This window comes from Pseudomonas paraeruginosa (assembly GCF_003025345.2).
In the GTDB taxonomy this organism is placed as follows: domain Bacteria; phylum Pseudomonadota; class Gammaproteobacteria; order Pseudomonadales; family Pseudomonadaceae; genus Pseudomonas; species Pseudomonas paraeruginosa.
The window spans coordinates 1-56,832 of record NZ_CP020560.1 but is presented as its reverse complement, the minus strand read 5'-3'; the positions used below and the strand labels follow the sequence as shown (position 1 = coordinate 56,832).

The window sequence follows — 56,832 nt, the reverse complement described above, 5'->3', positions numbered from 1 at the left end:
GGTGAGTTTTTGAAATCGACAATGACAGGGCGACCACCATCAATAGAGTATCTGACAGTAAATCTATCAGGACGCACAGATGAGCCAGAATAGACAGACTAAATTTTCACACTGACCATCTGCCCTTGCTTGAGCGCAGATGACCAAGTGTTCTCCATGGACTTCCAGGCACCTTTATTCAAGTTCCCATTCATGGGAAGCAGGTTCAACTTCTCACCTGGCCCATTGAAGATACTTGCAATCAGGTGGCCACTTTCATCGCCACTAACCCCGCATTTACCAGCAATGCACTGCTGATAAGTATTCCGGTCACTCTTCGTCAGCGAGAGGTTGGACTCAACCTTCTCAACACGCCCAAGACTATCTGTCTGATAGGTCTTTTTCCCGTCCACTTTATAAATCGTGTTCGGCTCTGGTTTGTTGAGTTCCTTAGTCCATGCCCCTTTGCTGCCAGAGCTAACTTCTACTTCACGCAGCGCCGTTCCAGTTCCTTTTGCAGCAGCCTGAATTTAAAAACTACGTCCAAAACTCCTTCCCATCCGAGTCTATCCATACAACCCCAGCAGGGGCCTCTGTGACAAACCAAAGCCCGAAGCCATCAAGATCGTCTTCGCCGGGATATTCAGGCCACGCGTCCTTGAGCACGTTTAACTGATCTTGGATAGTACCAACAAGGAAAAGGCCATCATGCGCAAGCTTTATATTCCCCTCCAACATCAAACATTCCATCAGAGAGAAGAACAGATTAACTCGGTGCACGTACTCAACAGACGAATCAAGAAGCTCAACCGTCATATGCTGCCATATAACGCCCATTGAGAGCCCAAATGCGCTTCGCAACACCGGCTCATAGATATCTCTAATCATTTGAACTTGATCTCCACCATTCTTCCGCCATTAATGGACTTATCCATAACATCTATAGTCCAAGAAGCCCCCGTCTGCTGCGAAGACGTGGAAAAGTCTCGAAGGGTTATTCGAGCTCCGGCGTCAGTTTTGGCTGTATATATTGCCCCCTTCCCAGGGATAACTTTAGCTGCAGGCATATTTTCAACCCCAGCCAACTGCCTAAAGTAAGACATCACATCGGATGTGGTAGCCCCCATATAGACCGGTGCCCCCTTGCTAACCTGAGGATCGGTCTTCAATACCTTACCACCCAAATTCAATTGAAAATCCTTCGGCTCAATTGACTTGGTGTTGTATTGCACAGCGAGATCATCAATTCTCTTCTGTGATTGCGTTTGCAGCACAGTGCCAGGCTGCTTGCCTGCCAGATCAGGGCTTTTGGGGTTCTGTGCAATGCGGTCCAGGGCAGCTTTTTCAGCATCAACTACCGGATTCCCAGTCGCTTTTGCAGCCTGCTCCCCTTTCCCAACCCACAACCCAAACCTACCCAACCCCGCAACAATCCCAAGGCCGGCAGCCTCCGCAACCATGGCCTCGCCCCAGGCCTTGATGAACTCATTCGCTGGCTGTACGCCATCGAAGCCCTGTCCCTGGGCCAGATCACGTTGCGCCTGGGTGATATCCTCGGCTGTCGCCCCGTTCTTGCGCATGTACTCGGTCAAGGAACTCGCTGCCTGACCGTAGCTGATCAAGCCCGGCGGGGTTCAGCGCCGCCATCGGCTCTGCGCTCAAACCCACGCCCAGTTGCAGCTGGAGCTTGTCCTTGTAGGGCGAGCCGGAAACAGGCAACGCATGCGTTGCCTCGGCGAGCGACCCGCCAGGGATAGCGAGGCCGGGGGTTCAGGACTATGCGGAAGTAGCGACAGGGAGGTCCTGCACAGTGCTTTTCTTCTAAAACTGAAAAGGTAAATTTTTAAAGAACAGGGAATTACTGAAAGGAGGTAAACCTACCTGCCTTTTAGTTTTAGAGCAGCAAAAATAAATACGCCCTCTTTATTTTCTCACTTATTTTGAGAAAAAGATTTTCTACATCAAGAGAGCCTCACAAACTCTAGCCCTTCACACTTAACAATTTCAGGGGGTATCTCTTTGTAAATAAATAGCTCATCACCCAGGTTAATCAGACTCAAAGATTGGAAGTTTCCAAATTGGAGAGACACCCCAGCAACTGAGCCTTCAACGGATGATATAATTAGCGAGACCAAAATCAACTCTTCTCCTATGACTGACGAAAAACTCTCATCATTCACCAATGAGAAAATTTTTTCCGCTCCAAACTCCCCCAAGTCGCATTCTGAAACAGCATCTGAGTTGTAAGCTATAGACGCGCCATCGGGAGCACACATTAAAGTTCCGCTCCCCTCCCGACCATCAAAAAAAAGACTTACTGCCTGTGGGGCGCCGTTTTTCTTCAACTCAAATACATGGAACAAACCCAAAGCCAGGAGCAGCCGGAGCCCTATGCAACTAACCAACCAATTCTTAAAATCTTCGGAAACATTAATCATTGTGGACTGCCTTTCAGCGCATTCTTTACGGAAGTATTATTTATTCCATCCTTCATAATTGTCACAAAGGTCCCGTCGGGCTTTGTACTCTAATCTCCAATGAAGCAAGGATCCATATCCAACCAGTTTGGCTCCTTCAACCAATCCGCCCGCAGCCCATAACTTGACCAGGGATAGGCCGCCATATCGTCCACCATCCGCGCCCGAACAGGGTTCAGTTCGATGTACCGGCAACACGCCAGCAGGTAGGCATCGCTCTGTACGACACTCGATTTATAGCGACTTTCCCACAACGTTCCGGAACGACCCTCCAGGTGATTCCGATATCGTGTCGTGCGCGCCGCCAGCGTTTTCATCAGTTGCGCCAAGCCAGACAGCGAATCACCAGGCGCCAAGAGCAAATGGACATGGTTGGTCATCAGGCAAAATGCGTAGACCTTGATACCAAAGGCATCCTTGAGGTCCCGTAGATCGGAGAGGTAACGCTGGTAGTCCTCGTCCTCGGCGAATACCACTTGCCGATTGTGTCCCCGCTGGACCACGTGAAGCGGATAATTCGGTAAAACCACTCGCCCTTGCCTAGGCATCGCGGAGCCTCCTTACGGCGTCTGCGCTGGAGCCTCCTTGCTTAGAAAAATTAGAGTAGGGAAAATAAATCTACCCCCCTTTATTTATTCTTTATTTAATAAAGTATTTTTATTTCTGGAAAAAAGTAATAGTAGGGCCATAATCTTGATCTGAGTAAGATAGCAAAACCGAAAAATCTCTATCTGGAAATTTCTCTTTTAAAATTAAGCGCCATGATAGAGAAAGCATATGAGCAAGCTGCTCAAAAATTTCATCTTCTACATCCTCATTGCACCCGGAAAAAATATCATAAATATGGGTATGATTAATAAATCTCTCTACAGACTGGATATCATCTTCGAATCTTGCCATCCAGGCATTAAATTTTTTTTCCTCATAGTTCATCTCCAGTATTACCGCCCCCCTATCCAAGATAAAATCAGGAAAAACCAATTTCCCTAAGATCAATAAGTCTTCTGGCCTGATTACATAGGAAATATATGAAAATACATCAATCTCATTCTTATTCTCCCAGCCGGACCTCCATAATTCATAATTACTCAAACACTTTAAATCTTTAAAAGATACTATTTTTTTCATGGTATCTCATCCGAATTAGCAGGGCGCGGAGCTAATTTAGTTGATGGAGATTGCACTCTAACACTTCCGTCTGGCAATATATTTCTACCATACTCTATTACATGGGGCGTGGGTATGTTTGCATGCGAAGCCCCGCTTACATCGACCCTTTTAATAATCATGCCAGCCGAGTCATATACAGCATAACTTGTAACATTCCCCTTATTATCAGATCTATATAGTACTCCATTGGCCGGCCCACCATCTAGCTTAAACCTACCGCTAGTCTTAATAGCATTTTCTAAGGGGCCACCAGTAAAGTTCCCTTCTGCACGAGGAGGATTTGGTATTTTTGTTTTAGTTGCTTCTTTCACCGGATGGGTATAAGGCATCCCCGCCTCAGCATCCGCCAACGCCCCAATGGTAGGCAGATTAGCCTTTCCTGGGGCCACCTCTCCTTTGGGCAACTCTCCCGCCTTCAGCGCATTCATGAGCGCCTTGGCCGATACCTTGCCAGCGGCACCGCCCATTGCCGGAACGCCGATTCCGAACGGATTGAACCCCGTCTGGTCCAGGTATGCACCGACTTCCTTCTGCCACTGTGGATTGCCGTTCCACCAGAGGTTGGCGGTCTGCTCCAGGTGCAACTGACCAGCCGTCGTCCAGTCGACGACGTTTCGGCCCATCAGGAAACCGTAGGCTATATCGCTGTCACTTCCTCCCGGATTAGCTGTTTCCTGCCGGGCCACCAACTCGTTGAGAGCCCTAGACCCCGCATCGATCTCCGCACGAATCTCCGCGCAATTGCCCGCAGCCACGCAGCCATTCAACCTCCGCCGGTTCTCGTCGCTACGCGCCTTGAACTCTTCCTCTACCTGACGGCAATTTCCCTGGGACTTGCATTTCTGCAAGGCATTATCCAGATCGGCCACATCCTGATGGTTCAGGAAGTTGTATTGCGTCGAGTTCTTCGCTACCCAAGCAGCGCTTTCCAGAGCCTTGCCTGTCGCATCAGGATCGCGTACCGCCGTAGCCAGAACACCAACCAATTGCGACCCCATAGTGACCATGGCTTCACGGTTCTCAGGGCTCAAGCTCTTGAAGGCCTGGTCTAGCTTGGCCACCAGCGCTTCATTGGCGCCAGCTGCCGCGGCGCCCGTGGCGAAATCGCCACCGCTGACCTGCGCCGCCAGGCCACCCATCAGGGCGTGCATGGTCACCATCGACGGATCGCCTGGCTTCAGGCTGTATTCCTGGCCGATATCGCCGACGAAGTTGAAACCTGCCGCCGCGAAACTGTTGTAGAGCGCGCTCTTCAGCGCCTCGTTCAGGCTCCCGCCCTGGCCCAAGGCCTGGCTCAGTACAGTGGATGTAGCGTTCTGCATCGCCTGATTGGCAGCGAAGCGACCAACACCAGATAGGCTGCTGAGGTCTACCGTGACCTTTCCAGTAAGCGGATCAGTCTTGGTCTGAAGAATCCCGTCGAAGTACTCAGCCGTCAGCCCCCCGGTCAGGCTCGCAATAGCAATCTGCTTCAGACTGTCACTACTGAAGCTGTCTTTCAGCACCTTCCCGAGGTCGCCCTTGTTGTTGATCAGGCTGACCGCTGCCGTGCCCGACAGGCTTCCTGCCGCACCAACTCCTGCGCCCATGGCGAAGCTACTGGCACCCACTCCTGCACCACTGAGCGCTCCCGCTGCCGCCATGCCACCGATGGCTGCCGCCGCGATGGCGACAGCGATCTGCGTCGCCGGCCCCATGCCCGAGTTGCTGTACTTCCAGCTATCGTGCACCTCCTGCACCATGCGCCAGTCCACATCCCCGCGCTGCTCGGCCTCCTTCAGCCACGCCAGTTGCGGATCCGCCTGCACCATCGCGTCGATGGTCTGGCTCACGGTCTTCTGGTCGATATGCTTGAGGTCGATCTTCAGCCCTTCCACGGCCTTGATCGCCAGGTTGCCCTGGGCCACGATCTGGGTCTGGCGTACGGTTTCGTCGGTCTGGCCCTTGCCCTTCGACGACTGCCACGCCAGGTCGCCCTTGCTCTTCTCGTGGCTCTCCTGGTGCAGGTCCTTCACTGCCTCGAAGGTCACTGCGCCGCCGCTGACGATGGCCAGGTCGTTGCCGGATTCCAGCTTCGCGCCCTGGTAGGTCTGGTCGCCGCCGCTGAGCAGGGTGAGGTCGCCGCCGCTGCTGATCTGGCTGCCCACCGCCTTGACGTCGGTGACTTCGTCGCGCCGGGTTTCCTTGCGGCCGAAGTCGCCTTTCTTCTTCTTGTCGTACAGGTAGTAGCTGCTGTCGTTGGCGGCCAGCAGTTCCAGCTTGTCGCCGGCCACCAGGTAGGCTTCGTCGCCGGCGCTGGCCTGGCTCGCGATCAGGCGCAGGTCCTGTCCGGCATTGATCGCCAGGTCGCCGCCAGCCTCCACGCGGGTGCCTTGCTGGGCGACCTTGTCTTCCTGGTAGGTGACCTTCCTGGTCTTGCTGTAGGCGTGCTCCTCGTTCGCCGCCGCCGCCAGGGTCACGTCGCGCCCGGCGGAGAGGGCGATGTCGCGGCGCGCTTCGAGGGTGCTGGCCACCGCCGTCAGGTCGCGACCGGCGCTGACGTTCAGGTCCCGCCCGGCGCTGACTTCGGCGCCGAGCTGGGTCACGCTCTGGAGCCGCGACGTGCTCCAGCGGGTCTGGCCCTGGCGGTCCTCGACGGCGGCGACGGTGACGTCGCGTCCGGCGTCGAGGCTGAGATCGCCGCGGCTCTGCAGCACCCCGCCGAGGTTGGCGATGTCGCGTCCGGCCTGGACGTTCAGGCTGTTCGCCGCCTCCACCCGCGCGGCGCTGTCGGCGAAGCTGCGTTCCCAGGTGCGGCCGTCGATGGCGCTGTCGTAGCGGGTCACGCTGCGTTCGTTGATCACGTCGCCGGTCAGCGCGGTGAGGTTCACGTCGCGCCCGGCGATGACCCCGCCCTGGCGGTTGCGGATCGAGTCGCCGGCGAGCAGGTCGAGGCGCTTGCCGGCCTCGATCAGGCCGCTGTTGTCGAGGTTGCCGGCCGTCGCGCTGAGGTCGTTCCGCGCGCGCAGGGTGCCGACGTTATGCAGGTCGCCGCCGCTCACCAGCTTCACGTCGCGGCCCTGGATCAGCGCACCGTTGGGTGCCAACCGACCCTCCGCCTGGGCCAGGTAGACCACCGGCGCGAGGACCTTCTCGCCGTTCACCTCGACCTCTTCCAGCCACACGATGTCGTGGGTCAGCGCCGCCATCTGCTCTGCGCTCAGGCCCACGCCCAGTTGCAGCTGGAGCTTGTCCTTGTAAGCGATGGCGTTGTCCATCAGGTAGCGGAACAACGCCTCGTCGCTGCTCAGCCCGTCGATGTAGCGCTGGCCGGTGCGCGCCACCACCGCGTCGCGGATCAGCCGCTGCTCGTAGAGACCGTCGCCGAGGCGCTTCTTGCTAGCGTCCGGGTTCATGCCCAAGCCGCTGAGCAGGTAGTCCGAGTTGAGGAACTGCTTCAGCTCGGTGAGCGCCGGGTTGGTCTCGATCAGGTACTTGTGGCTGGCGCTCGGCGTGGCGTTGCCGGGCACGCCTTGGACCCGGGCGACGCCCGGCAGGCTGCCGCCGAGCGCGCTGCCGCCCTGGCCCTGGACGTTGGCCGCGCCAGCCAGGCCGTCGACCCGCACGCCCTGGCCCTGCCAGGTACCGGCGGCGTTGCCGGCGCCCTGCTGGCCGACCGAGACGCCGCTGCCGCCCTGGGTGCGGTCGGCGCCGGCACCGAGCGCGGCGCTGGCGTTGCCGTCCTCGGCGAAGCGCGAGCTGAGGCGGAACAGGCCGTTGTCGCCCTGCGGCAGGCTGAAGCCGGGCAGGGTGACCGGGTTGACCTGGCGCCGCGCCAGGTCGGGCGGCAGTTGCGAGGTCAGCGGCACGACCACCGAAACCCCGCTGCCGCCCACCGCGCTGTCGCCCACCTGGCGACCGCTGCCGACGAAGGTGTAGCCGGGACGGATGACGCTGTTGTTGATGCGCTTGCCGGCATTCACCGTGACGTTGCCGGCGGCCTGGATCACCGCTGCGTAGGACTGGTCGCCGGTGCTGATCGGGGTCGGTCCCTTGCTCGGGAATTCGTACTCGAAGGACCAGTCGCTGAGGATCGCGTTGAGCGCGGCGGGGATCTCGCCGGCGCGCGCCGGGTCGAAGTTGGCGCTCTGGTACCAGTAGAGGTCGGTGAAGTTGCGCGACTTCTGGTCGATGCCGCCGATATCGCCGCCACGGGCGGTGCGCAGCACGCGGATGGTTTCCAGCTCGCCGGTTTCCAGGCCCTGGTTGTCGAGGACCTCGAGATTGGCGGTGAGGTTGCCGCCGGCGCCGATCAGGCTGGAGACGTTGCTCAGGGTGCCGCCGTCGATGGCGAAGTCGCCGCCGGCCAGCAGCTGGCCCATGGCGCTGCTGGCGGTGACCTCGGTCTTGTCGCGTTGGGTGACGGTCCAGATGGCATTGCGCTTGCCGCTGCAGTCGCCGGCGTTGACCCCTTCGATGCAGGCGGTCTGCTCCATCTTCGCGGTGTACAGGCCCGACTTGCTTTCCAGCACGGCGCGACGGTTCTCGATCAGGCTGGCGCGCAGGCTGAAGTCCTTGTCGCTCTCGATCACCCCGGAGAGGTTGCGCAGGCTGTCGGCGCGCCCGCCGGCATCGTCGCGGGCGATATCCAGCCTGCCGAGGCTGTACACATCCGCGTAGAGGTTGGTGATGTCGCGGGCGCGCAGGGTCATGTCGGCGCCGCTGAACAGCAGCCCGCGCTCGTTGAGCAGGGCGGGCGCGTTCAATCGCAGGTTGCCGCCGCCGCCCAGGGTGCCGTAGTTGTTCAGGCTCGCGGCGCTGGCCACGAGGTCGCCGGCGGCGGTGATCCGCCCACGGTTGACCAGCAGGTTGCCGGCGCCGAGCGTGACATTGGCACCGCCGGCGAGGCTGGCGGCGGTGCCGAGGTCGAGGCTGGCGGCGTTCAGGGCGAAGTCGCCGAGGCTGGTGGCGCGGCCGTTGCCACGGTAGCCGCCGCTCAGGTCGAGGCGGAAGCTGCCGTCGCTGGCCAGCAGGCCGTCGTTGCTCCAGTCGCCGCCGCGGCCGGTGAAGGACTGCACGGCCAGCAGCTTGCCCTCGGCGGTCTGGCGGAAGGTGCCGATGTCCAGGTTCAGGCGTCCGGCTTGCAGCACGCTGCTGTTGGTCCATTCGCTGGCGCGGATGTCCAGCAGGCCATTGGTGGTCAGCTCGCCGCCGGCGCGGATCACCTGCCCGGAATCCAGGCCGAAGGTGCCGTTGCCGGTGTGCAGGATGCGCCCACCGGCGTTGGCCAGGCTGCCCAGTTGCAGGTCGAGGTCCTGGTTGGCGCTTTCCAGCGCGCCGTAGGCATTGTTCAGCTCGCCAGCGACCAGCCGCGTGCTGCCGCTGCGGCCCAGGGCGCGCAGGCTGCCGTCACTGTTGTCGATCGAGGCGGCGCGCAGGAGCAGGTCGCCTTCGCTTTCCAGCTGGCCGAAGCGGTTGGCCAGCGCGCCGGCCAGGCTGAAGTCGACGCGCCCGGCGCCGACCTTGCCGCCCTGGCCCGCCGCCGCGCCCTGGTTGAGGAAGCGCTGGCCGCTGACACTGAGCAGGCCGCTGGCGTAGAGGCCGCCGCCCTGGTTGTCGAAGTCGGCGGTGATGATGCGGTTGTCGCCGGCCAGCGCCGAGAGATGGCCCTTCTGGTTGCGCACGCCTTGCTGGGCCTGGATCTCCAGCGACTGCGCCTGGGTGATGCCGGCGCTGTTGTCGAACAGCCCGGTGAGCAGCTTCAGCCAGCCCTTGGCGCTGTTGAGCACGCCGCCGGCGCCGTTGTCGAGGCTGGCGCTCTGCAGGTCGAGGTTGCCGGCCCGGCTGTCCAGACGGCCGCCCCGGTTGTCCAGCGCGGCGTCGAGGCGCAGGCGGTTGTCGCCCTGGGCCTGGAGCGTGCCCTGGCGGTTGTCCAGGCGGCCGGCCCGCACGTCGAGGGCGCCGGCCTGGCTGAAGACCAGGCCGTCCTGCTGGTTGCGCAGGGCGCCCTGGCCCAGGCGCAGGGTCATGTCGGCCTGGCTGGCGAGGGTGCCGGAGGCGCTGTTGTCCAGGCCCTGGGCGAAGAGTTCCAGCAGCCCCTGGCTGACCAGCTTGCCGCCGCGGTTGTCGACGCTGGCGCTGCGCAGCAGCAGGTCGCCGCCGCTGGCCAGGCGCGCGCCGCCGGTATTGACCAGGGCGCCGCCGAGGAGCGCCTCGAGCCGGCCCTGGCTGATCAGCTGGCCGCCGCTGTTGTCCAGGCTGGCGCCCGTGAGCAGCAGGCTGCCGCCGTTGACCTGGCCGCCGGCGTTGGTCAGCACCGCGCTGGCGCGGTCGAAGGTCAGCGCGCGCTGCGCCGAGATCAGCCCGCCCTGGCCGTTGTCCAGCTTCCCGGTGATGCTCAGGGTCACGTCGCTTTCGCCGGAGACGATGCCGCCGGCGTTGGCCAGGCGGGCGGCGGCGATCCGCTGCGCCCCCTTGCTGACCAGGGCGCCCTGGCCGTGGTTGTCCAGCGCGCCGGCGAGGCTGACCGCCAGCTCGCCGTTCTTGCTCGACAGGGTGCCGCCGGCGCTGTTGTCCAGGCTGCCGCCCTCGACCGCCAGGCCTTCCCAGCCGGAGAACAGGCCGTCACCGGCATTGCCCAGCTGGTCGGCGACCAGGCGCAGCTTCCCGGCGCTGATGATGCGGCCCTTCTGGCCGTTGTCGATGCGACTGGCCAGCAGCTCGAAGCCCTGCTGGCTGGAAATCTCGCCGCCCTGGCGGTTGTCGAGGACGTTCAGCCGCTCGATGCTCAGCGGGCCACGGGCGCTGATCAGGCCGCCCTGGTTGTCCAGGTCGCCGCCCTGCAGGTCGAGACGGACGCCGCGCTCGCCGATCAGCCGGCCCTGGCGTTGCAGCAGGCGCTCGACGGTCAGGCGCAGGTCGCCCCTGGCGGAGATTTCGCCGCCGTCGGCGGAATCGACGCGCCCTGCCGTCAGTTCCAGTTCGCCGTCGCTGGTGAGCAGGCCGCCGCGGTTGTCCAGGTTGCCGGCGCCCAGCGTCAGCGACTGCTTGCCACTGAGGGCGCCGCCACGGTTGTCGAGGTCGGCGCTGCTGACATCGAGGGCGCCCTGGCTGACCAGCTGGCCCCCCTGGGCGTTGTTCAGCGCGCCAGTGGCGACGCTCAGGCCGGCGTTGCCGGAGAGCAGGCCCTTGCCGCTGTTGTCCAGGGAGGCGCTGGCGAGCGTCAGGCGGGCGCCGGAAACGGTGCCTTCGGCGTGATTGTCCAGCGCGCCGGCGACGCGCAGGTCGATGCCGGCGCGGCTGGCCAGGGTGCCCCTGGCGCTGTTATCCAAACTGCCGGCCTCAATGTCCAGCCCGGTGGCGCCGGAGATCACCCCGGCCAGGCTGTTGTCCAGGGCCTGGGCGATGCGCAGGACCAGGCTGTCGGCGCTGAGCAGGCGCCCGCCGCGGTTATCCAGGCTGGCGGCGGCGAGGGTGAAGGCGCGGTCGCTGGAGATTTCCCCGCCGGCGCCGTTGTCCACCGCGCCGAGCTGGCGCAGCAGCAGCGCGCCGGGCGTGGCGATCAGGCCGCCGTCGCGGTTGACCAGCGCGCCGCCATTGAGGTCGAGGGTGATGCCGGTTTCGCTGACCAGTGCGCCACCTGCGCGTTGGTCGAGGCCTTTCAGGTTGGCGTCGAGCAGGCCCTTGGCGCTGATCCGGCCCTGCTGGCCGTTGTCCAGCCGGGCGGCCGCCAGGGTGACGCCGGCGTTGCTGCCGATGGTGCCCTTCTGGCTGTTGTCCAGCGCACCGGTGCGGATATCCACCGCGCCCTTGGCGCTGATCACCCCGGCGCGGCTGTTGTCGAGGCTGGCTCCGTCCAGCGCCACGCCGGCGTCGCTGAGCAGCTTACCGCCCTGGTTGTTCAGCGCGCCCCGGCTGCTCAGCGTGAGCGGGCCGGCGCTGGAGAAGGTGCCGCCACGGTTGTCGAGGCTGGCGGATCGCGCCGTCAGCGCGCCTTCGCTGACCAGCGCGCCCCCCTGGTTGTCCAGCGCGCCGTCCAGGCTCACGCCCAGGCCTTTCTGGCTGTCGAGCCGCCCGCCGTCGCCGTTGAACAGTTCGCCGCCGTCCAGGCTCAGGCCGTCGCGCCCGGCCAGCACCCCCTTGGCCTGGTTCAGCAGGCGCTGCACGGTGAGGCGCAGGCCGCCGTCGCCGATGACCTTGCCGCCGCGGTTGTCCAGTTGCTCGCGGACGTTCACGGCGACCTTCGCGGTGCTGGAAATCTCGCCGGCGCGGTTGTCGACCTGTCGCGCCTCGATAGCGATGCCGCCGTTCGCGGCGATCAGCCCGGACTGGCTGTTGTCGAGCGTGTCGGCCGCGACCTTCAGGGTCTTTTCGCTGACCAGTTCGCCACCTTGCTGGGCCAGGCTGCCAAGCGTCGCCTGCAGGTCGCCCTTGGCGGCGATACGCCCTCCGGCGTTGCCGACGGCGTTCGCCGTGAGATCCAGGCGGCCATCGCTGAGCAGCTTGCCGCCCTGGTCGTTGCGCAGGTTGGCGACCTCCACGCGCACCCCGCCCTTGCCGCTGGCGATGCCGCCATCGCCGTTGTCGAAGGCGCCTCCCGTGGCATCCAGACCGGCGTCGGCCACCAGCATGCCACCACGGTTGTCCAGGCTGGCGCCGTGGACGTTCAGCTCGCTGCGGCTCGACAGCAGGCCGCCGGCTCGGTTGTTCAACTGCCCGGCCGTCACGCGCTGCGCGCCCTGGCTGAGCAGGTTGCCCTGGTCGCGGTTGTCCAGCAGGCCGGCGACGCTGGCGACCAGCCCGCCCTGGCTGGCCAGCGTACCCTTGCCGCTGTTGTCCAGGCTGCCGGCCTGCAGGTCGAGGCGGTTGGCCGCCGAGAACAGGCCGAGGCGGTTGTCGATGGCGCCGCTGGCGACCACCAGCAGGTCGTCGCCGAGCAGCTTGCCGCTACGGTTGTCCAGGCTGCCGATGCGCACCTCGGCGCGCTTGCCGGAAATTTCGCCATCCGCCCGGTTGTCCAGCACCTGGGCGCTGACGCGGGTCGCCTGCTGGCTGCCGAGCAGGCCTTCCTGGCTGTTGTCGAGCGTCGCCGCGCCGACTTCCAGGTCGTTCAGGCCGATCACCTGGCCGCCGCGGTTGTCGAGCTTGCCGGCCGCCGCGACCACGGTGCGGTCGCGACTGTGCAACAGCCCGCCCCGGCGGTTGTCCAGGTTCGCCGCCGCGACCCGCAGTTCGCCCTCGGCGAGCAGCTTGCCGCCACGGTTGTCCAGGTCTCCGGCGGCCACCCGGGTGGTCGCGCCCTTCAAGCTGCCGCCCTGGTTGTCCAGCGCCTGGCTGGCCCTGGCCTCCAGCGTGCGGCTGGCTACCAGGCTGCCGGCGTTGCGCAGGGTGCCGCTGCGCAGCTCGAGGTCGCCGCGGGCGTTGCGCCGGTTGTCCGGATCGACGCCGGCCTCGATCACCCCGGCATTGTCGATATGCGCGGCGTCCAGCGCGATGCGCTCGCGCGCCGCCAGGCTCTGCCGGTTGACCAGCTCCTCCGCGCCGCGGATCTCGGCGCTACCGCCGGCGTAGGTCTTGCCGTTCAGTTCCACGGCCTGAGCCGCGATCTTCAGGTCGCCCTGGCTGGAGGCCTGGGCCAGGCTCAGCCTGCCGCTGGCGTCGATGCGGATGTCGCCGCCGCTGGCGGCCATGTCGCCGGCCAGCTTCACCCCCACGCCCTGCTCGGTGCCGACCAGGCGGATCGCCCCGGCGTACATCCCGCCCAGCGCCGAGCTGTCGATCGCCAGTCGCGGCTTTTCGCTGCCGTCGGCGGCGCGCGGAGTGGCCTGCAGGCTGTCGGCCTGGACGTCGTTGCGGCCGGTGACGATGTTCAGGTTCTTCGCGTAGAGCTTGGCGTTGAGCGTGGCGCTGCGGGTGATCAGGTCGAACTGTTCGAGGTTGCTGACGTTCAGTTCGGCGCCTTCGATGGCGATGTCGCCGCCGTCCACCTGGAAGCGCTCCAGGCGCTGGCCGTCCATGATCGGCTTGCCGGTGGTGAGGGTGGCGCGCGGCGTGTTGATGAAGCCGCAGCCCTGGCAGGTGATGCCGTGCGGGTTGGCGACGATCACCCGCGCCGACTGCCCGGCCACCTCGGTGTAGCCGGCCAGGGTGCTGCGGTTGCCGCCGGTGACCTGGTTGAGGATCACCTGCGCCGCCTGGCCCTGCAGGTTCGGGTTGCCGAGGATGATCCCGCCGAGCTGGGTGCCCTGGGTCTTGCCGGTGGCGTTGTTGAGGATCAGCCCGTTGGCGCCGACGTTGTAGTCGCGGAAATGGTTGTTCGACAGCCCGGCGCCATTGGGCGTGGCGATGTTGACGATGGGCACGCCGTTGCCCGCCTGGCCGAGGCTGGTATTGCCGCCGGCCGCCGCGTCCACCGCCAACTGCGCCGCCGCCGCGACGATCGGGTCGAGGAACAGGATGCCGGCCAGGGTCAGGGCGATGCACTGGTTCAGGGGGCTGCGGATGTCCATATCGTCACTCCTTGGCGGGTAGGGGCCCGGCGAGGTTAAGCAAGGTTGTCCAGGGAAAGGGCCTCGATGAACGAAGGCGCTTTCCTAAAGCGTTCAGGAGGTCGCCGCGTCTTCAGAAGAACGCGTCGACCCGGAAATAGATCGGGTGCTCGCGCCGCTCGATGGCGCTGGGCCGCTCCAGCGAGCGGGCGAAGCCGACGCTGGCGGCGAAATAGCGGCCGCGGGCATCCAGTTCGATGGCGTTGCCGCTCATGCGCCCGCTGGCGCCGTCGTTGTAGCGGTCGTGGCGGATCACGCCGACGTCGTAGGCGAAGGCCACGCCGTATTCCTGCAGCCAGGGCCGCAGCGGCGCCCACTGCACCGCGCGCCGCCAGCGCAACTGGTTGCGCCAGTAGCCACCGCTGTCGCCGGTCAGGGTCTGGTCTTTGAAGCCGCGCACCGAGCTGTTGCCGCCGAGGCTGATGCGCTGCGGGCTGAACAGCACGTCCTCGCTCCTCTGCCCGGTGGCCAGGCTGTCGAAGCTGAAACGCTCGCCCCACAGCTGGAACGGCTGCAGGTAGCTGAGGGTCAGGCTGTACTTGTCGTAGCGCGCATGCGCATCGTCACCCCGCGGCTGGCCGCGACCCTGCGCGCCGAGGGCGCCGATGCCCTGCTGCCAGCCGAGGTCGAGGTTGACGAAGCCGCTGCCGATCCGCCGGCCATGGTTGAAGCCGAGCTGGGTCTCGGTGATCCGTGTGCTCTGGTCTTCCAGGCGGGTGTCTTCGATATAGTTGTTGGTGCGCTGGTGGCTGAGCCCCAGGCTCATGGCGGTCTTGCTCACGCCGTCGCGGTGCAGCACGCGTTCGGCGCGGAACTGGTGGCTGCGGCTGTCGCCGTCGAGCTTGAAGGGGAAGCCGCTGGTCTCGTTGCGCGTGCGGTAGTCGCTCTGGCTGTAGCCGTAGGTGAAGGTCCACCAGCCCCAGGGCAGGCTGTAGAACAGGCTCTGGCTGTCGGAATGGCGCCAGCGGTCGCTCACCGCGTCCTGGTTGGCGCGCAGGCTGAGCTGGTCGGCCAGGCCCAGCGGGCTGTCCCAGTCCAGGCCGAGGCCCATCTGCTGCTCGCCGGTGCTCACGTCGCCGTCGTTGTTGCGCGTGGCGGAGACGCGCCAGGGCTTGTCGCGCTCGCCCTTGAGACGCACCCGGCTGCCGCCGACCTGGCTGCCGGGCACCAGCTCCAGCTGTGCCTGGCGCGAGGGCAGGCGGCCCAGCTGGTCGACCAGTTGCTCCAGCTCGCGCAGGTCGAGCAGTTCGCCGGTCTTGCCGGGAAAACTCATCGCCAGCTCGCGCGGACTGGCCAGCGCGGAGCTGTCGAGACCTTCCAGGCGGCCTTCGACGACGATCACCCGCAGCGTCCCGGAGGCCAGGTCCTGCTGCGGCAGGTAGGCACGGGTGGTGACGTAGCCTCGATCCAGGTAATGGTCGGTGATGGCCTTGAGCAACGCGTTGAGCTGGCCCACGCCCAGGCATTCGCCCTGGTAGGGGGCCAGCAATTCGTCGCGGGCGCCCTGCGCCAGGTGCTCGGCGCCTTCGAGCTCGATGCGGCGGATGTCGAAACAACGGCCGTCGCCAGCGGATCCGCCTGGCGTCGAGGGCGCTTCGTTACCTGGCAGTTGCTGGAGTTCCTCCAGGCGCTTGCGCTGCTCGTCCAGCAGGCGCTGCTGGCGCTCGCGGATCAGGTCGCGGTCGCCGGGAGAGGTGAAGGGGGCGGCGCTGGCCATGAGCGGCAGGCACAGGAGGACAAGGGCCAGGCGAGGGATAGCCACGATTTCGTTCCTTGAAATGCAGAGGACGCAGTATCGGCCCGGTGGCGGCGGCGGATATGTAGGAATGCTCCGAAAACCGTCGTCCATGAGCCGGGCGTAGCGAGGTAGCGGCAACGGGCCACCTCTGGAGCGAAAAACCTAACATAGACTTTTGGATTAATCCGTTAGATAGAGCGCTTTCTCGACGAACTGCAGCGTTCCCCAACCTAGGCGGGGAATTTTCGCGCACAAGAAAAGGGGCCGGCTCCCATGGGAAAGCCGGCCCCGGATACTGCTCGTCGCAACCCCGCAATCAACCGCGCTGGTAGACGATCTCCTTGGTGCCGCCGTCGCAGGAACCGACCACTTTCTTGTCGGTGACGCTGCCCTTGTCGACGATTTCCAGGGTATAGGCAGGAACGCCGTTGGCCTTGATCTTCGCATCGATCTCGGCTTTGAGTTCCTCACAGGGCTTGGCGGCGAATGCGCTGCCCGCCACGGCAAACAGGCCGACTGCCAACATCAACTTCTTCATGAACACATTCCCTCGTTGCATGGGTGAAGACCCGAACGGGTCAGGCTTGCCACATGAGGCAAGGTTGAGACGAGCGCGCCGGCCATGGAGGCACGCCGCCCTCAGAGTGCCACGCCATCAGCTGTCGGCGATACGGAAGCCGACCTTCAGGGTCACCTGGTAATGGCCGACGGCGCCGTTCTCGATATGCCCGCGGGTATCCACCACCTCGAACCATTCCAGGTGCTGGATGCTCTTCGCCGCCTCGGCGAGGGCATTGTTGATGGCGTCCTCGATGCTGGTCCTGGACGACCCGACCAGCTCGATCTTCTTGTAGGTGTGATGATTGGACATGACTGTCTCCCTGGACGATGCCTGGATTTCTTCGCGCCCGAACGGCGCCCCTGTCCAATGGACACTAGCCGAGTGGGAAAAGTGCAGCAAATCGCCAGCGCTCAGTCCGCCAGGCACTCGCGCAGCCATTGCGCCAGGCGCTCGGCGCGCGGATCGTGCAATCGCGCCGGCACCCACAGGGCCAGGCGCGCGTCGGTCTCGATGAAGCCCCAGGGCGCCACCAGCCGGCCCGCGGCGAGGTCGTCGCGCACCAGCGCCTCCGGGGCGATGGCCACGCCGAGCCCGGCCACCGCGGCTTCCAGCAGGTAATAGAGATGCTCGAAGCCCTGGCCATAGCGCAGCGCCTCGGGCGCCAGCCCCTGGCTCACGGCCCAGGCCGGCCAGGCCTGCGGCCGCGACGCGGTATGCAGCAGCGGCTCTTCCAGCAATCGTGCGGCGGGCGCCTCGGCAAGCCCGGTTTCGCGCGCCAGGCGCGGGCTGAGTACCGGCCCCATGCGTTCCGGGGCGAGTTCGAACACCTGCATGTCCGCCGGCCAGGGCGGCGCGGCGAACCAGAGCAGGGCGTCCAGGCCGGGCCGTTGCGGATCTAGCTCGCCCTCGCTGGTGGACAGTTGCAGGCGCAGGTCGGGGAGGGCGCGGTTGAGCCGGTCCAGGCGCGGGATGAACCAGCGCGCCAGCAGGCTGCCGGGCACGCCGAGGACGAACGGCGCCTCGGCGGTCTGCCGGCGCAGTTCGGCGCAGACGCCGCGCAGGCGCTCGAAGGCGTCGCCACAGGCATCGCGCAGGCGAAGCCCGGCATCGGTGAGTTTTATGCCACGTCCTTCCTTGCCGAACAGGGGCACGCCGAGCGCCTCCTCGAGCAATCGCACCTGCCGGCTCACGGCCCCATGAGTGACGTGCAGCTCCTCTGCGGCCAGGCTGATGCTGTGCAACCGGGCGGCGGCCTCGAAGGCACGCAGGGCATTCAGGGAGGGCAGTTCGCGACTCATGGCCATGCGTGAGTTTTCCTGACAGGTTGGAGCAATCTTATCGGTTTCTTTTACGTCGCGGGGAGATTAGATTCTGCCCATACGTCATTTCCTGGAGCCCTCCATGACAGCCTATCGCAACGGCCCCGACGCCAAGGGCCTGTTCGGCCGCTTCGGCGGCCAGTACGTCGCCGAGACCCTGATGCCGCTGATCCTCGACCTGGCCCGCGAATACGAGAAGGCCAAGGACGACCCGGCGTTCCAGGAGGAACTGGCCTACTTCCAGCGCGACTATGTCGGCCGGCCGAGCCCGCTGTACTTCGCCGAGCGCCTGACCGAGCACTGCGGCGGGGCGAAGATCTACCTCAAGCGCGAGGAGCTGAACCACACCGGCGCGCACAAGATCAACAACTGCATCGGCCAGATCCTCCTGGCCCGGCGCATGGGCAAGAAGCGCATCATCGCCGAGACCGGCGCCGGCATGCACGGCGTGGCCACCGCCACGGTGGCCGCGCGCTTCGGCCTGCAGTGCGTGATCTACATGGGTACCACCGACATCGACCGGCAGCAGGCCAACGTGTTCCGCATGAAGCTGCTGGGCGCCGAGGTGATCCCGGTGACCGCCGGCACCGGCACCCTGAAGGACGCCATGAACGAAGCGCTGCGCGACTGGGTGACCAATGTCGACAGCACTTTCTACCTGATCGGCACGGTCGCCGGCCCGCATCCGTACCCGGCGATGGTCCGCGACTTCCAGGCGGTGATCGGCAAGGAGACCCGCGAACAGTTGGCCGAGAAGGAAGGGCGCCTGCCCGACTCGCTGGTCGCCTGCATCGGCGGCGGCTCCAACGCCATGGGCCTGTTCCATCCGTTCCTCGACGACGCCGGTGTGCGGATCGTCGGCGTGGAGGCCGCCGGCCACGGCATCGATACCGGCAAGCACGCGGCCAGCCTGAACGGCGGCGTGCCCGGCGTGCTGCACGGCAACCGCACCTTCCTGCTGCAGGACGCGGACGGCCAGATCATCGACGCGCACTCCATCTCCGCCGGCCTCGACTACCCCGGCATCGGCCCCGAACACGCCTGGCTGCACGACGTCGGTCGGGTCGAATACACCTCGATCACCGACGACGAGGCGCTGGACGCCTTCCACACCTGCTGCCGCCTCGAAGGCATCATCCCGGCGCTGGAGAGTTCCCACGCCCTGGCCGAGGCGTTCAAGCGCGCCCCCGGCCTGCCCGGGGACCACATCATGGTGGTGAACCTGTCCGGTCGCGGCGACAAGGACATGCAGACCGTCATGCACCACATGCAACAGGAGCACAAAGCATGAGCCGCCTGCAGACCCGCTTCGCCCAGCTCAAGCAAGACAACCGCGCCGCCCTGGTGACCTTCGTCACCGCCGGCGACCCGGACTACGACGCCTCCCTGGAAATCCTCAAGGGCCTGCCGGCGGCCGGCGCCGACGTGATCGAGCTGGGCATGCCGTTCACCGACCCGATGGCCGACGGCCCGGCCATCCAGCTGGCCAACATCCGCGCCCTGCAGGGTGGCCAGACCCTGGCGAAGACGCTGCGCATGGTCCGCGAATTCCGCGCCGGCGACAGCGATACCCCGCTGGTGCTGATGGGCTACTTCAACCCGATCCACCACTACGGCGTCGAGCGCTTCGTCACCGAGGCGAAGGAGGCGGGCGTGGACGGCCTGATCGTGGTCGACCTGCCACCGGAGCACAACGAGGACCTCTGCCACCCGGCCCAGGCCGCGGGCATCGACTTTATCCGCCTGACCACCCCGACCACCGGCGACGAGCGCCTGCCGACGGTGCTCGAAGGCAGCTCCGGGTTCGTCTACTACGTATCGGTGGCCGGCGTCACCGGCGCCAACGCGGCGACCCTGGAACACGTCGAGGAGGCGGTGGCGCGGCTGCGCCGGCATACCGACCTGCCGATCGGCATCGGCTTCGGCATCCGCAGCGCCGAACATGCCGCGGCGGTCGCCCGGCTGGCCGACGGCGTGGTGGTCGGCTCGGCGCTGATCGAGCGGATCGCCAAGGCCGGCGATACCGCCCGGGCGGTCAAGGATGTCCTCGCCCTCTGCGGCGAACTGGCGGAAGGCGTGCGCAACGCGCGTTGACCCGCCGCCGGCGGCATCGGCCAGGCGCGGACAGGGTTCGTCGCGCCTGGCCTTTCGGCGGACACCGCCAGAAAGGTGAGGAAACTTTCCTTCAATTTTCAGAAATGTCTTATTGTCCGACGACTCTGTCGAAGCCTTGAATAGCGCCTTTACCCCATAGCCAACGCATTCAAAGAAGGTTCGCATGAGTAAGGTGCTGATCGTCGATGATCATCCCGCTATCCGCCTGGCCGTGCGCTTGCTGTTCGAGCGCGACGGTTTCACCATCGTCGGCGAAGCCGACAACGGTGCCGAGGCCCTGCAGGTAGCCCGCAAGAAATCCCCCGACCTGGCCATCCTCGATATCGGCATCCCGAAGATCGATGGCCTCGAGGTGATCGCCCGCCTGAAGTCGCTGAAGCTGGACACCAAGGTGCTGGTCCTGACCCGCCAGAATCCGGCCCAGTTCGCCCCGCGCTGCCTGCAGGCCGGCGCCATGGGCTTCGTCAGCAAGCGGGAGAATCTATCCGAACTGCTGCTCGCCGCCAAGGCCGTTCTCGCCGGTTACATCCATTTCCCCACCGGGGCGTTGCGCAGCATCAACCAGCAGAGCCGGGACAACGAGGCGCGCATGCTGGAAAGCCTCTCCGACCGCGAAATGACCGTGCTGCAGTACCTGGCCAACGGCAATACCAACAAGGCCATCGCCCAGCAGCTGTTCCTCAGCGAGAAGACCGTGAGCACCTACAAGTCACGCATCATGCTGAAACTCAACGCCCATTCCCTGGCCGGCCTGATCGACTTCGCCCGCCGCCACGAGCTGATCTGAGGTCCCCATGCGAACGTTCGACCTGACCGCCGCGCTGGGCGACCGCGCCAACCAACCGGAGATCAGCCGCCTGCTCGTCGCGCAGCTGATGACCAGCAACAGCGAAGACACCCGCAAGCTGCGCCGCGCCCAGGAGCGCGAGCAGATCCAGGAACTCAACGAGCTGGCCCACCGCCTGGCCGGCATGGCTTCGCTGATCCATGCCCACGCGGTGGAACGCGCCTGCCACCACCTGGAAATCGCCTGCGGCGAAACCTCGGTGAGCAACCTGGCCGACGCCGTCGACGAGCTGGTGACCGCCCTCGGCGACCTGCAATGCGAGCTGCACGACTGGATGACGCTGACCGAGCCTCAGGGCGCGCGGAAGTCGTAGCTCTCCGCGCCTTCGTCGAGGATCGACAGGTCCAGCGGGCGAATGGCGCCCATCCACATGGCGCGGTCGCGGTGATCGACCAGGTCGTTGCCGGTGACCGGGTGGACGAACACCACAAGGTCCTGGCGATGGATGGCCAGCCAGGGGATCAGCTCGCCGAACAGCTCGGGAGCGAACGCCAGCTGGCAGCTCCAGTCCGGATGCGGCCCCACCGGCCGCTGGTGGACCCGTCCCATCTTCAGCGGAAATCGCCGCGCCGCTTCCTCGCAGAGCGCACGGGCGCGCTCGATGCTCTGCGCATCGAAGTACACGTGAGCGTGGAAACCCTGGATCCGCGGGGTGGAAAACTCGTTCATGCCGACCTCTTCAAGCTCCGCCGGCCTGCAGCTCCGCCCGCAGCCAGCCGACGAAGGCGTCGACCAGCCGCTGGCGCCGCTTGCGCTCCGGCAACAGTGCATAGTACCCGTATCGGGACAGGCAGCTCTCGCTGATCGGCCGGCAGAGCAGGCCCTGTTCCAGCAGGTCGTCCACCAGGTGACGCCAGCCGATGGCCACGCCCTGACCGGCGATGGCGGCCTGGATCAGCAAGGTGTAGTTGTCGAAGCTGAGCACCGCCGGAATCGGCTGCCGGTCGATCGCCAGCGCCTCGAACAGGGCCGGCCAGTCGAACCAGCGGCTGTGCTGCGCCGGTTTCAGGTGCAGCATCGGCAGCCGCGCCAGGTGTTCCTTGGCCAGCGGCAGCGGCAATCCTTCGAGCAGTCGCGGGCTGCACACCGGGAACACTTCCTCGCGGAACAGCCGGTGCGTTTCGCCATGCTTCGAGCGTCCGTCGCCGAACAGGATCGCCACGTCGATATCTCCGCGCGGGCCGGCCAGGCCGCGCTCGCTGGTGACCAGGCTGACGTCCAGGTGCGGATGGGCCTGGTGGAAGCGCGGCAGGCGCGGCATCAGCCAATAGGCGGCGAAGGCGTAGTCGGTGGCCACCTGCAGCACCTCGTGGCGCTGCCGCGCGCCCAGCGCGGCGATGCCGGCCTCGACCGACTCCAGCGCGGGCGCCACGTGACGCAGCAGGAGCAGGCCGGCATCGGTGAGCAGGATGCCCCGGTGCACGCGCTGGAACAGTTCGGTCTGCAGCTCCTGTTCCAGCCGCTTGATCTGCTGGCTCACCGCCGGCTGGGTGCTGCCCAGCTCCTCGGCGGCCGCGGTGAAGCTGAGCTGGCGGGCGGCGGACTCGAACACCCGGAGCAGGTCGAGCGACAGCGGCATGAGGCGAATCTCCCATAAGCCTGGCTTATCCAACGCATCCCGGCCCATGCGGTTTACCTGGATTTTCGATGCGTCGATGATCGATCCAGCACTATCGCATAACCTGATCGCATGGGATAAGCCGCTCGATGAAGACCCCGCCGAACATCCTGTTCATCATGGCCGACCAGATGGCCGCGCCGCTGCTGCCGTTTCACGATCCCCGCTCGGTGCTACGCATGCCCAACCTGTCGCGCCTCGCCGAACGGGCGGTGGTATTCGATTCGGCCTACTGCAACAGTCCGCTCTGCGCGCCCTCGCGCTTCACCCTGGTCAGCGGCCGGTTGCCCAGCCGCATCGGCGCCTGGGACAACGCCGCCGACTTCGCCGCCGACACCCCGACCTACGCCCACTACCTGCGTCGCCTCGGTTATCGCACGGCGCTGTCGGGCAAGATGCACTTCTGCGGCCCCGACCAGCTGCATGGCTACGAGGAGCGCCTGACCAGCGACATCTATCCGGCCGACTACGGCTGGGCGGTGAACTGGGACGAGCCGGAGGTGCGCCCGAGCTGGTACCACAACATGTCCTCGGTCCTGCAGGCCGGTCCCTGCGTGCGCACCAACCAGCTGGACTTCGACGAGGAGGCGGTGTTCAAGGCCCGCCAGTACCTCTACGACCATGTTCGCCAGCACGCCGGCCAGCCATTCTGCCTGACCGTGTCGATGACCCACCCGCACGATCCCTACTGCATCCCGGCGAGCTACTGGAACCTCTACCGCGACGAGGACATCCCGCTGCCGCGCCAGAGCTTCGCCCAGGAAGAGCAGGACCCTCATTCGCAACGCCTGCTGAAGGTCATCGACCTGTGGGACAAGCCGTTGCCCGAGGAACGCATCCGCGCCGCCCGGCGCGCCTACTTCGGCGCCTGCAGCTACGTCGACGCGCAGGTCGGCGCGCTGCTGGCGACGCTGGAGGAATGCGGGCTGGCCGACGACACCATCCTGGTGTTCTCCGGCGACCATGGCGACATGCTCGGCGAGCGCGGCCTCTGGTACAAGATGCACTGGTTCGAGATGGCCGCGCGCGTGCCGCTGCTGGTCCACGCGCCAGGTCGCTTCGCGGCGAGCCGGATCGGCGCCTCGGTATCCACCGTCGACCTGCTGCCGACCCTGGTGGAACTGGCCGGCGGCCAGGTCGACGCGCGCCTGCCGCTGGACGGACGCTCGCTGCTGCCGCACCTGCGTGACGGCAGCGGACATGACGAGGTGATCGGCGAATACACCGCCGAGGGCACCCTCGGCCCGCTGATGATGATCCGTCGCGGCGATTACAAGTTCATCTATTCAGAGCAGGACCCCTGCCTGCTCTACGACCTGCGCAACGACCCTCAGGAGCGCGAGAACCTCGCCGCCAGCCCGGCCCATCGCGGAGCATTCGAGGCGTTCCTCGACGAGGCACGGCGGCGCTGGGACATCCCCGCGCTCACCCGCGCCGTGCTCGACAGCCAGCGCCGCCGGCGCCTGGTAGCCGAGGCGCTGACGCGCGGCCGGTTGACCAGCTGGGACCATCAGCCGTGGGTCGACGCCAGCCAGCAATACATGCGCAACCATATCGACCTCGACGACCTCGAGCGCCGCGCGCGCTTCCCGCAACCCTGAGCACGAGGACACCTCCCATGAACCGGCTCCCCACTCGCCTGCTGGCCGCCACGCTGCTCCTGGGCAGTACCCCGCTGCATGCCGAAGACGCCGCCTGTGCCCGCGTCAGGCTCGCCGATCCGGGCTGGAGCGATATCGCGGTGACCAATGCCAGCGCCGCCTTCCTCCTGGAAAGCCTGGGCTACCGGGTGAAGATCGAGACCCTGTCGGTGCCGATCATCTACGGCGGCCTGCGCGATGGCCAGGTGGACGCCTTCCTCGGCGGCTGGATGCCGGCGCACCAGGACTACCATGAGCGGTTCGTCGCCAGCGGCCAGGTCGAGCGCCTGGGGCGCAACCTCGACGGCACTCGCTTCACCCTGGCGGTGCCACGCTACGTCTGGGATGCCGGTATCCATCGCTTCGAGGACCTCGCCAGGCAAGCGCAACGCTTCGATCGCAAACTCTACGGGATCGGCTCCGGCGCGCCGGCCAACCAGTCGATCCAGAAGATGATCGACGCCAACCGGTTCGGCCTCGGCGACTGGAAGCTGGTGGCCTCCAGCGAGCAGGCGATGCTCGCCGAGCTGGCTCGCGCCGAGAAGCGCCAGCGCTGGCTGGTGTTCCTCGGCTGGACCCCGCATCCGATGAACCTTCGCCATGAGCTGCGCTATCTCGACGGTGGCGAGCAGTACTTCGGCGAGCGCGGGCAGGTCTACACCCTGGCCCGCAAGGGCTACGCCGCGCAATGCCCGAACCCGGCGCGGCTGCTGGCCAACCTGCGCTTCGCGCTGGACATGGAGAACCAGATGATGAGCGACGCGCTGCAAGGCTCGGCGACAGCGGCCACGGCCGCCCGCACCTGGCTCAAGGCGCATCCGCAAGTGCTCGACGCCTGGCTGCGAGGGGTCACCGCGCGCGACGGCGGCGACGCCCTGGCGGCGGTGCGCGACCGGTTGTAGCGGCATGCGCTCGCGCCTGCTGCCGTTCCTCGCCTGGCTGCCGGGCCTGCGTCGCGGCGACCTCGGCCGGGAAGCCTGGGTCGGCCTGAATGGCGCGGTCCTGGCGCTGCCGCAATCGATGGCCTATGCGCTGATCGCCGGCCTGCCGGCGGCGTATGGTCTGTATGCAGCGATGCTGCCGGTGGCGATCGCCTGCCTGTGGGGCTCGTCGCGTTACCTGGTGAGCGGCCCCACCGCGGCGATCTCGGTGCTGCTGTTCAGTTCGGTGGCGCCGCTGGCGCCAGTGGGCAGCGCCGAGTACATCCAGGCGGTGCTGCTGCTGACCTTTCTCGCCGGTGCCTTCCAGTGGCTGCTCGGCCTCCTGCGCATCGGCTCGCTGGTCAATTTCGTCTCGCACTCGGTGATGCTCGGCTTCACTCTTGGCGCGGCGCTGCTGATCGTCCTCGGCCAACTGCCTTATCTGTTCGGCCTGCCCGCGAACGGCGAGGGCGCAGTGCCAGGACACGGCTGGCGGCTGCTGCGACGCGTCGCCGAAATCGACGGCCCGTCGCTGCTGGTCGGCGGTTTCAGCTGCGCGCTCAGCCTGCTGGTCAGGCGCCTGCGGCCACGCTGGCCAGCCTTGCCGCTTGGCTTGCTGGGCGGTGCCACGCTGGTCTGGGCGCTGCCCGCAACCTTCGCCTCGGTAGCCCATGTGCAGGCTCTCTCCAGCGCACTGCCGGCCTGGAGTCCGCCGGTCTTCGAAGCGCGAGCGATCCTCGACCTGCTGCCCGCGGCGGTGGCCTGCGGCATGCTCGGGCTGGTCACCAGCCTGTCGATCGCCCGCGCCCTGGCCGCGCGCCAGGGAGACGCGTTCGATGCCAACCAGGAGGTCCGCGCCCAGGGCCTGTCGAACCTGCTCGGGCCCTGGCTGTCGGCGAGCCTGTCGGCGGGATCCTTCACCCGCTCCGGGCTCAATCTGGAAGCCGGTGCGCGCTCCCCGCTGGCGGGTGTGTTTTCGGCGCTCTGGGTGGCCTTGCTGGCCGTGCTCGGTGCGCGCCTGATCGAGCATCTACCGTTGCCGGCGATGGCGGCGGGCATCCTGCTGATCGCCTGGGGCCTGGTCGACCGCCCAGCGCTCCGCGCACTCTACCGCAGCGGCCGCGGCGAATGCCTGGTGGCCGGGCTCACCAGCCTGGCCACGCTGCTATTGCCGCTGCAGAACGCCATCTACGCGGGAGTGCTGGCGTCGCTGTTCTTCTATCTCCGGCGTACCTCGACACCGCGCGTACTGCGCCAGCGCAACGACGAGGAGGAGGTGCTGCGCATCGAAGGCTCGATCTTCTTCGGCGCCTGCGACTACCTGCAACGCCTCATGCGCCAGAGCGACAAGCCACGGCTGGTGCTGGACGCGCGCCAGGTGAACTTCATCGACTTCGCCGGCGCCGTGCTGCTACAGCAGGAAGCCCGCCGCCTGCACGCCGAGGGACGCCGCCTGGTGTTGCGCCACGCCCGCCCGCAGGTGCGCGAAGCGCTGGGCCGGCAGGCCGACGAAGACTCCCGCCTGCATTACGAAGGCTGAAGTTCAGGGCACGGCCGGCGCCGGCGGCGCGCTGTCGCCGGGCAGCAGCTGCGGCGATTCGCGCTGCAGCTTGTCGCGCATCATCTCCAGTTGCCCGAGGGCGGCGCGAGCCTCGTCGATGTCCTCGGCGCTACGCTCGCCACCCTGTTCGGCCGCCTCGATGCGCGCGCGGATTTCCGGGATCTGCTGCACGCCGCTGGTATAGGCCTGCACCAGTTCGCGGGTCTGGCGTTCCTCGAAGGCCTGGTACCGCTTCGGATCGGCCAGCGCCTCCGCCGACGCGCCCTGGCGCGGTTGCAGGCCGCCGAGCGGCGGGCTGCGCGGGTCGCCCTCGTCGCGCAGCATTTGCATGAACAGGATCGCCTGCTCGCGGTCCAGTCCCGGCGCCGACGGCTGCCCGACGACGTGCCGGACCGCCGCTGGCGTCCGTGCCCGCTCAACCAGCGGCGGGTCCTCGACGGCGGCGGCCGCCATGGCCGTCCCGGCTGTCGGGGGAGCGGACGAGGAAGCGGCCGTTTCGGCGGATGGCATCCACAACACCCCGGCGCAGGCCAGGGCCATCGCCAGCCCGCTGCAGCCCAGGGCCACGCCGAGCCAGCGCTTCACAGCCCTTCCACCCGGGCGCCGGCCAGCAGGCCACGCAGTTGCGTCTCGAACTGCGCGGCCAGTTGTTCGCGGGCCACCGCCTGGTTCACCTCGAAGCGCACGCTGCGGTCGCTCAGCGGCAGCTGGCGATCCTCGCGGCTGCGCACCCGGACGATCTCGAACGCACCGTCGATGCGCATCGGCTGGGAAAGCGTGTCGGCCTTCTGGATCAGCGCGGTCTTGCGCAGCAGGTCGAGCTGGCCGTCCTGTGGGCGGATCAGGCCGAGATCGCCGGGAGGATCGCGGTCCCTGTCGTCGGCCAGGGAATGGCGGCGCACCGCCTCGTCGAAGGCCAGGCCTTTCTGCAATTCGGCATAGACCCGGTCCGCGCTCGCCTGGTCGGCCAGACGGATATGCGCCGCCTGGACCTGCGCGACGTTGCGGTAGCGTTCCAGATTGCGCCGGTAATAGGCCTCGGCGTCCTGGTCGCTGACCTTGGCGGCGAGCTGGCGCAACACATCGGACTCATGGTGGAAATCGCTGTAGAGGCCGATCTGGTGCAGGTAGCGCTGGCGCACCAGCCGGTCCCGCACCAGGGTCTTCAGGCCGCGTTGCTCGGCGGGGCCGAAGCCGTCCCGGGCCAGGCGGTACCAGAGATAGTCGCGGCGGAGGCGGGTCTGCACCTGGCGCGCCAGATAGGCGAGGTTGCCCTGCTGCAGCTCCACCTGGCCCTGGACGTTGTCGCCCTCGTATAGCGACAGCAGGTCGAGGGTCCGCGCCGGCTGGCCGGGGAACTGCCAACCGATCAGCTCGACCCCGGCCGCCTCGCGGCGCTGGGCCTCGCCCAGCACCAGGCTGTTTTCCACCAGGCCACGCGAAGCCGGCGCCAGCACCTGGCGCAGGCGTTCCGCGCTCAGCGGTTGCGGCTGCCGCAGGAACGGCCCGAGATCCTCGCGGTAACGCTTGCCGTACAGCTGTTCGAGCAGGTTGCCGGCCTCGATCTCGACACTGGCGTCGAGGTCGGCGCGGTTCTGCGCAGTGAGCTGGCCCTCGACCTCGCGCGCCAGCAGACGGTTCTCCACCAACCCGCGGCGCAACTGCCGCGGGTCGGTGTTGAACTTGACCCGCGACAGGGCCCGCTCCAGCAGGTCGATGCTTTTCCCGGGCAGCACCTCGCCGTCGATTTTCAGGTCCCGCGGCACTTCGCCGGGAACAGCCTGGGCGGCGCATGCCAGCAGGGCGAGCGCGACGCCGCAGATCGCGCGACGCCAGCCAGGGCGGCGATCAGAGAGCGGTTTGCGCATTGAAGCTGTTGGCTCCCTTGGTCAGCACGGTGACGGTCAGCGCGATGGACTCGGGTATCAGTTCCTTCGCCACCCGCAGACGCGTCTCGTAGCTGGTGTCGTAGAGCGGTTCGGGATGCGCGTAGGCGACCTGGCCGGTCTGGGTGAGCAGGTCACGGATACTCTTGCTCGGATCGTAGCGCCCCACCAGGTTGGCCACCGCCGCCGGGTCGTTGAGCTTCTCGCTGGCGTAGTGATCGTCGACCCAGCCTTCCCAGCTGGAATGGCCGTTGGCCGAGGTGATCCATACGTGGTGCGGCTGGGCCACGTCGCCGGTAGCGTGCAGGGCGTAGCCGATGGTCTGCAGCGAGGGCGCGGCGCGGAACTGGTCGAACCAGTAGCTGGCGAGGTTGTCGATCGGCTGGAAGGCGGCGGTCTGGAAGTCGCCGTAGTGCTCCTGCCAGTCGGAGCGGGTGCCCTGGCGGTAATGCGCCTCGGTGGTGTCGAAGTCCTCGCGCTTCAGCTCGCGGTTGTAGAGGTAGACCATGGCGTACCAGTCGACGTCGGCGATGCCGCCGTCGACCTTGTGGTAGCGGTAGTCGTAGCCGCCGTGGGGGTTGCCGTGGGAGTCGCCGTCGCGGGCCAGGTTGAGGAAGTGCCAGTACGAGGTGTAGTTGACGATGCCCGAAGCCGCGCCCCACAGCGGCGCGTGTTCGTAGCCGACCCACCAGCCACCGAGGCGGGTGTCCTTGAAGTCGTCCACGTCGAACGCCGCCTGGCCGAGGATCTCCCCGGCCTGCGCCTCGCCGCCGGCGGCGCTCACATAGAACTGGTAGGCCTGGCGCATCTCCTCGGTGGCGTAGGAGGAGTTCATGAAAGCCAGGGCGTCCTTGACGATGTTCTTGTGGGTCGGTTGCGACCAGGCGTTGGCCTGGCCGGCGATGGCGCAGATGCAGAGACCGGCAGCCAGGCGGGTGAGGGTTTTCATCGGCAGCGCTCGGAGAGTGAGAGAAGCCTGAAGTGTTAACCGGGTTTCGTGATTCCTACATGTCAGAAGAGCGCTGATTTGAGACTCAAGTCTCAAATAGCCACTGGCCACTCAGCCAGTTGCCAATTGCCGTCGCAGCGTCTCCAGCACCGGCGCCGAGGCCGGCCGCACGCCGCGCCAGAGGAAGAACGCCTCGGCGGCCTGCTCGACCAGCATGCCCAGGCCGTCCAGGGTTCGCGCCGCCCCGCGCTCGGCGGCCCAGCGGTTGAAGGCGGTCGCCTCCTTGGCGTACATCATGTCGTAGCAGACGGTACGGCCGCGCTCGATCACGCTTTCCGCCAGCGGCGGCACGTCGCCGGCGAGACTGGCCGAGGTGCCGTTGACGATCAGGTCGAAGGGGCCCTCGACGTCGGCGAAACCGCAGCCGCGCACCGCGCCGAGGTCGGCGAATTCGCCGGCCAGGGCCACGGCCTTCTCCGCCGTGCGGTTGGCCACCAGCAACTGCGCCGGCCGCTCGCCGAGGAACGGCGCGAGCACGCCGCGTACCGCGCCACCGGCGCCGAGCAGGAGCACGCGCCGGTCACGCAGCTGGACCCCGGCGTTGACCGTGAGGTCGCGCAGCAGGCCGGCACCGTCGGTGTTGTCGCCGCGCAGGCGGCCGCCGTCCAGGCGGACCAGGGTGTTCACCGCGCCGGCGCGGGTGGCCCGCTCGCTCAGTTCGTCCGCCAGCCGATAGGCTTCCTCCTTGAACGGCACGGTGACGTTGGCGCCCTTGCCCTGCTCGAAGAAGCGCCGGGCAAACCCGGCGAAGTCGTCCAGCGGCGCCAGTTGCGCCTCGTAGGCCAGCGCCTGGCCGGTCTGCTCGGCGAACAGGCGGTGGATCAGCGGCGACTTGCTGTGGCCGATGGGGTTGCCGAAGACACAATAGCGGTCCATGGGTCGGTCCTTTGCCGGAAGAGGGGCGGGACGGATGGTCTCGTCCCGGCGGTCGGGTCAGGGCTGGCCGGCGAGCCAGTCGCGGTCGGTGAGGAAGTACTCGGTCAGGCGCGCTTCCTCGCTGCCCGGCTCGGGTTTCCAGTCATAGCCCCAGCGTACCTGCGGCGGCAGCGACATGAGGATCGACTCGGTACGGCCGCCGGACTGCAGGCCGAACAGGGTGCCACGGTCGAACACCAGGTTGAACTCGACGTAGCGGCCCCGGCGATAGGCCTGGAACTCGCGTTGCCGCTCGTCGAACGGGGTGTGCTTGCGACGCTGGACGATCGGCAGATAGGCGTCGATGTAGGCGTCACCGATGGCGCGGATGAAGGCGAAGCAGGTATCGAAGTCCCACTGGTTGAGGTCGTCGAAGAACAGCCCGCCGATACCGCGCGGTTCGTTGCGGTGCTTGAGGTGGAAGTAGCGGTCGCACCATTCCTTGTAGCGCGGGTAGACGTCCGCGCCGAATGGCGCGCAGGCGTCGCGGGCGACCCGGTGCCAATGCACGCAGTCTTCCTCGCTCGCATAGTAGGGGGTCAGGTCGAAGCCGCCGCCGAACCACCAGACCGGCTCCTCGCCTGCCTTCTCGGCGCAGAAGAAGCGCACGTTGGCGTGGGAGGTCGGTACGTGGGGGTTCTCCGGATGGATCACCAGCGACACGCCCAGCGCCTGGAAACCGCGCCCGGCGAGTTCCGGGCGGTGGGCGCTGGCCGAGGGCGGCAGGCTGTCGCCGAACACGTGGGAGAAGTTCACCCCGCCTTTCTCGATCAGCGCGCCGTCGCCGATCACCCGCGTGCGTCCGCCGCCGCCGGCCGGACGCTCCCAGGCGTCCTCGGCGAAGCGGGCCTTGCCGTCTTCCGCCTCGAGGGCGGCGCAGATGCGGTCTTGCAGGTCGAGCAGATAGGTTTTGACAGCGGCGATACGGTCGGTCACGGAATTCACCTTGGAGCGGGGAGGCCGCGCAGGGCGCGGGCTGGCGACGAAACGAGGGGGCAAGCATATCACCCTGGATGGGTGGCCGGCGCTTGACGGCCGTCAAGCGGAAGGCTTGGATGAAAGCCGTTCCCCAATGCTCGCCGGTCCGGCGCGACCACCCGAGCCCCGACCCGAACAGGAGTTCCAGCATGGCCAAGCGCGTCCAGTTCGCTGCCTATGGCAGCCCCGAAGTCCTCGAATACCGCGACTACCAGCCCGCCGAACCGGGTCCCCGGGAAGTCCGCGTGCGCAACCGCGCGATCGGCCTGAACTTCATCGACACCTACTACCGCAGCGGCCTCTATCCGGCGCCCGGCCTGCCCTCGGGGCTGGGCAGCGAAGGCGCCGGCGAAGTCGAGGCGGTGGGCAGCGCGGTGACCCGCTTCCAGGTCGGTGACCGCGTCGCCTATGCCACCGGCCCGCTGGGTGCCTACAGCGAGCTGCACGTGCTGGCCGAGGACAACCTGGTGCGCCTGCCCGAGGCCATCGATTTCGAGCAGGCCGCCGCGATGATGCTCAAGGGCCTCACCACCCAGTACCTGCTGCGCCAGACCTACGAACTGCAGGGCGGCGAGACCATCCTCTTCCATGCCGCCGCCGGCGGTGTCGGGCTGTTCGCCTGCCAGTGGGCAAAAGCCCTGGGAGTGAAACTGATCGGCACCGTCAGTTCGCCGGAAAAGGCTCGCCTGGCCAGGCAACACGGCGCCTGGGAGACCATCGACTACAGCCATGAGAACGTGGCCAAGCGGGTGCTCGAGCTGACCGACGGGAAGAAATGCCCGGTGGTCTACGACTCGGTGGGCAAGGACACCTGGGAGACCTCGCTGGACTGCGTGGCGCCACGCGGCCTGCTGGTGAGCTTCGGCAACGCCTCGGGGCCGGTGACCGGAGTCAACCTGGGCGTTCTCTCGCAGAAGGGCTCGCTGTACGTGACCCGGCCGACCCTGGGCAGCTACGCGAACACCCCGGAAAAACTCCAGGCGATGGCCGACGAACTGTTCGGGCTGGTCGAGCGCGGCGCCATCCGCATCGAGATCAACCAACGCTTCGCCCTGGCCGACGCGGCCCAGGCGCATACCGAGCTGGCCGCGCGCCGGACCACCGGTTCGACCGTCCTGCTGCCCTGAGACGGCGGCCTCAGGCCGGGCGGATGACCTGCCCGGTCACCAGGTCGCGGATCAGGCTGGGGTTGCGCCGTCCGCCGAGGGCGCCGCCGAGGACGCCGTCCAGTTCGTCGTGGAAATACTGCTCGACCCGCAACCGGGTGCGCGCCGCGGGGCGCCCAGCCGGATTGGCCGAGGTGGAGATCAGTGGCCCGGTGAGGTAGCACAGCTCCTGTACCAGCGGGTGGTCGGTGACTCGCACGGCGACGCTGTCATGGACGCCGGTGACCCATTCCGGCAGGCGATCCTGGTGCGGCACCAGCCAGGTGTTGGGCCCCGGCCAGGTGCCGGCCAGGCGCTCCAGCCAGACGTCCGGCAGGTCTTCGAGCAGGAAGTCGAGCTGGTGGATGTGCGCGGCCACCACGATCAGGCCCTTTTCCACCGGCCGAGCCTTCAGCGCCAGCAGGCGGTATACCGCGTCCTCGTTCCACGGATCGCAGCCCAGCCCCCATACCGCCTCGGTGGGATAGGCGATCACGCCGCCCTCGCGGACGACCCGGGCGGCGCATTGCGCACGAAAGCTGCTGATCATCGACTCACTCCAGCGGACAGGTGCGCGAAGTGTACGGTGTCAGCCGGAGCGATGCACCCAGGTGCCGGCCTCGCAGGCGACCCGCCCGTCCAGCTCCAGCTCGGTGAGCGCCGCCAGCACCTCGGGCAGCGCCCAGCCGCTGGCGGCGGCCAGGCCTTCGCTGCTGTATGGCGCGACGCGCAGCAACTCCAGCAAGGGATGGGCCAGCGACGCTACAGGCGCCTCCGCTGGCCCCGCCTGCGTCCAGCCGCGCAAGGCCTCCAGGACGTGCTCGACGCTTTCCACCAGCAGCGCGCCGTCGCGGATCAGCTGATGGCAGCCACGCGCGCCCGGATGGTGGATCGAACCGGGGATGGCATAGACCTCGCGGCCCTGTTCCGCCGCCAGCCGCGCGGTGATCAGCGAGCCGCTGGCGGGGCTCGCCTCGACCACCAGCACGCCCAGCGAGAGGCCGCTGATGATCCGGTTGCGCCGGGGAAAGTTGGCGGGTAGCGGCGGACTGTCCAGCGGCAACTCCGAGACCAGCGCGCCGCCGCCCTCGACGATGCGCCGCGCCAGCGCCGCGTGGCGACGCGGATAGAGGGTGCGCAGGCCGGTGCCGAGCACCGCCAGGGTCACGCCGCCGACCTCCAGCGCGCCTTCATGGGCGGCGCCGTCGATGCCCAGCGCCAGTCCGCTGGTGATGGCGAAGCCGCCTCGTGCCAGGCTGCGCGCGAAACTCCGTGCGCTGCCCAGGCCGGCGGGGCTGGCGCGGCGGCTGCCGACCATCGCCAGCTGCGGCCTTTCGAGCGCCGTCGGTGCGCCTTCGACGAACAGCAGCGGCGGGGCGTCGCTCACCTCGCCGAGCAGCGCGGGGTAGGCCGGGTCATCCCACATCAGGAGGTGCCGGCGCGGCGCTTCGAGCCAGCGCAGGGCATCCGCCGCCCGCTCGCGCACCTCGGCGCTGCGCCTGGCAGCGGCGGCCTCGGCGGGCAGCCCCAGGGTGCGCCAGGCGCCAGCCGGCGCGGCGAGGGCGGAGGAGGCCGAGCCGAAGGCCTCGATCAGGCGCAGGAAGCGGATCGGCCCCAGTTCGGGCAGGCCATGCAGGCGCAGCCGGGCGTCCAGCTCGGCGGGGGAAAGGTTGTTCATTGCGACTCATCCATAGCAGGCAGGTCCATCGCTGACAGGAAGAGGGGAAGGCTCTGGCATCCCTCCTGGAAACCGTCGTATGAATTTTCCTTCCCCCAGAAAAGCGAAACCCCCGCCGGGGCGGGGGTTTCGACTCAGGGGTTCTGCACCCTGTCGGTGACCGAGAGGGGCCTGCTGGCCATCAGCACCAGGGCGTAGCTCAGCTTCTGGTAGGTGCGGAACACCATCAGCAGGCCGGCGCGCTCGTCGGGGATCTTCACCGACTCCCCGGTGACGCGATCGCGCACCGTCTCGCCGACCTTGTAGATGGCCAGCACGTTGCCTTCGGCGAGGCCGTCGCGCTGGCCACGGTTCAGGGTGACCACGTCGAACTGGCCGATCTGGGTCACGCCACGCGGCACGTCGATGATCTCGCCCTTCACCTCGCGGCTCGGCTCGCCGGGCATGAAGGTGGAGTTCACCGCGCGCTCCTCGGTGGGGAACAGGCGGTCGCCCAGGCGCACTTCCTGGGTGGTGCGGGTCAGCGCCAGGGTGGCGACGTCGCCCTCGGTGGCCACCACCTCGCCGCCGCCGATGTCGTCGGCGTTGATGCCGAGGACTTCCTTGGTCTTCGGATCGACGTAGACCTTGCCCTGGCGGAAGATGCCATAGGCCGGCTGGCCGTCGGCGAACTTGCCGCGGGCGTAGACGCGGTCGCCGGTGCCGCTGACGATCCGCTCGGCGTTGCCGGCGACGATGTACGGCGCAGCGGTGAAGGTCTTCTCGTCATCGACGATGCGATTGGCCAGCAGGAAGCTGTTGATCTTGTCCAGCGGGATGGTCGGGATCGCCTCGGCGATCGGCGTGCTGCGGATCTTCGGCGAAAGCTTGATGGTGCCGCGCGACTCGCCGCGGTTCAGCACCAGGCGCGGCTGGCCATCGATGTAGACCAGGCTGAGGGTGTCGCCGGGGTAGATCAGGTGGGGATTCTGGATCTGCGGGTTGGCGTGCCAGAGCTGCGGCCACTTCCACGGCTGGCGGAGGAATTTCCCCGAGATGTCCCACAGGGTATCGCCCCTGACCACCGTGTAGCGGTCCGGATGCCCTTCCCTGAGGTCGACCTGGGCCTGCGCCAGACCGCTCGCGGCAAGGAGCAGAAGGGCGACTAGTGATTTCCTCATGCAGTGAATCCCTTTATCATGTCGACATACGCGAAACGCCCGAAGCCCGCGAGAGACGCGGTCTGAAGCCGTTTTCAAGCTGCGCGCCATCTTAGCAGCGGATTTTCAATCGATTCCACAAGTGCATCACAAACGCATATGGCCATCCTGAACATTCTCGAATTCCCCGATCCGCGCCTGCGGACCATCGCCAAACCGGTGGAGGTGGTCGACGACGCGGTGCGCCAGCTGATCGACGACATGTTCGAAACCATGTACGAAGCCCCGGGCATCGGCCTCGCCGCGACCCAGGTCAACGTGCACAAGCGCATCGTGGTCATGGACCTCAGCGAGGACAAGTCCGAGCCGCGGGTGTTCATCAACCCCGAGTTCGAGCCGCTGACCGAGGAAATGGACCAGTACCAGGAAGGCTGCCTGTCGGTGCCCGGTTTCTACGAGAACGTGGACCGTCCGCAGAAGGTCCGGATCAAGGCCCTGGACCGCGACGGCAAGCCGTTCGAGGAAGTCGCCGAAGGCCTGCTGGCGGTATGCATCCAGCACGAGTGCGATCACCTCAACGGCAGACTGTTCGTCGATTACCTGTCCACCCTCAAGCGCGACCGCATCCGCAAGAAGCTGGAAAAGCAGCATCGACAGCAGGCGTGACCCATCACCAAAGGCTTGCCCCGGCAAGCCTTTTTCTTTTAGCGAGCCCCGCATGAGCCAAGCATTGCGCATCGTCTTCGCCGGAACCCCGGAATTCGCCGCCGAGCACCTCAAGGCCCTGCTCGACACCCCGCACCAGCTCGTCGCCGTCTACACCCAGCCGGACCGCCCGGCCGGACGCGGGCAGAAACTGATGCCCAGCGCGGTGAAGAGCCTGGCCCTGGAACACGGCCTGCCGGTCATCCAGCCGCCTAGCCTGCGCAGCGCCGATGCCCAGGCGGAACTGGCGGCGCTGCGCCCGGACCTGATGGTGGTGGTCGCCTATGGCCTGATCCTGCCCCAGGCGGTGCTCGACATCCCGCGCCTGGGCTGCATCAATAGCCACGCCTCGCTGCTGCCGCGCTGGCGCGGCGCGGCGCCGATCCAGCGCGCGGTGGAAGCCGGCGACGCGCAGAGCGGGGTCACCGTGATGCAGATGGAAGCCGGACTGGACACCGGGCCGATGCTGCTCAAGGTGGCCACGCCGATTGCCGCCGACGATACCGGCGGCAGCCTGCACGACCGCCTCGCCGCGCTCGGCCCGAAGGCGGTGGTCGAAGCCATCGCCGGACTCGCCGCCGGGACCTTGCGCGGCGAGGTGCAGGACGACGCTCTGGCCACCTACGCGCACAAGCTGAACAAGGACGAGGCGCGCCTGGACTGGAGCCGCCCGGCCGTCGAACTGGAGCGCCAGGTGCGCGCCTTCACGCCCTGGCCGGTCTGCCACAGCAGCCTCGCCGGGGCGTCGCTGAAGGTCCTCGGCGCCAGCCTGGGGCACGGCAGCGGCACCCCCGGGAGCATCCTCGAAGCCAGCCGCGACGGCCTCCTGGTGGCCTGTGGCGAAGGCGCCCTGCGCCTGACCAGGCTACAACTGCCAGGCGGCAAGCCGCTGGCCTTCGCCGACCTGTACAACAGCCGCCGCGAGCAGTTCGCCGCCGGCCAGGTACTCGGCCAATGAACCCGCGTCTCGCTGCCTGCCAGGCGCTGGCGGCGGTGCTCGCCGGACGCGCCTCGCTGTCCGGCGCGCTGCCGGCGCAACTGGACAAGGTCGCCCCGCGCGACCGCGGCCTGACCCAGGAGCTGGCCTTCGGCGCGGCGCGCTGGCAGCCGCGCCTTCAGGCGCTGGCCGCCCGCCTGTTGCAGAAGCCGTTCAAGGCCGCCGACAACGATATCCACGCCCTGCTACTGATCGGCCTGTACCAGCTGCTCTACACGCGGGTACCGCCGCACGCGGCGATCGGCGAGACCGTCGGTTGCGCCGACAAGCTGAAGAAGGGCTGGGCCAAGGGCGTGCTCAACGCCGTGCTGCGCCGCGCCCAGCGCGAAGGCGAGACACTGCTGGCCGAGGTCGACCGCGACCCGTCGGCGCGCCTGGGCCACCCGCGCTGGCTGCTGAAGGCCTTGCAGCAGGCCTGGCCGGAACAGCTCGAGGCACTTTGCGCGGCGAACAACGCGCACCCGCCGATGACCCTGCGGGTCAACCGCCGCCACGGCGAGCGCGATACCTACCTGGTCGAACTCGCCGAAGCCGGGATCGAGGCCCGCGCCTGCGACTACAGCCGCGACGGCATCCAGCTCGCCGCGCCGCGCGACGTACGCGAGCTGCCGGGCTTCGCCGAGGGCCGCGTGAGCGTCCAGGACGAAGCCGCGCAACTGGCTGCCGAACTCCTCGAAAGCGCACCCGGGCAGCGCGTCCTCGATGCCTGCTGCGCCCCTGGCGGCAAGACCTGCCATCTGCTGGAAATCCAGCCGGAACTGGGCGAAGTGGTCGCCGTCGATCTCGAACAGAGCCGCCTGCTGCGGGTCCGGGAAAACCTCCAGCGCCTGGGCCTCGAGGCCCGCCTGGTCGCCGCCGACGCGCGGGCGACGGGGGAGTGGTGGGATGGCCAGCCGTTCCAGCGCATCCTCCTCGACGCGCCTTGTTCGGCCACCGGGGTGATCCGTCGCCACCCTGACATCAAGCTGGCGCGCAAGCCGGACGACATCGCCGCCCTGGCGCAGCTGCAAGGCGAGCTGCTCGACGCCCTGTGGCCGACCCTGGAGGTCGGCGGCGTGCTGGTCTACGCCACCTGCTCGGTGATGCCTTCGGAAAACAGCGACGGTATCGCCGCCTTCCTCGCCCGCACCCCAGGTGCCCGAGAACTGGACCTGCCAGGTCCATGGGGCATGAAACAGGCCCATGGACGCCAGCTGCTACCGCAGGTGGACGGCCACGATGGCTTCTACTATGCCAAGCTGATCAAGATATCCGCCCGTTGATCGAAACCTGACGAGCCGTTTCCCGCCATGAAAATCATCATCCTCGGTGCCGGCCAGGTCGGCGGCACACTGGCCGAGCACCTTGCCAGCGAAGCCAACGACATTACCGTGGTCGACACCGACGGCGATCGCCTGCGCGACCTCGGCGACCGCCTCGACATCCGCACCGTGCAAGGCAAGGCCTCGTTCCCCACGGTGCTGCGCCAGGCCGGCGCCGACGACGCCGACATGCTGGTGGCGGTGACCAACAGCGACGAGACCAACATGGTCGCCTGCCAGGTCGCCTACACCCTGTTCAACACCCCGACCAAGATCGCCCGCGTCCGCGAACCGGCCTACCTGACCCGTACCGGCCTGTTCGACAACGAGGCGATCCCGGTGGACGTGCTGATCAGCCCGGAGCAGGTGGTCACCAACTACATCAAGCGTCTGATCGAGCATCCGGGCGCGCTGCAGGTGATCGACTTCGCCGAGGGCAAGGCCCAGCTGGTAGGCATCAAGGCCTACTACGGCGGCCCGCTGGTGGGGCAGGAGCTGCGCCAGTTGCGCGAGCACATGCCGAACGTGGACACCCGCGTCGCCGCGATCTACCGCCGCAACCGGCCGATCATTCCCCAGGGCGACACGGTGATCGAGGCCGACGACGAGGTCTTCTTCATCGCCGCCAAGGCCCACATCCGCGCGGTGATGGGCGAGATGCGCCGACTCGACGACAGCTACAAGCGGATCATCATCGCCGGTGGCGGCAACGTCGGCGAACGCCTGGCCGAAGCCATCGAGAGCCGCTACCAGGTGAAGATCATCGAACGCAGCCCGCTGCGCTGCCGGCACCTGTCAGACACCCTCGACAGCACCATCGTGCTCAACGGCAGCGCATCCGACCGCGACCTGCTGCTGGAGGAGAACATCGGCGAGACCGACGTATTCCTCGCCCTGACCAACGACGACGAGGCCAACATCATGTCCTCGCTGCTGGCCAAGCGGCTCGGCGCGAGCAAGGTGATGACCCTGATCAACAACCCGGCCTACGTCGACCTGGTGCAGGGCGGCGAGATCGACATCGCCATCAGCCCGCAACTGGCGACCATCGGTACCCTGCTGGCGCACGTCCGCCGCGGCGACATCGAGAGCGTGCATTCGCTGCGCCGTGGCGCGGCCGAGGCCATCGAAGTGGTGGCCCATGGCGATGCCAAGTCGAGCAAGGTGATCGGCCGCTCGATCAACGAGATCAAGCTACCGCCGGGCACCACCATCGGTGCCCTGGTGCGCGACGAGGAAGTGCTGATCGCCCACGGCGACACGCGCATCGAAAGTGGCGACCATGTGCTGCTGTTCCTGGTCGACAAGAAGTACATCCGCGATGTCGAACGGCTGTTCCAGGCCGGCCTGACGTTCTTCTGAGGGATTTCCGCCGGCGCCTCAGCGGGCGTCGGCGGAGCGTTTCAGCCTTTTCCCGCCAGCTTTTCAGATAAGTCCGAATGCCTTTGGCGAGCACCATCGCCACTCTGGACGGTTTTACCCGAAGCCTCCAGCCCCCATGCACTACGCCTCCATTTTCCGCATCCTCGGCGTCCTGCTGATGCTCTTCAGCAGCGCGCAGATTCCGCCGCTACTGGTCGCCCTGTTCTATGCCGAGCCGGTCTGGCAGCCGTTCCTGCTGGCCTTCGTCATCACCCTCGCCACAGGCGCCTGCATCTGGTGGCCGGTGCGCGGCGTACAGGAAGAGCTGCGCATCCGCGAGGGCTACCTGATCACCGCGCTGTTCTGGGTCGTCCTCGGCAGCTTCGGCGCGATTCCCTTCATGTTCTCCGAAACCCCGCACATGAGCCTCACCGACGCCCTGTTCGAGGCGATCTCCGGCATCAGCACCACCGGCGCAACGGTGCTCACCGGGCTCGACCGGCTGCCGCGGGCGATCCTCTACTATCGCCAGCAACTGCAATGGTTCGGCGGCATGGGCATCGTGGTGCTGGCGGTGGCGATCATGCCGATGCTCGGTATCGGCGGCATGCAGCTGTACCGCGCGGAGATGCCGGGTCCGCTGAAGGAGCAGAAGCTCTCGCCGCGCATCGCCGACACCGCCAAGACCCTCTGGCTGATCTACTGCGGCCTGACCCTTGCCTGCGCGCTGGCCTACTGGGCTGCCGGAATGAGCCTGTTCGACGCCGTCGGGCACAGTTTCTCGACCATCGCCATCGGCGGCTTCTCCACCCACGACGCGAGCATCGGCTACTTCGACAGCCCGCTGATAGAAGCGACCTGCATGTTCTTCCTGGTCGTCTCGGGAATCAATTTCGGCCTGCATTTCCTCGCCTGGCGCCGCCGCAGCCTGGCCCATTACCTGCGCGATCCGGAGTGCCGCGCCTACCTGTCGATCCTGCTCGCGGTATTCCTGGTCACAGCGCTGGCGCTGGTCTCCCAGCGCCACTACGAACAGCCGTTGCAGGCGGTCCGCTATGCCGCCTTCATGGTGGTCTCGATCGGCACCACTACCGGCTTCGGCCTGGCCGACTTCGCCACCTGGCCGACCTTCCTCCCGCATCTGCTGCTCTACACCACCTTCATCGGTGCCTGCGCCGGCTCCACCGGCGGCGGCATGAAGGTGATGCGCATCCTCCTGGTGTACCGCCAGGGCATGCGTGAATTCATGCGCCTGCTGCACCCCAGCGGGGTGTTCCTGGTCAAGCTCGGACGCCGGCCGATTCCCGACCGGGTGGTGGAGTCGGTGTGGGGGTTCTGCTCGATCTACCTGGTCACCTTCGTCGTGCTGATGCTGGTGCTGCTGGCCCTGGGCGTAGACCTGCTGACCGCCTTCTCCAGCCTTTCGTCATGCCTGAACAACCTCGGCCCGGCCCTCGGCGAGGCTGCCGCGCACTATGGCGGCCTGCCGGACAGCGCCAAGCTGGTGCTGGCCTTCGCCATGATGCTCGGCCGCCTGGAGGTGTTCTCGCTGCTGATCCTGTTCACCCCGGCATTCTGGCGCTACTGACGCCCCGGGCGGAGACAGGCAGAATGGCCGGCATCGACGGAAAAGGGCAGGACGATGATCGAAGGTCTGGAAAAGATGCTGGCCAAGGGCGTGGACAACGCGCTGCTGCGCTTCGGCCTCGGAAAGGGCTACCTGGATGCGGGCAACGCCGAACGCGCCGCAGAGCATCTGCAAAGCTGCGTGGAACAGGACCCCGGGTACTCCGCCGGCTGGAAGCTGCTGGGCAAGGCGCGCCAGGCCGGCGGCGACCTCGATGGCGCAAGGCGGGCCTGGGAGCAGGGGCTGAAGGCGGCCACGGCGCACGGCGACAAGCAGGCCGAAAAGGAAATGGCGGTGTTCCTGCGCAAGCTGGACAAGGCGAAGCCCTGACGAACCATTCGTAACCCTGGGCGCGGTCTCGATCTTACGTAGGGCGGATGGCGCAAAGGGTCATCCGCCAACCTCGCGGACCCCATATGGGCGTGAGGGAAATTGACATGACAGCACTTCCATGCGGACCTTTTCCCTCTCTCCGTAGGCTCGTTCCGCCAGCGCCGTAGCCTGTGTCCGGAACGGCCCGCCCCCCATTGAGATGCCTCGGGCAACCGCCTAGTTTCGACCTGTCGCATCGCCAACCGCCGAAAAGCAGTCCCGCATGCGACGCCGGACATCCCTCGCTTCTTTCGGAGTCACCCATGTCGAAACACACCCGTTACGCTCCTCCGCAGCTCCACTTCGAACCGGACCAGGCGCTCCTCTACATCTATCGGAACGCCTCCAGCGACGCCCTGTTCGAGACCGCTCAGGAACGCCTGAAAGGACTTGTCGGCCTCCTGCAGGCCCTGGAGCGATTCCGTACGCGTACCGGCGGCGACCTGTCGATCGGCCGCGCGACAGACATCCTGCACACGCTGGCGTCCGACGCGCTGACACTGCACATGGCCGCGCGCAACGTCGCCCCCTGAACGAAAAAGGCGCAGCGGCTACCTCCGCTGCGCCTCTTCATCAGTCTGGATGCGCATCAGGCGTCGTCGCTCCGCGGCCGTCCCGGCAGCATCTTCAGGATGCCATTGAGCAACATGCCGTAGAGCGGCACGAACAGCAGCAGGCTGATGCTCAGCTTCACACCGTAGTCCACCGTGGCGATTTCCACCCAGTGCTGCGCCATGAACGGGTTGTCGCTGCGCCAGAACGCGACGAAGAAGAAGGTGAAGGTATCCAGCAGGTTGCCGAGGATGGTCGAGGCTACTGGGGCGGTCCACCAGTGCCGTGATCGACGCAGGCGATCGAACACCTGGATGTCGAGGACCTGGCCGAGGACGTAGGCGAGGAAACTCGCCAGGGATATCCGCGCTACGAATGTGTTGAATTCCAGCAGGGCGGAGAGGCCGCGGAACGCAGCCTCCTGGAACAGCACCGAGACCACGTAGGAGGCGATCAGCGCCGGGAGCATCACCCGGGCGATCACCAGCCGGGCAGGGCCCTTGCCCATCAGGCGCACGGTGAGATCGGTGGCCAGAAAGATGAAAGGGAAGCTGAACGCGCCCCAGGTGGTGTGCCAGCCGAACAGGGTCACAGGTAGCTGCACCAGGTAATTGCTGGCGATGATGATGAATATGTGAAAGACGATCAGGCCGGCCAGGGTGCCGCGCCAGGCCGTCGGGGAGGAGGCTGACATGTACTGTCCTTTTTACGCGCTGGGGTGAGGGAACCCATGCCCGGCCCCATGCCGAGCGGCGCGCATTCTAGCCGATAACGGGCGGCGGATTCGCCCGTTCGCTGATCGATGGCAGGACCGTGGTTCCACGTGGAACATCGGGTTTCATTGATCGGCGAGGAAGCGCAGGCCGACGCCCTCGGCGTCGATGCGCACCACTTCCATGCGCAATACCGGCGCCTCGATGGGCAAATCCTGCACCTGGCCCGTAACGATGCTGCCGACGTCCAGTCGAAGAAGGTCGGGATGCTTCACGTAGACACCGGTATCGGAGAGATCGCGAGTCTGAGCCATCAGCTCGCCCAGTTGCGGGTGGCTGATCCGAATCCGGCATTTGATAGGGGTTCGTGGGTATTGTCGTTGGTTATCCATCGAGTCCCTCGGGGACCAGCGGGAGAGGTTGAGCATAGTACCCGGATATGAAAAAGGCGTCTTCCGACGCCTTTTTTTCAGTACCACTTCTTCTCGCCGTCCGGGCGGTTCTTGAAGCGCTTCATGCTCCACATGTACTGGCTCGGATAGGCCCGTACATACTTGGCCAGTTCGCGGCTCATGGCGGCCACCGAGACATCCAGGTCCTTGTCGTACATGTCCGCCGGCGCCGCTTCGAGGATCACCTTGTAGCCGCTGCCATCGGGCAGGCGTACCGCATGGAAGAACACCCCGCGCGCCTTGCCACGCGATAGCAGCTGCGGGACGAACTTGCTGATCAACGCCGTGGTGCCGAGGTAGGGCACGAAGAGACCGGCAGTACGCGCCGGTTCCGGGTCGGCGGGAATCCCCACGCAACCGCCTCTCTTCACTTCCTTGATCACGCTGAGGATGCCTTCCGGGGTCGAGGGTGCAACCCGATTGCCCAGCTGGACGCGCTGCTTCTTCAACAGTTCGTCCACCGCCTTCAGCTTCGGCGGACGATAGAAAATGATCGGCTTGGCATAGGAGCAATAGAAGTGGTTAAGCACTTCCCAGTTGCCCAGGTGACTGGTGATGCCGACCAGGCCGTCGCCGGACGCCAGTGCCTCTTCCAGCACCTCCATGCCCTCGACTTCACGGATGTACTTCAGCGACTTCTCCGGCGGCCAGATCCAGGCGCAGGCGCTTTCGGTGAGCGTCTTGCCGATGTCCATCAGGCTCTGCCCGACCAGCTTCTCCAGCTCAGTCTCGGACAGTTCCGGGAAGCACTTGGACAGGTTGATCCTCACGACCTCCCGTGACCGGTTCGGCAGCTTCCACATCAGCCAGCCAATACCGGCCCCGACGCCCTGTACAGCGCGCCAGGGCAACAATGCGAACAGGCGCAGGGCACCCACCACCAGGGCACCTTTGAATTTCTCCACGAAATACTCCTCGCTCGACTCGAACGCGCATTGTACGTCAGGAGCGAGGCGAGGGCGGCAGCCAAAGGCAGCGGCGCGTGTGTTGCTCCCCCAGCGCACGGATGTTCCACGTGGAACCTTCCAACGCCGGAGCGGGGCGCCGCTGTCGGATTCCTCCTCGGCGCATTGGCTGTTGTCGGCGTCGGCGGCGCAGCCTTAAGGCAGAGGAGGGGGCCGTGCTTCCTCGAAGCCCTGGCGACAGGCAAGGGCAGCCATTCCGCCTGCGCAAGCCGGACTAACCGGCAAGCTGGGCGTAGCGGTCGCAATCCCGGGTGTGGTCCATGACCATGCCGCTGGCCTGCATGAATGCGTAGCAGATGGTCGGCCCGACGAAGTTGAAGCCAGCCTTGCGCAACGCCTTGCTCATGGCCTCGGCTTCCGGGGTGATCGCCGGCACCTCGGCGCGCCCGGCAAAATGATTGATCTTCGGCTGGCCGCCGACGAACGACCAGAGGAATCCCGCCGGGTCATCCAGCTCCAGCCAGGCCTGGGCATTCTGCCGGGCGGCGTTGAGTTTCGAGCGGTTGCGGATGATACCGGGGTCTAGCATCAGCTCATCGATCTCCGCATCGCTCATCTGTGCCACCCGTTGCACGTCGAAGCCGAACAACACCGCGCGATAGCGCTCGCGCTTCTTCAGTACGGTGATCCATGACAGCCCGGCCTGGAAGCCCTCCAGCAGGAGCAACTCGAACAGCGCGTCGGGATCGCGCTGCGGCACTCCCCACTCCTCGTCGTGATAGGCCATGTAGAGGGGATCATCGTTGCACCAGAAGCAGCGTGGCATAAGGCTTTCCGTGATTTCCAGGGGATCGGGGGAACGGGCGAGGCGGTAAGGGAATCGGGTATACTTCCGCGTTTTGTATCGAAGCCTCAGCACAGGTGAATTTCGTGAGCCAGACTACGCCCGCCGTGCGCACCTTCCAAGACCTGATTCTCGCCCTGCAGAACTACTGGGCCGAGCAGGGCTGCGTGGTGCTGCAGCCCTACGACATGGAAGTGGGCGCCGGCACCTTCCACACCGCGACTTTCCTCCGCGCCATCGGCCCGGAGACCTGGAACGCCGCCTACGTCCAGCCGAGCCGCCGTCCCACCGACGGCCGCTATGGCGAGAACCCCAACCGCCTGCAGCACTACTACCAGTTCCAGGTGGTCCTCAAGCCAAACCCGGAGAACTTCCAGGAACTCTACCTCGGCTCGCTGAAAGCCATCGGCATCGACCCGCTGGTCCACGACATCCGCTTCGTCGAAGACAACTGGGAATCGCCGACCCTCGGCGCCTGGGGCCTGGGCTGGGAAATCTGGCTGAACGGCATGGAAGTCACCCAGTTCACCTACTTCCAGCAGGTCGGCGGCATCGAGTGCTACCCCGTCACCGGCGAGATCACCTACGGCCTGGAGCGCCTGGCCATGTACCTGCAGGGTGTGGACTCGGTCTACGACCTGATCTGGACCGACGGTCCGTTCGGCAAGGTCACCTACGGCGACGTGTTCCACCAGAACGAAGTGGAGCAGTCCACCTTCAACTTCGAGCATGCCAACGTGCCGAAGCTGTTCGAGCTGTTCGACTTCTACGAAAGCGAAGCCAACCGCCTGATCGAACTGGAACTTCCGCTGCCGACCTACGAGATGGTTCTCAAGGCCTCGCACACCTTCAACCTGCTGGATGCACGCCGCGCCATCTCGGTCACCGAGCGCCAGCGCTACATCCTCCGCGTGCGCACCCTGGCCCGTGCCGTGGCGCAGAGCTACCTGCAGGCCCGCGCGCGCCTCGGCTTCCCCATGGCCACCCCCGAACTGCGTGACGAAGTACTGGCCAAGCTGAAGGAGGCCGAATGATGAGCGCCAAGGATTTCCTGGTCGAACTGGGCACCGAAGAGTTGCCGCCAAAAGCCCTCAACAGCCTCGGCGAAGCCTTCCTCAACGGCATCGAGAAAGGCCTCAAGGCCGCCGGCCTCAGCTACTCCGCTGCGCGCTTCTATGCGGCGCCGCGCCGTCTCGCCGTGCTGGTCGAGCAACTCGCCGTGCAGCAGCCGGACCGGACCGTCAACCTCGACGGACCGCCGCTGCAGGCCGCCTTCGACGCCAGCGGCAAGCCGACCCAGGCCGCCCTGGGCTTCGCCAAGAAGTGCGGCGTGGACCTGGAGCAGATCGACAAGAGCGGTCCGAAGCTGCGCTTCAGCCAGACCATCGCCGGCCAGCCGGCCGCCGGACTGCTGCCGGGCATCGTCGAGACCTCGCTGAACGAGCTGCCGATTCCCAAGCGCATGCGCTGGGCCGCCCGTCGCGACGAATTCGTGCGCCCGACCCAGTGGCTGGTGATGCTGTTCGGCGACGAAGTGGTCGACTGCGAGATCCTCGCCCAGAAAGCCGGCCGCGAATCCCGCGGCCACCGTTTCCACAACCCGGACAACGTACGCATCTCCAGCCCGGCCGCGTATCTGGAAGATCTGCGCGGCGCCCATGTGCTGGCCGATTTCGCCGAGCGCCGCGAGCTGATCGCCAAGCGTGTGGCCGAACTGGCCGCCGAGCAGCAGGGCAGCGCCATCGTGCCGCCGAGCCTGCTCGACGAGGTGACCGCGCTGGTCGAGTGGCCGGTGCCGCTGGTCTGCTCCTTCGAGGAACGTTTCCTTGAGGTCCCGCAGGAAGCCCTGATCACCACCATGCAGGACAACCAGAAGTACTTCTGCCTGCTGGACGCCAACGGCAAGCTGCTGCCGCGCTTCATCACCGTCGCCAACGTCGAGAGCAAGGCGCCGGAGAACATCGTCAGCGGCAACGAGAAGGTGGTTCGCCCGCGTCTCACCGACGCCGAGTTCTTCTTCAAGCAGGACAAGAAGCAGCCATTGGAAAGCTTCAACGAGCGCCTGCAGAACGTGGTGTTCCAGGCCCAGCTCGGCACCGTGTTCGACAAGGCCCGACGGGTTTCCGGCCTGGCCGCCTACATCGCCGAACGCATCGGCGGCGACGCGCAGAACGCCGCGCGTGCCGGCATCCTGTCCAAGTGCGACCTGGCCACTGAGATGGTCGGCGAGTTCCCCGAGATGCAGGGCGTCGCCGGCTATTACTACGCCACCCACGGCGGTGAGCCGGAAGACGTGGCCCTGGCCCTGAACGAGCAGTACATGCCGCGCGGCGCCGGCGCCGAGCTGCCCTCGACCCTGACCGGCGCCGCCGTGGCGGTGGCCGACAAGCTCGACACCCTGGTCGGCATCTTCGGCATCGGTATGCTCCCCACCGGCAGCAAGGATCCCTACGCGCTGCGCCGCGCCGCGCTGGGCGTGCTGCGCATCCTGATCGAAAAACAGCTCGACCTGGACCTGGTGGCCGCGGTCCACGCCGCCGTCGAGCAGTACGGCGACAAGGTCAAGGCTGCCGGACTGGCCGAGCAGGTGCTGGATTTCGTGTTCGACCGCCTGCGTGCGCGCTACGAGGACGAAGGCGTGGACGTGACCGTGTACCAGTCGGTGCGCGCGCTCAAGCCGAGTTCGCCGCTGGACTTCGACCAGCGCGTGCAGGCCGTCCAGGCTTTCCGCCAGTTGCCGGAAGCCGAGGCCCTGGCTGCGGCGAACAAGCGGGTGTCGAATATCCTCGCCAAGTCGGAGGATGAGGTTCCGGCGAGCGTGGATGCCAGCCTGCTGGTAGAAGCCGCGGAGAAGGCCCTGGGCAGCGCCGTGGCGAACGCCGAGAGCGAAGTCGCTCCGTTGGCCGCGGCGCGCGACTACCGCGCGGCACTGGCTCGCCTGGCGGCCCTGCGCGAGCCGGTGGATGCGTTCTTCGCCGACGTGATGGTCAACGTCGATGACAGCAGCGTGCGCGCCAACCGCTACGCGCTGCTGGCCAAGCTGCGTGGACTGTTCCTCGGGGTGGCGGACATTTCGCTGCTCGGCTGAGCCTGTTCGCCTCGAAGAAAGGCCCGGCGTCCTCGCGACGCCGGGCCTTTTTTCGTTACAGGACCTTCAGGTACTCCAGCAACACGCGCTTCTCCTCGGCCGACAGGCTGCCGCCGTACTCACGGCCGCAGCGGCTGTTGCCTGAGTCACGCCGGTCCGTACCTGTCCATCGAGGATGGCGTGCTGGCGGCTGTGGCAGTGCCTTCAGCCAGGGCAGGGGGGCATCACCCGCGAGCCCTGGTCGCGGCTGTAGAATTCCTGGCGATGGCTCGTCGTTCCATCCGCGATGCTCCGGCTGGCTGAGGTAGAATCGACCCTTTCCGTTCATGGCCAACTGCGCATCGATGTCCCGTTCCCTGCTGATTCTCGACCGCGATGGAGTCATCAACCTCGACTCCGACGACTACATCAAGACCCTCGACGAGTGGATCCCGATCCCCAGCTCGATCGAAGCCATCGCCCGCCTGAGCAAGGCCGGCTGGACCGTCGCGGTGGCCACCAACCAGTCCGGCATCGCCCGCGGCTATTACGAACTGGCGGTGCTCGAGGCGATGCACGCACGCTTGCGCGAACTGGTCGCGAAGCAGGGCGGCGAACTCGGCCTCATCGTCTATTGTCCGCATGGACCGGACGACGGCTGCGACTGCCGCAAGCCGAAGCCGGGCATGCTGCGGCAGATCGGCGAGCACTACGGGGTCGACCTGTCGGGCATCTGGTTCGTCGGCGACAGCATCGGTGACCTGGAGGCGGCGCGGGCCGTCGATTGTCAGCCGGTGTTGGTAAAGACCGGAAAAGGTGTACGTACGCTGGGCAAGCCCTTGCCAGAGGGCACCCTGATATTCGACGATCTGGCGGCAGTCGCCAGCGCATTACTTCAGTAAGGTCAGAATACATGTCGACAGTGCAGGCCATCAGAACCGTCCTCTTTTACCTGCTGCTGTCCTCCAGCGCGTTCGTCTGGGGCACCCTCAGCTTCTTCATCGCGCCGTTCCTGCCGTTTCGCGCCCGCTACCGCTTCGTGGTGCGGAGCTGGTGCCGCTTCGCGATCTGGCTGACCCGCGTGGTCGCCGGCATCCGCTACGAGGTACGCGGCCTGGAGAACGTGCCCGAGCAACCCTGCGTGATCCTCTCCAAGCACCAGAGCACCTGGGAAACCTTCTTCCTCTCCGGCTTCTTCGAACCGCTCAGCCAGGTGCTCAAGCGCGAGTTGCTCTACGTGCCGTTCTTCGGCTGGGCCCTGGCCCTGCTCAAGCCCATCGCCATCGACCGCAGCCAACCCAAGCTGGCGCTCAAGCAACTGGCCAAGCAGGGCGACGAGTGCCTGAAGAAAGGCGCCTGGGTACTGATCTTCCCGGAGGGTACGCGCATTCCGGTGGGGCAGATGGGCAAGTTCTCCCGCGGCGGCACCGCCCTGGCGGTCAACGCCGGGCTGCCGGTACTGCCGATCGCCCACAACGCCGGGCAGTTTTGGCCCAAGGCCGGATGGGCCAAGTACCCGGGCACCATCCAGGTGGTGATCGGCCCGGCTATGCACGCCGAAGGCGAAGGCCCGCGCGCCATCGCCGAGCTCAACCAGCGCGCCGAGGCCTGGGTCAGCGAGACCATGGCCGAGATCAGCCCCACCCAGCAGCGGGTCAGCCATCCGGAGCCGTCTGTGGTTTCGTGAGGCCGCCGCAAAGGCCCCTTCAAGGCCTCCTGTGCGCCGATTCGATAAAAGAAGCCCCGCCGTAGCGGGGCTTCCTGTTTTCACGCGAGACCCAAGCACAGGCCGGCTGGCAACGACCGAGCGAACCGGCTGGCGTGTCCCGCAGCCCCAGACCGGTGGAACGCCCGCCCGGACACCGGGGTCCAGGGCGCCAATGCCGGCGGGTAGCTGGCGGACTCGATCACACTTCGGCAAGGCAGGCACGGGCCTGTATCCGGTTACCCGACCAAAAAAGAAAACCCCGGCGCCAGGCCGGGGTTGGGGTTTCCCTGAGGATCGGTCTGTCGACCTCTTACACGTCCAGGTTCGACACCGCCAGCGCGTTGCTTTCGATGAAGTCGCGACGCGGCTCCACGGCATCGCCCATCAGGGTGTTGAAGATCTGGTCGGCGGCGATGGCGTCCTCGATGGTGACCTTGAGCATGCGGCGGACGTTCGGGTCCATGGTGGTTTCCCACAACTGTTCCGGGTTCATCTCGCCCAGTCCCTTGTATCGCTGGATGCTGTGGCGCTTGGTGCCTTCGGCCATCAGCCAGTCCAGACCGTCCTTGAAGGCGCTGATCGGCCGCTTGCGCTCACCCTTCTGCACGTAGGCGCCGTCCTCCAGCAGGCTGTTCAACTGGTCGCCGAGCAGCGACACCGAGCGGTAGTCGTTGCTGGCGAAGAAGTCACGGTTGAAGGTGACGTAGCTGGACAGCCCGTGAGCCACCAGTTCCACCTCGGGCAGCCACAGGTGGCGCTCGCGGTCTTCGCGCAGGCTGGCCTTGTAGGTCAGGCCGGACTTCTCGGCGGCGCTCAGGCGCGCCTGGAATTTCTCCAGCCAGCCCTGCATCACCGACTCGTTGGCCAGGTCATCCACCGACACGGTGGGCAGGTAGATGAAGTGCTCGGTCAGCTCCTGCGGGTACAGGCGCGAGAGGCGCTTGAGGGTGGCGATCACCCCGCGGTACTCGTTGACCAGCTTCTCCAGCGCCGCGCCGGCCAGGCCCGGGGCGTGCTCGTTGACGTGCAGGCTGGCATCTTCCAGGGCCGACTGGGTCATGTACTCTTCCATGGCCTGGTCGTCCTTGATGTACTGTTCCTGCTTGCCACGCTTGACCTTGTACAGCGGCGGCTGGGCGATGTACACGTAGCCGCGCTCGATCAGCTCGGGCATCTGGCGGAAGAAGAAGGTCAGCAGCAGGGTACGGATGTGCGAACCGTCGACGTCAGCATCGGTCATGATGATGATGTTGTGGTAGCGCAGCTTGTCGATGTTGTACTCCTCGCGACCGATGCCGCAACCCAGGGCGGTGATCAGCGTGCCGACCTCCTGGGAAGAGAGCATCTTGTCGAAGCGCGCCTTCTCGACGTTGAGGATCTTGCCCTTGAGCGGCAGGATCGCCTGGGTCCGGCGGTTGCGGCCCTGCTTGGCGGAGCCGCCCGCGGAGTCACCCTCCACGATGTACAGTTCGGAGAGCGCCGGGTCCTTCTCCTGGCAGTCTGCCAGCTTGCCGGGCAGGCCGGCGATGTCCAGCGCGCCCTTGCGGCGGGTCATCTCGCGCGCCTTGCGCGCCGCCTCGCGGGCCCGCGCGGCATCGATCATCTTGCCGACCACGGCCTTGGCTTCGTTGGGGTTCTCCAGCAGGAAGTCGGCGAAGTACTTGCCCATTTCCTGTTCCACCGCGGTCTTCACCTCGGAGGAGACCAGCTTGTCCTTGGTCTGCGAGCTGAATTTCGGATCCGGCACCTTCACCGAGATGATCGCGGTGAGGCCTTCGCGGGCGTCGTCGCCGGTGGTGGCGATCTTGAATTTCTTCGCCAGGCCCTCGGCCTCGATGTAGTTGTTCAGGTTACGCGTCAGCGCCGAGCGGAAGCCGGCCAGGTGGGTGCCGCCGTCACGCTGCGGGATGTTGTTGGTGAAGCAGAGGATGTTCTCGTTGAAGCTGTCGTTCCACTGCAGGGCGACTTCCACGCCCACGCCGTCTTCTTCGCGCTGGACATTGAAGTGGAAGACCTGGTTCACCGCGGACTTGTTGGTGTTCAGGTACTCGACGAAGGCCTTCAGGCCGCCCTCGTACTTGAACAGCTCTTCCTTGCCGGTGCGTTCGTCACGCAACAGGATGCCGACGCCGGAATTGAGGAAGGACAATTCGCGGATCCGCTTGGCCAGAATGTCCCAGCTGAAATGAATGTTGCTGAAGGTCTCCGGCGACGGCTTGAAGTGCACCTCGGTACCGGAACCGTCGGTTTCGCCCACCTCGCGCAGCGGGAATTGTGGCACGCCGTGGTGGTAGACCTGTTCCCAGACCTTGTTGTGGCGACGGATGGTCAGGCGCAACTCATGGGACAGCGCGTTCACCACCGAGACGCCCACACCGTGCAGGCCGCCGGACACCTTGTAGGTGTTGTCGTCGAACTTGCCGCCGGCGTGGAGGACGGTCATGATCACTTCCGCCGCAGAAACCCCTTCTTCCTTGTGGATATCCACCGGAATGCCGCGCCCGTTGTCACGGACGGTGATCGACTCGTCCGTATGGATGGTGATGCTGATTTCGCTGCAATAGCCGGCCAGCGCTTCGTCGATGGAGTTGTCCACCACCTCGAACACCATGTGGTGCAGACCGGTGCCATCGTCGGTGTCGCCGATGTACATGCCGGGGCGCTTGCGTACGGCATCCAGCCCCTTCAGCACCTTGATGCTGGAAGAGTCGTACGTGTTGTTCTCGCTCATGCTTCACTCCCGATGGTCGTGGTCTGAGAGACTTTTCCATGTTCCACGTGGAACATGGCTACCGGCGTATCCGTGCGCCAGCCGTCTTTCAATAGTTGCAGGTCCACGCAGGTGATGAATACCTGGCAACCCAAATCTTCAAGCAAGCGGCAAAGAGCCATTCGATGCTGCTCATCCAGTTCCGAGGGCAGGTCGTCCACCAGGTAGACGCACTGTCCGCGCTTGGCGCGATTGATCAGATGCCCCTGGGCGATGCGCAGGGCGCATACCACCAGCTTCTGCTGTCCGCGCGAGAGAATCTCGGCTGCGTTATGACCCGCCAACCGTATGCGAAGATCCGCACGCTGCGGTCCCGCCTGGGTGTGGCCCATCTGCTGGTCGCGCAACAGGCTGGAGGCCAGGACGTCCTGGAGGTCCCGGTCCTTGTCCCAGCCTCGGTAGTAGCTCAGGGTCAGGTCATCCAGCGAAACCAACTCGGCGAGGGTTTCCTCGAACACCGGTTTCAGCGCTTGGATATAGCTTCTGCGGTAGGCATCGATCTCATCGCTGGCCAGGCTCAACTCCCGGTCCCAGGCCGCTTGCGACGCGGGGTCCAGTTTACCATGCCGGAGCCAGGAGTTCCGCTGGCGCAGCGCCTTCTGCAAGCGTTGCCAGACGGGCAGGAAGCGAGGTTCCACGTGGAACACTCCCCAATCGAGGAACTGCCGACGAATTTTCGGCGCGCCCTCGAGAAGGCGAAAGCTGTCCGGATTGATCAGTTGCAAGGGAAGGGTTTCCGCCAACTGAGCAGCACTTCGGGCGTTCTGCCCATCGATGCGGATGGTGAACTCGCCCTGGCGTTCACGGGAAATCCCGAGATTGCTGGCTATGCCATTGGCCAACATCACCTGGCCGAATACAGTGCAGGCCGCTTCCTCGTACTGGATCACCGGCTGCAGGCGAGCGCTGCGGAACGAGCGCGCCAGGCCCAGCAGGTGGATCGCTTCGAGCACGCTGGTCTTGCCGCTGCCGTTGTCGCCGTAGAGGATGTTGATGCGGGGGGAGGGGGAGAGGGTCACCGGGTGCAGGTTGCGCACCGCGGTGACCGAAACGCGGGTCAGGGACATTCAGCGTGATTAGAGGCGCATCGGCATGACGACGTAGGCGGAATCGTCATTGTCGGCCTCGTGGACCAGGGCGCTGCTGTTGGAGTCGGAGAGAATGAAGCGGACCTGTTCGGTACCGATCACGCCCAGCACGTCGAGCAGGTAGCTGACGTTGAAGCCGATCTCCAGGTTCCCGCCGTTGTACTCGACCTGCACTTCTTCCTCGGCCTCTTCCTGTTCCGGGTTGTTCGCCTGGATCTTCAGCAGACCGTTGGACAGCTGCAGGCGAATGCCGCGGTACTTCTCGTTGGAGAGGATCGCGGTACGGCTGAAGGCCTCGCGCAGTTGCTGACGATCACCGACCACCAGTTTGTCGCCGCCACGCGGCAGCACACGCTCGTAGTCCGGGAACTTGCCGTCCACCAGCTTCGAGGTGAAGGTGAACTCTCCGGTGGTGGCGCGAATGTGGTGCTGGCCGAGGACGATGCCGACCTCGCCATCCTGCTCGGTGAGCAGGCGCGCCAGTTCGAGGATGCCCTTGCGCGGGACGATCACCTGGTGGCGGTCCTGCGACGGGATCTGCGCGTCCAGCGAGCACATGGCCAGGCGGTGCCCATCGGTGGCGACGGAGCGCAGGGCGCCACCGTTCACTTCCAGGAGCATGCCGTTGAGGTAGTAGCGCACATCCTGCTGCGCCATGGCGAAGCTGGTGCGATCGATCAGGCGACGCAGCTTGCTCTGGGCGATGCTGAAGTTCAGCGAACCGGGGCCTTCCTCGACGGTGGGGAAGTCGTTGGCCGGCAGGGTGGAGAGGGTAAAACGGCTGCGGCCGGCCTTCACCAGGAGCTTCTGCTCTTCGACACGGATGTCGATCAGCACATCGCTGGGCAGGCTCTTGCAGATGTCCATCAGCTTGCGCGCCGGTACGGTGATCTCGCCGGGCTCGGCGGCATCCTCCAGTACCACGCGACCGACCAGCTCGACCTCGAGGTCGGTACCGGTCAGCGACAGCTGCTGGCCTTCGACCACCAGCAGGACGTTGGAGAGAACCGGCAATGTCTGGCGGCGTTCCACGACGCCGGCGACCAGTTGCAGCGGTTTCAACAGGGCTTCGCGTTGAATGGTGAAATGCATGGTCTAGTCCCTTGCCTCGTGGGCTGCGTCAGGTAGTCAGGGTACGCAGCAGGTTCTTGTAGTCCTCGCGGATATCCGCGTCGGATTCCCTAAGTTGAGCGATCTTACGACAGGCGTGCAACACGGTGGTGTGATCCCGACCGCCGAAGGCCACGCCGATCTCCGGCAGGCTGTGATTGGTCAGTTCCTTGGAGAGCGCCATGGCCACCTGGCGCGGACGCGCCACCGAACGCGAACGCCGCTTGGACAACAGATCGGAGATCTTGATCTTGTAGTACTCGGCGACGGTGCGCTGGATGTTGTCGATGCTGACCAGCTTGTCCTGCAGGGCCAGCAGATCCTTCAGCGACTCGCGGATCAGCTCGATGGTGATCGGCCGACCCATGAAGTGCGAGTGGGCGATCACCCGCTTCAGCGCGCCTTCCAGTTCGCGCACGTTGGAACGGATGCGCTGGGCGATGAAGAACGCCGCATCGTGCGGCAGTTCGATCTTGGCCTGCTCGGCCTTCTTCATCAGGATCGCGACACGGGTTTCCAGTTCCGGCGGCTCGACGGCCACCGTCAGGCCCCAGCCGAAGCGGGATTTCAGCCGCTCTTCCAAGCCTTCGATTTCCTTCGGATAGCGGTCGCTGGTGAGGATCACCTGCTGGCCGCCTTCGAGAAGGGCGTTGAAGGTGTGGAAGAACTCTTCCTGGGAGCGCTCCTTACGGGCGAAGAACTGGATATCGTCGATCAGCAGCGCGTCCACCGAGCGGTAGAAGCGCTTGAACTCGTTGATGGCGTTGAGCTGCAGGGCCTTGACCATGTCCGCGACGAAGCGCTCCGAATGCAGGTAGACGACCTTGGCGTTCGGATTCTTCTTCAGCAGATGGTTACCTACAGCATGCATCAGGTGGGTCTTGCCCAGGCCGACCCCACCATAGAGGAACAGCGGGTTGTAGCCATGCTTGAGGTTGTCCGCCACCTGCCAGGCCGCGGCGCGGGCCAGTTGGTTGGACTTGCCCTCGACGAAGTTCTCGAAGGTGAAGGTGCGGTTCAGGTAGCTGGTGTGCTTCAGCGCGCCTTCGACCTGGACGTTGCGCTCGGTGCGTATTGCCGGCGCGGCGCCAGCCGGCATGGCTACGGCCAGCGGATCGATGCTCGGTTCTTCCGCCTCGTAGGAGTCGGCCGTGACGCTGGAAACCGCCGCCACAGGCGGCAGCTCTTCGCGAGGAACCACGACCGGTGCGGCAGACACCGGCTGTACCGGCGCCGGCGGCGGTGCGACCGGAGGCGGGGGCGCCACGTGGGATTGCGATGGCACGATGGCGGCACGCGGGGTGCGGCTGCGCTTGCTGCCTATTAATAAGGAAAGCGCGGGCAATTGCCCCTCGCCGCGTTCACCGAGCAGTTCCAGGAGGCGACCGAGGTACTTCTCGTTCACCCAATCGAGGACGAAACGGTTGGGTGCATACACACGCAATTCGTCGCCTTCGGCTTCGACCTGCAAGGGACGGATCCAGGTGTTGAATTGTTGGGACGGCAGCTCATCGCGGAGAAGATCCACGCACTGCTGCCAGAGTTCCACGGACACGGATATCCCCCAAAGATTGGAAAGGCGGCACAACGAAAGAAGCGCCTATTGTAGCCGTATGGGCCGGACTTATCCACATGCCGATGCGCCGAGCACCCAAGCAAATCAAGACCTTAATAAAAGCAGGCCGACCGACGGACGGTCATCCTGAACTGTGTGGATAACCCTTGTGCCGCTGGGGGTACATCCCTGGTGATCGGCATGTGGAAAAAAGCCCTGTGGATAACCAGGACATCCATCCCCAGGCTTCGCGCAGGATCGAAACAGCCTCGCCACCGTTTCTCGACAACCTTTTGCCCATGGGAAATGCCCGGCCCTAATGGCTTTCAATGAGTTATACACAGAAACCGGTCCAGCCAAGAGCAATAACCGCTTCTATCCTTTAAAAGAAAAATGACTTCCCTGTATCTATCTATTACGTGGTCGCTGGTTGGAAATTGACCTGCCCGTTCGATTTCACTAGAATCGCCGGTCTCTTTAAA

46 protein-coding genes and 3 pseudogenes are annotated in these 56,832 nt (G+C 65.9%); 19 read left to right on the top strand and 30 right to left on the bottom strand.

The window, feature by feature from the left end; all coding sequences use genetic code 11:
* Window positions 1-98 precede the first annotated feature (98 nt).
* From B7D75_RS29485 to B7D75_RS00195, 11 genes and pseudogenes are all read right to left on the bottom strand, one after another.
* Window positions 99-401 carry a DNA/RNA non-specific endonuclease gene (locus B7D75_RS29485; protein WP_260394489.1) on the bottom strand — a complete coding sequence of 101 codons (303 nt, stop codon included), beginning with the start codon at window positions 399-401 and terminating at the stop codon, window positions 99-101.
* A 115-nt stretch (window positions 402-516) separates the two neighbouring features.
* Entirely contained in the window at window positions 517-867 is a 351-nt protein-coding gene (locus B7D75_RS00235) for a DUF596 domain-containing protein (protein ID WP_107113617.1), read from the bottom strand.
* Window positions 864-1,571, bottom strand: coding sequence for a hypothetical protein (locus B7D75_RS29480; RefSeq protein WP_185269326.1), 708 nt, complete (start codon window positions 1,569-1,571; stop codon window positions 864-866). The genes B7D75_RS00235 and B7D75_RS29480 overlap by 4 nt, the downstream gene beginning before the upstream one ends.
* A gap of 369 nt (window positions 1,572-1,940) precedes the next feature.
* Entirely contained in the window at window positions 1,941-2,417 is a 477-nt protein-coding gene (locus tag B7D75_RS29275; RefSeq protein WP_071535417.1) for a hypothetical protein, read from the bottom strand.
* Window positions 2,418-2,515: 98 nt separating this feature from the next.
* Window positions 2,516-3,004 (bottom strand): annotated as a pseudogene (locus tag B7D75_RS00225) (transposase); the annotation flags it as partial.
* A 109-nt stretch (window positions 3,005-3,113) separates the two neighbouring features.
* Window positions 3,114-3,584, bottom strand: coding sequence for a hypothetical protein (locus B7D75_RS29270; protein WP_153574106.1), 471 nt, complete (start codon window positions 3,582-3,584; stop codon window positions 3,114-3,116).
* On the bottom strand, window positions 3,581-14,113 hold the full coding sequence (tpsA2, locus tag B7D75_RS00215; RefSeq protein WP_107113616.1) for a two-partner secretion system putative hemagglutinin TpsA2: 10,533 nt from the start codon (window positions 14,111-14,113) through the stop codon (window positions 3,581-3,583). The genes B7D75_RS29270 and tpsA2 overlap by 4 nt, the downstream gene beginning before the upstream one ends.
* 112 nt (window positions 14,114-14,225) lie before the next feature.
* Window positions 14,226-15,914 (bottom strand): ShlB/FhaC/HecB family hemolysin secretion/activation protein, encoded by a 1,689-nt coding sequence (locus B7D75_RS00210; RefSeq protein WP_107113615.1) that lies wholly within the window; start codon window positions 15,912-15,914, stop codon window positions 14,226-14,228.
* Between the two features lie 292 nt (window positions 15,915-16,206).
* On the bottom strand, window positions 16,207-16,434 hold the full coding sequence (locus B7D75_RS00205; protein WP_011979066.1) for a DUF1161 domain-containing protein: 228 nt from the start codon (window positions 16,432-16,434) through the stop codon (window positions 16,207-16,209).
* A 111-nt stretch (window positions 16,435-16,545) separates the two neighbouring features.
* The gene (locus B7D75_RS00200; RefSeq protein WP_003157334.1) at window positions 16,546-16,761 is read right to left on the bottom strand and encodes a dodecin; all 216 of its coding nucleotides are present in this window, start codon (window positions 16,759-16,761) and stop codon (window positions 16,546-16,548) included.
* 101 nt (window positions 16,762-16,862) lie between these two features.
* A complete protein-coding gene (locus B7D75_RS00195; protein WP_034080798.1) occupies window positions 16,863-17,750 on the bottom strand; it encodes a LysR family transcriptional regulator in 888 nt (295 codons plus the stop codon).
* Between the two features lie 103 nt (window positions 17,751-17,853).
* Here B7D75_RS00195 and trpB point away from each other — a divergent pair, with 103 nt between their 5' ends.
* From trpB to B7D75_RS00175, 4 genes are all read left to right on the top strand, one after another.
* Window positions 17,854-19,062, top strand: coding sequence for a tryptophan synthase subunit beta (gene trpB / locus B7D75_RS00190; protein WP_011979064.1), 1,209 nt, complete (start codon window positions 17,854-17,856; stop codon window positions 19,060-19,062).
* On the top strand, window positions 19,059-19,865 hold the full coding sequence (gene trpA / locus B7D75_RS00185) for a tryptophan synthase subunit alpha (protein ID WP_003157285.1): 807 nt from the start codon (window positions 19,059-19,061) through the stop codon (window positions 19,863-19,865). The genes trpB and trpA overlap by 4 nt, the downstream gene beginning before the upstream one ends.
* A gap of 184 nt (window positions 19,866-20,049) precedes the next feature.
* A complete protein-coding gene (locus tag B7D75_RS00180) occupies window positions 20,050-20,673 on the top strand; it encodes a response regulator transcription factor (RefSeq protein ID WP_003111192.1) in 624 nt (207 codons plus the stop codon).
* Between the two features lie 7 nt (window positions 20,674-20,680).
* Complete coding sequence (locus B7D75_RS00175) at window positions 20,681-21,046, top strand: Hpt domain-containing protein (RefSeq protein WP_011979063.1); 366 nt, start codon at window positions 20,681-20,683, stop codon at window positions 21,044-21,046.
* Here the strand turns inward: B7D75_RS00175 and B7D75_RS00170 are convergent.
* Window positions 21,025-21,402 carry a DOPA 4,5-dioxygenase family protein gene (locus tag B7D75_RS00170; RefSeq protein ID WP_034080785.1) on the bottom strand — a complete coding sequence of 126 codons (378 nt, stop codon included), beginning with the start codon at window positions 21,400-21,402 and terminating at the stop codon, window positions 21,025-21,027. The two genes, B7D75_RS00175 and B7D75_RS00170, sit on opposite strands and share 22 nt — an antisense overlap.
* Window positions 21,403-21,412: 10 nt before the next feature.
* Window positions 21,413-22,360 (bottom strand): choline sulfate utilization transcriptional regulator, encoded by a 948-nt coding sequence (locus B7D75_RS00165; protein WP_079383524.1) that lies wholly within the window; start codon window positions 22,358-22,360, stop codon window positions 21,413-21,415.
* Window positions 22,361-22,440: 80 nt separating this feature from the next.
* On the opposite strand from B7D75_RS00165, the gene betC reads away from it, so the two are divergent.
* The 3 genes from betC to B7D75_RS00150 are packed head-to-tail and all read left to right on the top strand — an operon-like array spanning window position 22,441 to window position 26,451.
* A complete protein-coding gene (betC, locus tag B7D75_RS00160; RefSeq protein WP_107113614.1) occupies window positions 22,441-23,952 on the top strand; it encodes a choline-sulfatase in 1,512 nt (503 codons plus the stop codon).
* A gap of 17 nt (window positions 23,953-23,969) precedes the next feature.
* The gene (gene choX / locus B7D75_RS00155; protein ID WP_058145788.1) at window positions 23,970-24,893 is read left to right on the top strand and encodes a choline ABC transporter substrate-binding protein; all 924 of its coding nucleotides are present in this window, start codon (window positions 23,970-23,972) and stop codon (window positions 24,891-24,893) included.
* A 4-nt stretch (window positions 24,894-24,897) separates the two neighbouring features.
* Window positions 24,898-26,451, top strand: a complete 1,554-nt coding sequence (locus tag B7D75_RS00150) for a SulP family inorganic anion transporter (RefSeq protein ID WP_107113613.1) — start codon at window positions 24,898-24,900, stop codon at window positions 26,449-26,451.
* A 3-nt stretch (window positions 26,452-26,454) separates the two neighbouring features.
* On the opposite strand, the gene B7D75_RS00145 is transcribed toward B7D75_RS00150, so the two are convergent.
* From B7D75_RS00145 to hemF, 5 genes are all read right to left on the bottom strand, one after another.
* Window positions 26,455-27,057 (bottom strand): hypothetical protein, encoded by a 603-nt coding sequence (locus B7D75_RS00145; protein ID WP_043099690.1) that lies wholly within the window; start codon window positions 27,055-27,057, stop codon window positions 26,455-26,457.
* Complete coding sequence (locus B7D75_RS00140) at window positions 27,054-28,340, bottom strand: peptidylprolyl isomerase (protein ID WP_034080776.1); 1,287 nt, start codon at window positions 28,338-28,340, stop codon at window positions 27,054-27,056. Before B7D75_RS00140 ends, B7D75_RS00145 begins: the two co-directional genes overlap by 4 nt.
* On the bottom strand, window positions 28,321-29,307 hold the full coding sequence (locus tag B7D75_RS00135; protein WP_011979056.1) for a phospholipase C/P1 nuclease family protein: 987 nt from the start codon (window positions 29,305-29,307) through the stop codon (window positions 28,321-28,323). Before B7D75_RS00135 ends, B7D75_RS00140 begins: the two co-directional genes overlap by 20 nt.
* A 111-nt stretch (window positions 29,308-29,418) precedes the next feature.
* Window positions 29,419-30,243 (bottom strand): shikimate dehydrogenase, encoded by an 825-nt coding sequence (aroE, locus tag B7D75_RS00130; protein ID WP_107113612.1) that lies wholly within the window; start codon window positions 30,241-30,243, stop codon window positions 29,419-29,421.
* Window positions 30,244-30,300: 57 nt separating this feature from the next.
* Entirely contained in the window at window positions 30,301-31,218 is a 918-nt protein-coding gene (gene hemF / locus B7D75_RS00125; protein ID WP_011979055.1) for an oxygen-dependent coproporphyrinogen oxidase, read from the bottom strand.
* A 191-nt stretch (window positions 31,219-31,409) separates the two neighbouring features.
* On the opposite strand from hemF, the gene B7D75_RS00120 reads away from it, so the two are divergent.
* A complete protein-coding gene (locus B7D75_RS00120) occupies window positions 31,410-32,387 on the top strand; it encodes a quinone oxidoreductase family protein (RefSeq protein ID WP_043099683.1) in 978 nt (325 codons plus the stop codon).
* Between the two features lie 10 nt (window positions 32,388-32,397).
* Here the strand turns inward: B7D75_RS00120 and B7D75_RS00115 are convergent, their stop codons facing one another.
* From B7D75_RS00115 to B7D75_RS00105, 3 genes are all read right to left on the bottom strand, one after another.
* A complete protein-coding gene (locus B7D75_RS00115; protein WP_011979053.1) occupies window positions 32,398-32,955 on the bottom strand; it encodes an L-threonylcarbamoyladenylate synthase in 558 nt (185 codons plus the stop codon).
* Between the two features lie 39 nt (window positions 32,956-32,994).
* On the bottom strand, window positions 32,995-34,083 hold the full coding sequence (dprA, locus tag B7D75_RS00110; RefSeq protein WP_043099680.1) for a DNA-processing protein DprA: 1,089 nt from the start codon (window positions 34,081-34,083) through the stop codon (window positions 32,995-32,997).
* A gap of 134 nt (window positions 34,084-34,217) precedes the next feature.
* Window positions 34,218-35,243: a LysM peptidoglycan-binding domain-containing protein gene (locus tag B7D75_RS00105; RefSeq protein ID WP_043099678.1), complete on the bottom strand. Its 1,026-nt coding sequence runs from the start codon at window positions 35,241-35,243 to the stop codon at window positions 34,218-34,220.
* Between the two features lie 138 nt (window positions 35,244-35,381).
* Between B7D75_RS00105 and def the strand changes: the two genes are divergently transcribed.
* From def to B7D75_RS00070, 7 genes are all read left to right on the top strand, one after another.
* Window positions 35,382-35,888 carry a peptide deformylase gene (gene def / locus B7D75_RS00100; protein WP_011979050.1) on the top strand — a complete coding sequence of 169 codons (507 nt, stop codon included), beginning with the start codon at window positions 35,382-35,384 and terminating at the stop codon, window positions 35,886-35,888.
* A 52-nt stretch (window positions 35,889-35,940) separates the two neighbouring features.
* Entirely contained in the window at window positions 35,941-36,885 is a 945-nt protein-coding gene (gene fmt / locus B7D75_RS00095) for a methionyl-tRNA formyltransferase (protein WP_034080774.1), read from the top strand.
* A complete protein-coding gene (rsmB, locus tag B7D75_RS00090) occupies window positions 36,882-38,186 on the top strand; it encodes a 16S rRNA (cytosine(967)-C(5))-methyltransferase RsmB (RefSeq protein ID WP_053813154.1) in 1,305 nt (434 codons plus the stop codon). The genes fmt and rsmB overlap by 4 nt, the downstream gene beginning before the upstream one ends.
* Window positions 38,187-38,213: 27 nt before the next feature.
* Window positions 38,214-39,587: a Trk system potassium transporter TrkA gene (gene trkA / locus B7D75_RS00085; RefSeq protein ID WP_003107053.1), complete on the top strand. Its 1,374-nt coding sequence runs from the start codon at window positions 38,214-38,216 to the stop codon at window positions 39,585-39,587.
* A gap of 136 nt (window positions 39,588-39,723) precedes the next feature.
* Window positions 39,724-41,175 carry a TrkH family potassium uptake protein gene (locus B7D75_RS00080; protein ID WP_107113611.1) on the top strand — a complete coding sequence of 484 codons (1,452 nt, stop codon included), beginning with the start codon at window positions 39,724-39,726 and terminating at the stop codon, window positions 41,173-41,175.
* A 54-nt stretch (window positions 41,176-41,229) separates the two neighbouring features.
* A complete protein-coding gene (locus B7D75_RS00075) occupies window positions 41,230-41,544 on the top strand; it encodes a tetratricopeptide repeat protein (protein ID WP_003150831.1) in 315 nt (104 codons plus the stop codon).
* Window positions 41,545-41,849: 305 nt separating this feature from the next.
* On the top strand, window positions 41,850-42,119 hold the full coding sequence (locus tag B7D75_RS00070) for a hypothetical protein (RefSeq protein ID WP_011979045.1): 270 nt from the start codon (window positions 41,850-41,852) through the stop codon (window positions 42,117-42,119).
* Window positions 42,120-42,175: 56 nt separating this feature from the next.
* Here B7D75_RS00070 and B7D75_RS00065 read toward each other — a convergent pair whose 3' ends face one another.
* The 4 genes from B7D75_RS00065 to B7D75_RS00050 all read right to left on the bottom strand — a co-directional run bounded on the left by B7D75_RS00065 (window position 42,176) and on the right by B7D75_RS00050 (window position 45,034).
* Window positions 42,176-42,832, bottom strand: a complete 657-nt coding sequence (locus B7D75_RS00065) for a 7-cyano-7-deazaguanine/7-aminomethyl-7-deazaguanine transporter (protein WP_053816453.1) — start codon at window positions 42,830-42,832, stop codon at window positions 42,176-42,178.
* A 144-nt stretch (window positions 42,833-42,976) separates the two neighbouring features.
* A complete protein-coding gene (locus tag B7D75_RS00060; RefSeq protein WP_003150824.1) occupies window positions 42,977-43,243 on the bottom strand; it encodes a PilZ domain-containing protein in 267 nt (88 codons plus the stop codon).
* Window positions 43,244-43,320: 77 nt separating this feature from the next.
* Complete coding sequence (locus B7D75_RS00055; RefSeq protein ID WP_034080768.1) at window positions 43,321-44,208, bottom strand: lysophospholipid acyltransferase; 888 nt, start codon at window positions 44,206-44,208, stop codon at window positions 43,321-43,323.
* A gap of 274 nt (window positions 44,209-44,482) precedes the next feature.
* Entirely contained in the window at window positions 44,483-45,034 is a 552-nt protein-coding gene (locus tag B7D75_RS00050; RefSeq protein WP_034080767.1) for a DNA-3-methyladenine glycosylase I, read from the bottom strand.
* A gap of 104 nt (window positions 45,035-45,138) precedes the next feature.
* Between B7D75_RS00050 and glyQ the strand changes: the two genes are divergently transcribed.
* Window positions 45,139-46,086, top strand: coding sequence for a glycine--tRNA ligase subunit alpha (gene glyQ / locus B7D75_RS00045; protein ID WP_011979042.1), 948 nt, complete (start codon window positions 45,139-45,141; stop codon window positions 46,084-46,086).
* Window positions 46,086-48,140, top strand: coding sequence for a glycine--tRNA ligase subunit beta (glyS, locus tag B7D75_RS00040; protein WP_058174438.1), 2,055 nt, complete (start codon window positions 46,086-46,088; stop codon window positions 48,138-48,140). Before glyQ ends, glyS begins: the two co-directional genes overlap by 1 nt.
* 55 nt (window positions 48,141-48,195) lie before the next feature.
* On the opposite strand, the pseudogene B7D75_RS29655 reads toward glyS, so the two are convergent.
* Window positions 48,196-48,306, bottom strand: a pseudogene (locus tag B7D75_RS29655) (hypothetical protein); the annotation flags it as partial.
* Window positions 48,307-48,484: 178 nt separating this feature from the next.
* Between B7D75_RS29655 and gmhB the strand changes: the two are divergent.
* Together gmhB and B7D75_RS00025 are read left to right on the top strand one after the other, a co-directional pair.
* Window positions 48,485-49,021: a D-glycero-beta-D-manno-heptose 1,7-bisphosphate 7-phosphatase gene (gene gmhB / locus B7D75_RS00030; protein ID WP_033997735.1), complete on the top strand. Its 537-nt coding sequence runs from the start codon at window positions 48,485-48,487 to the stop codon at window positions 49,019-49,021.
* 11 nt (window positions 49,022-49,032) lie between these two features.
* A complete protein-coding gene (locus B7D75_RS00025) occupies window positions 49,033-49,806 on the top strand; it encodes a lysophospholipid acyltransferase family protein (RefSeq protein ID WP_003150817.1) in 774 nt (257 codons plus the stop codon).
* Window positions 49,807-50,137: 331 nt separating this feature from the next.
* Here B7D75_RS00025 and gyrB read toward each other — a convergent pair whose 3' ends face one another.
* From gyrB to dnaA, 4 genes and pseudogenes are all read right to left on the bottom strand, one after another.
* Entirely contained in the window at window positions 50,138-52,558 is a 2,421-nt protein-coding gene (gene gyrB, locus B7D75_RS00020) for a DNA topoisomerase (ATP-hydrolyzing) subunit B (RefSeq protein ID WP_011979039.1), read from the bottom strand.
* A 3-nt stretch (window positions 52,559-52,561) separates the two neighbouring features.
* Window positions 52,562-53,664, bottom strand: a pseudogene (gene recF, locus B7D75_RS00015) (DNA replication/repair protein RecF).
* A gap of 9 nt (window positions 53,665-53,673) precedes the next feature.
* A complete protein-coding gene (gene dnaN, locus B7D75_RS00010; protein WP_034080765.1) occupies window positions 53,674-54,777 on the bottom strand; it encodes a DNA polymerase III subunit beta in 1,104 nt (367 codons plus the stop codon).
* 28 nt (window positions 54,778-54,805) lie between these two features.
* Window positions 54,806-56,350 carry a chromosomal replication initiator protein DnaA gene (dnaA, locus tag B7D75_RS00005; RefSeq protein WP_034080764.1) on the bottom strand — a complete coding sequence of 515 codons (1,545 nt, stop codon included), beginning with the start codon at window positions 56,348-56,350 and terminating at the stop codon, window positions 54,806-54,808.
* Window positions 56,351-56,832 lie beyond the last annotated feature (482 nt).

Excerpts from the sequence above, each read along its gene's own strand:
- B7D75_RS00235 (WP_107113617.1), bottom strand. The coding sequence starts at position 867 with ATGATTAGAGATATCTATGAGCCGGTGTTGCGAAGCGCATTTGGGCTC.
- B7D75_RS29275 (WP_071535417.1), bottom strand. The coding sequence starts at position 2,417 with ATGATTAATGTTTCCGAAGATTTTAAGAATTGGTTGGTTAGTTGCATA.
- B7D75_RS29270 (WP_153574106.1), bottom strand. The coding sequence starts at position 3,584 with ATGAAAAAAATAGTATCTTTTAAAGATTTAAAGTGTTTGAGTAATTAT.
- tpsA2 (WP_107113616.1), bottom strand. The coding sequence starts at position 14,113 with ATGGACATCCGCAGCCCCCTGAACCAGTGCATCGCCCTGACCCTGGCC.
- B7D75_RS00200 (WP_003157334.1), bottom strand. The coding sequence starts at position 16,761 with ATGTCCAATCATCACACCTACAAGAAGATCGAGCTGGTCGGGTCGTCC.
- B7D75_RS00195 (WP_034080798.1), bottom strand. The coding sequence starts at position 17,750 with ATGAGTCGCGAACTGCCCTCCCTGAATGCCCTGCGTGCCTTCGAGGCC.
- trpB (WP_011979064.1), top strand. The coding sequence starts at position 17,854 with ATGACAGCCTATCGCAACGGCCCCGACGCCAAGGGCCTGTTCGGCCGC.
- trpA (WP_003157285.1), top strand. The coding sequence starts at position 19,059 with ATGAGCCGCCTGCAGACCCGCTTCGCCCAGCTCAAGCAAGACAACCGC.
- B7D75_RS00180 (WP_003111192.1), top strand. The coding sequence starts at position 20,050 with ATGAGTAAGGTGCTGATCGTCGATGATCATCCCGCTATCCGCCTGGCC.
- B7D75_RS00175 (WP_011979063.1), top strand. The coding sequence starts at position 20,681 with ATGCGAACGTTCGACCTGACCGCCGCGCTGGGCGACCGCGCCAACCAA.
- B7D75_RS00170 (WP_034080785.1), bottom strand. The coding sequence starts at position 21,402 with ATGAACGAGTTTTCCACCCCGCGGATCCAGGGTTTCCACGCTCACGTG.
- B7D75_RS00165 (WP_079383524.1), bottom strand. The coding sequence starts at position 22,360 with ATGGGCCGGGATGCGTTGGATAAGCCAGGCTTATGGGAGATTCGCCTC.
- betC (WP_107113614.1), top strand. The coding sequence starts at position 22,441 with ATGAAGACCCCGCCGAACATCCTGTTCATCATGGCCGACCAGATGGCC.
- choX (WP_058145788.1), top strand. The coding sequence starts at position 23,970 with ATGAACCGGCTCCCCACTCGCCTGCTGGCCGCCACGCTGCTCCTGGGC.
- B7D75_RS00150 (WP_107113613.1), top strand. The coding sequence starts at position 24,898 with ATGCGCTCGCGCCTGCTGCCGTTCCTCGCCTGGCTGCCGGGCCTGCGT.
- B7D75_RS00140 (WP_034080776.1), bottom strand. The coding sequence starts at position 28,340 with ATGCGCAAACCGCTCTCTGATCGCCGCCCTGGCTGGCGTCGCGCGATC.
- B7D75_RS00135 (WP_011979056.1), bottom strand. The coding sequence starts at position 29,307 with ATGAAAACCCTCACCCGCCTGGCTGCCGGTCTCTGCATCTGCGCCATC.
- aroE (WP_107113612.1), bottom strand. The coding sequence starts at position 30,243 with ATGGACCGCTATTGTGTCTTCGGCAACCCCATCGGCCACAGCAAGTCG.
- B7D75_RS00120 (WP_043099683.1), top strand. The coding sequence starts at position 31,410 with ATGGCCAAGCGCGTCCAGTTCGCTGCCTATGGCAGCCCCGAAGTCCTC.
- B7D75_RS00115 (WP_011979053.1), bottom strand. The coding sequence starts at position 32,955 with ATGATCAGCAGCTTTCGTGCGCAATGCGCCGCCCGGGTCGTCCGCGAG.
- dprA (WP_043099680.1), bottom strand. The coding sequence starts at position 34,083 with ATGAACAACCTTTCCCCCGCCGAGCTGGACGCCCGGCTGCGCCTGCAT.
- B7D75_RS00105 (WP_043099678.1), bottom strand. The coding sequence starts at position 35,243 with ATGAGGAAATCACTAGTCGCCCTTCTGCTCCTTGCCGCGAGCGGTCTG.
- def (WP_011979050.1), top strand. The coding sequence starts at position 35,382 with ATGGCCATCCTGAACATTCTCGAATTCCCCGATCCGCGCCTGCGGACC.
- fmt (WP_034080774.1), top strand. The coding sequence starts at position 35,941 with ATGAGCCAAGCATTGCGCATCGTCTTCGCCGGAACCCCGGAATTCGCC.
- rsmB (WP_053813154.1), top strand. The coding sequence starts at position 36,882 with ATGAACCCGCGTCTCGCTGCCTGCCAGGCGCTGGCGGCGGTGCTCGCC.
- trkA (WP_003107053.1), top strand. The coding sequence starts at position 38,214 with ATGAAAATCATCATCCTCGGTGCCGGCCAGGTCGGCGGCACACTGGCC.
- B7D75_RS00080 (WP_107113611.1), top strand. The coding sequence starts at position 39,724 with ATGCACTACGCCTCCATTTTCCGCATCCTCGGCGTCCTGCTGATGCTC.
- B7D75_RS00075 (WP_003150831.1), top strand. The coding sequence starts at position 41,230 with ATGATCGAAGGTCTGGAAAAGATGCTGGCCAAGGGCGTGGACAACGCG.
- B7D75_RS00070 (WP_011979045.1), top strand. The coding sequence starts at position 41,850 with ATGTCGAAACACACCCGTTACGCTCCTCCGCAGCTCCACTTCGAACCG.
- B7D75_RS00065 (WP_053816453.1), bottom strand. The coding sequence starts at position 42,832 with ATGTCAGCCTCCTCCCCGACGGCCTGGCGCGGCACCCTGGCCGGCCTG.
- B7D75_RS00060 (WP_003150824.1), bottom strand. The coding sequence starts at position 43,243 with ATGGATAACCAACGACAATACCCACGAACCCCTATCAAATGCCGGATT.
- B7D75_RS00050 (WP_034080767.1), bottom strand. The coding sequence starts at position 45,034 with ATGCCACGCTGCTTCTGGTGCAACGATGATCCCCTCTACATGGCCTAT.
- glyS (WP_058174438.1), top strand. The coding sequence starts at position 46,086 with ATGAGCGCCAAGGATTTCCTGGTCGAACTGGGCACCGAAGAGTTGCCG.
- gmhB (WP_033997735.1), top strand. The coding sequence starts at position 48,485 with ATGTCCCGTTCCCTGCTGATTCTCGACCGCGATGGAGTCATCAACCTC.
- B7D75_RS00025 (WP_003150817.1), top strand. The coding sequence starts at position 49,033 with ATGTCGACAGTGCAGGCCATCAGAACCGTCCTCTTTTACCTGCTGCTG.
- gyrB (WP_011979039.1), bottom strand. The coding sequence starts at position 52,558 with ATGAGCGAGAACAACACGTACGACTCTTCCAGCATCAAGGTGCTGAAG.
- dnaN (WP_034080765.1), bottom strand. The coding sequence starts at position 54,777 with ATGCATTTCACCATTCAACGCGAAGCCCTGTTGAAACCGCTGCAACTG.